This window comes from Bacillus sp. LJBV19, from assembly GCF_017797845.1.
Taxonomy (GTDB): Bacteria; Bacillota; Bacilli; order Bacillales; family Bacillaceae; genus Bacillus; species Bacillus velezensis.
This window is the reverse complement of record NZ_CP072563.1, coordinates 3136000-3192100: the sequence shown is the minus strand read 5'-3', so window position 1 is coordinate 3192100 and position 56101 is coordinate 3136000. Positions and strand designations below refer to the sequence as shown.

Below are 56101 nucleotides of genomic sequence, written 5' to 3'. Positions count from 1 at the left end.
TATGACAAAAAGACATCTCACGTCTGTGAGATGTCTTTTTTATTTGCGGCAGCGGGTTACTTTTTGACGGCGTGTATATAATGAATGGTCTCGAATGCGGTTAAATGGTCAGTGCGTCCGCTGAAAAAACGGTCATTGACGTCCGCCGGAGATAAATGTTCATAAATAAGCAGACCTGATGATTCTAATATTTTTTCGATTTCTTTATAACTGAAACACGATAACATCGGTTCTCCGCTTGCTGCAGCCATTTTCACCATGTTTTCCACTCTGTTTGACAGTCCTCTTTCTTCAAAGAGCGACTCATCTGCATAATCGAACACGATAGAGCTTCCCGGCGGGACTTCGGCAAATAATTGTGTGAGCAGGCGGGCGAGATGCTTTTTCGTAAGATAGTATGACACACCGAGCAGGCTGAAAAAGGTTTTTTGGCGTGAAAAACCTTCCTGATACAGACGGCTGAAAGAAAGCGAAGCGGCGAAGTCCATCGGTACAAAATGAAGATGATGGGAAATGCCGAGGTTCAGATGTTTCAATCTGTTTATTTTGTCTTCCTGTGAAGCGGGATGATCGATTTCAAATGTGTCTAAGGCGTTTGTCACCTCAGGATGCCTGAAACAAAAAGTATCCAGCCCCGCGCCAAGGATGACATACTGTTTGGCCCCGAGCTTCACTTCATTGAAAAGCACTTCTTCACAATATGCGGCACGGGCTAACGGTGTAGGAGACAGCTGGACTTGAGTCACCCATTTTAAGATGTCATCCGGTTGGCCTTGAAGCCTCTGGGCCATGTCTTTGCTGAAAAATGATATACCTTGAATCAGATGATCGCGGATGTCCGAATGCTCTTTATCAGAAATCAGATCTTGTGCCAAAAAATCATCAAATATCACCGGGGTGTCGTATTTACTGTGGTACGCCCTTCCGAAAGCGGACAGCAGGGAAGTCATACTCGCCTTGTTTTCTTTCATATAAAGATCCTCCGTTATTTACATCAATCTCCGGCCGGGAGAATCTTATTATACATGTTAATACAAAAATGTAAATTATAGCATAAATGAATTTTTTTGTCAAGTTTCAAGCGTAATAAAAAGCCGCTGTGACAGCGGCTTCGGGGTTACTTCGTTAAGCTTTTTGTGATGTAGTCGAGCTGGCCTTCAAGTGAGATCGGGTCTGAGAAATAGAAGCCGATCGGATCAATGCGGTAGACATGGTTTTGTTTGACGGCATCGAGGTTCTTCCAGATTGAGCTGTCAAGCACGCCTTTGTCGTCACCGCCGGCCTGCCATGGCCCCATAAAGATGTAGTCTCCCGCGAAGTCAGGCAGTTTCTCGAGTGAAATGCTGGCGTAGCCCGGCCCTTGATTAATGGCTTTTTCCTGCGTCAGTTTTGTGGCCTTCAGCCCGAGTTTGTCATAAATGATGCTTCCGCCGCGGCCGAAGTCTTTACCGAATACATAGATGTCTTTTCCGTTTGTCTGCATGATGGAGATGGTTTTTGAGCCGACCGCTTTTTGAACCTTTGTTTTAGCGGCAGCGGTTTTCTTATCCCATTCAGCCAGCCATTTGTCTGCTTTATCTTCAGTGCCTGTCATTTTCGCAAACTCTTTGAATTGATCAATGTTGCTGAGCTTGTCATATTTAATGGCGATTGTCGGCGCGATTTTTTCCAGTTTTTCGATATCGGCGCCTTGTGTCGTCCAGACAACGATTAAATCCGGCTTTAAGTCAATGATTTTTTCAACGGACGTGCCGTCGCCAATGTTTGTCACACCTTTTGTTTTCCCTTTGTAATAAGGGTTTTTAAATACGTTTTGCGGCGCGCCGACAACATTGATGCCGAGCTGTTTAAAGTCGCCGTAGTAGCCGTCAGCCATGACGACGACCCGTTTCGGGTGCTTCGGAATTTTAATATTGCCGTTTTCGGCTTTATACGTGATGGTTTCTTCTTTTTCAGAAGAACCTTTCGTGTCTGAAGAATTGCCGCATGCGGCCAAAGCGGCGATGAGCAGCACGGCAATCAGCGCTGCGCCGATTTTCTTGTATGTATGGAACATCTGACATTCCTTCTTTCATAAAAATTAGTGATAAAGAGAATCATTATCAGTGTGATTATATCACTGCTTTCATAGAGAAGCACGCTCTTTTTAAAGAAAAACTTTCTTTTTTTATATGAAATTAGGTCTATTAAATGAGAAGATAAAAGTGCTATACTGAAACAAGTCATTGATAATCATTATCATTACCATTCTTGTTTTGAGAAAGGAAGAACGAGTGTTGGGTCTATTGAAAAAGAAACAGACAATGACGGCTCAAGGGGCATCAGGGAGTGAAATCCAGTGGACGGCGCGTTCATTCCGGGCTGCTGTGCTGCTGTGTGCCGGGATTGCGGTTTTATTGATCGGCGCGGCTCTGTCTGTTTCCATCGGAGCTGCCGATATTCATCTGCGGACGGTGTGGGATGCTCTCTTTCACTTTCAGCCGCAAAATACATCTCATCAAATCATACGCGATCTGAGGCTGCCGAGAACTGCCGCCGCCGCGCTCGTCGGGGCTTTTTTAGCTGTGTCCGGGGCGATTATGCAGGGGCTGACGCGGAACCCGCTTGCTGAGCCTTCCATTATGGGCGTGACGTCGGGGTCAGGATTTGCGATCGCATTGGCATTTGCTTTTTTTCCGGGTCTGTCTGCGGCGGGACTTGTTTTGTGGTCCTTTGCGGGAGCGGGAATCGGAGCGCTTATTGTGTTTGGCATCGGCCTGTTTTCAAAAGGCGGTCTGACACCGGTGAAGCTCGCGCTGGCCGGTACGGCAGTCGGCTATTTCTTAACGGGGCTTTCAAGCGCGATTGCGATCCGTTTTGATGTCGCCCAGGATGTGAAGTTCTGGTATGCCGGAGGAGTCGCTTCCGTCAAATGGGAAGGCGTGCAGCTGCTTTTGGCGGTCGGGGTTATCGGACTTTTGCTGGCATTTCTGATTGCGCGCTCAGTGACGGTGCTGAGCTTGGGTGAGGAACTGGCCAAAGGGCTCGGGCAGTACACATCGCTTGTGAAAGTAATCGGAATGTTTGTCGTTGTCCTCTTGACGGGGGCTTCAGTCTCAGTCGCCGGAGCCATTTCTTTTATCGGCTTGGTGATTCCGCATATCACCCGGTTTTTAGTCGGGGTAGATTACAGGTGGATCATTCCCTGTTCGGCGGTATTCGGCGCCGTTCTGTTAGTCTTCAGTGATATTGCCGCAAGACTCGTCAATGCGCCGTTTGAAACACCGGTCGGCGCTTTAACCGCCCTTATCGGCGTTCCCTTTTTCTTTTATTTGGCGCGCAGGGAAAGGAGAGGGCTGTAATGAATGTAAAATCGAAAAAACCGCTGGCGGTCATGGCCGTTACGTTTTTGCTCATATGCATCGTCTTTTTTATCAGCTTAAACATGGGGGTGATCCGGATTGCGCCTCTTGATACGCTGCGTGTCTTTTTCGGACAGGGGGATGCCCGGGATCAGCTCGTTTTATTTGAATTCAGACTGCCGCGCATGGTGCTGTCATTGCTGGTCGGCGCCGGAATCGCGGTTTCAGGCGCGATTTTTCAAAGCGTGTCTCAAAATGACTTGGCGGAGCCGGGCATTCTCGGTATTAACGCCGGAGCGTCTTTGGCGGTCGTTCTGTTTATCTTCTTTTTCCAAGGATCAGCTGTTGATTTAAGCATGGCCGGTACATGGCTGCTTCCGGTGAGCGCTTTGGCGGGGGCTTTTCTGGCTGCGCTGCTCATCTATGTTCTGGCTTGGAAAAAAGGCGTTTCACCTGTCCGGCTCGTTTTGGTCGGGATCGGCGTCAATGCGGGGTTTAATGCGCTTCTCTTGATTTTTCAGCTGAAAATGGACCCGCGGGATTTCATGCAGGCGCTTGTATGGATTTCCGGTTCGATTTGGAACGCCAATTGGAAAATGGTGCTGTCCATTTTGCCGTGGCTGCTGGTTCTTTTACCGTTCAGCCTCTATAAAGCCAGGTATTTAAATGTGCTTCAGCTCGGTGATCAGCTGGCGGCGGGGCTTGGCACCCGGGTTGAAAAGGAGCGGCGCGTTCTGCTGATGTCCGCCGTTGCCCTGACCGCGTCATGTGTTGCGGCAGCCGGCGGAATCGCTTTTCTCGGACTCATTGCGCCGCATTTGGCCAGAAGGCTTACCGGGCCGCGCCACCAGACGCTTATCCCGGTTTCGGCTTTAATCGGAGCATTTTTATTTCTGCTTGCCGATACGCTGGCGAGAAATGTGCTTGCACCGTCCGAAGTTCCCGTCGGCCTGGTGATTTCCGTGCTCGGAGCGCCGTATTTTGTATATTTACTGATGAAAACGAAATAGAGGAAGGAGACTGCCGCGATGAACTCATTATCGGCGGAACAGCTTACTGTCGGTTATGGCGACCGTTTGATAGCGAAAGAATTGGATATCGCCATCCCGAAAGGAAAAATTACAACGCTGATCGGTCCGAACGGCTGCGGAAAATCGACGGTTCTCAAAACGATGTCAAGAATCATGAAACCGAAATCCGGCGCCGTCTATTTAAACGGACAGGCGATCATGCAAAAATCCACGAAGGACATCGCCAAGGAAATGGCAATTCTTCCGCAGACGCCTGAAGCGCCGAGCGGGCTGACGGTGTACGAACTTGTTTCTTACGGCAGGTTTCCGCATCAGTCCGGAATGGGCCGTTTGAGTGATAAAGACCGTGACATGATCAAATGGGCGCTTGAAGAGACGGGGATGGCCGAATTTTACGACCGGCCGATCGAAGCGCTTTCCGGGGGGCAGCGGCAGCGTGTGTGGATCGCCATGGCGCTCGCTCAAGAAACGGAGCTGCTGCTTCTTGATGAACCGACCACTTATTTAGATCTCGCCCATCAGCTTGAAATTTTGCAGCTGCTGGACAAATTAAACAAGGAGCAGGGCCGCACCATTTTAATGGTCATTCATGATCTGAACCATGCCGCCCGTTTTTCCCATTACATGATCGCCCTGAAAAAAGGGCGCGTCATCAAGGAAGGAACGGCGGAGGAAGTCATGACTCCCGGCATATTGGAAGACGTTTTTCAGATTGACGCACAGATTGTAAAAGATCCGCGCACGAACAAACCGGTCTGCTTAACCTACGATTTAATCCGGCATGAAAACGCAACGGTATGATGAAAAAAAAACGCAGAGCCATTCCGGCCTGCGTTTTTTTATTGCGCCCGGGGCTGATTTTGTCCGGAGACGCATTTATCCAAAACGAAAAAAACTCCCGCCACAATCAGCTCCTCCGTCGTTGACAGCCAAATCTTTTCAATCAGTTTATCCGTCGTATACGCGGTCATCCAGAGGAACAGCAGCTGAACGGTGCTGGCTAAAAGGAGAAAAGGCAGCCTGCCCGTCCCAAAAAAGGTAAAGCTATGTATCATCAGCCGCTCAAGCGGTTCAAAACATAAACCGAGAAGAATAAAAAGCACGGAAAAAAGCAGGACGTACGCCATCGATCCGTAGCTCGTCCCGGCTAATGAAAATACAGCCATCATCACGATAAAATACCCGAATAATACGGCAGCGGCTGCCAGGGCATACCGGAGCACCTGAAGAAAAAACATTTTCGTCCCGTTTTGATTGATCATCTGTTCAGCTCCTTTTCACACAGAGGAGACTTGCAGAGACGGAACTCTGCAAGTCGGTGTGTATCTTCTTCAGCATTTCTTTTTGACGACAGGGTGTTTCTCTTTCGAAAGAATATCCGTAAAGTCTTTGCCCAGATCCAGATGCTGCTGGACGAATTTCTCGGGAAGCATGGCAAGCCATTGGTTCAGGGACACATCGGCATAGTGGTCATCCTTGAAGATTTCCAGGAAGACGAGCGGCTCATCTCCCAAATTTTCCACATAGTGGCCCATTGCGAACGGAACGTAACCGACATCCCCGGCCTGATAGTTAAATGTTCTTGCATGGCCGTCCGATGCAAAAACCGTCATCCGCCCTTTACCGGAAATATAATACTGCCATTCATGCGTGTTCGGATGCCAGTGCAGCTCTCTCATTGCGCCCGGTTCGACCACGACAAGCGCTGAAGCGATCGTTTTGGACACTTTGAAGTTTGTGGAATCCGCGATATATACTTTGCCGCCATCCGTCTCAGCAGTCGGGCCTTCATCCAGCAGGCGGTAAGTGAACGGATATGGCACTTCACCGTTCGGGCCTTCCACGATGTCATCTTTCAGCTTCCCGGGAACCGGCTCTTCAAAGATATATTTTTCTTTCCCGGGCAGGCCGGCGAGGTCTTTTTCTGAAACCCCGAAGTTGTTGGCGATGACATCAAGCGGTGTGTGGGCAAGCCAGTCAGTCACTTGGAATGTGCTGTTTTCTGAGAAGGAACCGTCATCAAAAACCAAGAGGAATTCACAGCCTTCTTTCAGCGCCTGAATGGAGTGCGGCAGGCCTGACGGGAAGTACCACAGATCTCCTTCCTTCACGTCATCGATAAAACTGCGTCCCTGTTCATCAACAATCGTGACCCGCGCTTTGCCCGTCAGCATATATGCCCATTCCGCTTCTTTATGCCAGTGCAGCTCACGGATGGCGCCCGGTTTTAAACGCATGTTGACAGATGCCAGATTTTCAGAAATCGGCAGCTCGCGAACGGTCACCTCACGCGCGTATCCGCCCTTTTCCAGCCGGTTGTGCACATCTGAGAAAGAGAATTTCATATTATCCACTGTGCCGTGATCCGTTTCCGGCGGCGTCAGCATATCCGGATTTTGGCGGTCTCTTTCAAGGTTGCGCGGAATCGTGACGGTCGCCCCTTTGTCTCCTCTGATCGGCTGCGGGATATTGCAGTTGTTTTCTTTTGACATGTAAATCGTCTCCTCTCAAGCTTTGTTTTTTCAGAAAGAGAATGTGAAAGGCCTTTCGTTTTCCCTTCTGCTTTGTTAAGTGATGCGTTCCGATGAAAAGTCAACTTCGTGTGAAAATTAATTTTTCATTTTCTGATCTTTCAGTTCCGTCATCAGTTCGATCAGGGCGTCAAACTTCTTCTCAAACCGTGTGAGAAGATACATGGCAATCAGAGCCGGAAAGCCGAGATTGCCGATCTGTCTGACCGCTTCTTCTATAAAAACCTGATCCATTATCAGCCACCTCCTGACTTGACCTGCAGTCATGTATATAAGTGAAAGAAAGAGCGGCTCCTGTAAACCTGATATCCCGGTTGAGGGTCTTTTTTTTGTTCCGGCAAAACCGGGACATAAGGAATACGGAATCTTAGTCGGAAAGGAGTAGTTTACTTTTTTTTGCTTTCTTTCATTTAATTTAAATAGGGGGCGGTTTTATGGACTATCAAGTTCTTTTACGGTCAAAATGCAAGGAAATTATGAAACATCCGATCGTTAAACATTTTTTAAGTGACCCAAAGCATTACGAGAAATTTAAAAATGTGCTGGAACATTCAGACGAGAAGGATGCAAAATCACTGGACGACCATTTTAAACAGTTTTATAAGGAAATCCGGATCATCAAATATATGAACTCTATGATCCGGATTTTCTCCATCGATTTTGACAAGCGCATCCGTAAAAATCAGAAGCGCTATCCGCTGACGGTGGATCAGCCGGAGGGAGGTGAAGCGCTTCCCTATGAAATGGGAAAAGACGCGTATGAAGAGTTTCTGCGGAAGCAGGGGGATTTGAGCCAGCATGTCCAAAACCGTGATTTATACGAAGCGCTTCAGACGTTAACCGATAAGCAAAAAAGCGTGCTGACGAATATTTATCTTCACGGAGCGACGATGAAGGAGATTGCCGAGTCGCTGGGTGAATCACGGCAGAACATTTCTAATATTCATAAAAAGGGGCTCGACAATCTCAGAAAGCAGCTGGACAAGCAAAAAAAGGGGGAAAATAAGCAGTGAACGGGCCATTTGACTTCAACAAAGAGAACACAGATACCGACGAAATGGAACTTTTGATTTCGCGTTTTTCGCCAATGATAAAAAAAAAACTGAGCAATACATCATACCAGGAAAGAGAAGATCTTGAACAAGAATTGAAGATTAAAATAGTTGAAAAAGCGGACATGCTGTTATGCCAGGAAGTGCCGGGTTTTTGGGAATTTATTCTTCATCTTATAAATGAAAGCTCCTGACAAAAGCGGCGGAATGATGGATATTCCGCTCTGACAACGTGAGAAAAACGAGAAGAGATGTCCGGTCTCGTTTTTCTTTTCTGTTTCCCCGCAAGACCTCCGCACTAAAAAAGTACCAAATCTTATCCATATAATGATATGATGAAAAAAACAAAGAGAAAGGAACGTCCAAGTGGAAAATGCGTCAATTTTAATTGTAGACGATGAGAAGGCGATCGTTGATATGGTCAAACGCGTTCTCGTCAAAGAAGGCTATCACAACATTAAGACAGCCGGAAGCGCTGAGGAAGCGATCGAGTTTGTTAAACATGAAACCGCGGATCTGCTCGTGCTGGATGTGATGATGGAAGGCATGTCCGGTTTTGAAGCATGCACCGAAATCCGGAACTATACCGACGCTCCGATCTTTTTTCTGACTGCCCGTTCTTCTGATGCGGATAAGCTGTCAGGATTTGCATTGGGAGCTGACGATTATATAACAAAGCCGTTTAATCCGCTCGAATTGGCGGCGCGGATCAGGGCGACGTTAAAGAGAACCTATAAGCGCGAAGAGAAAACGGCGGTAAAGACGTATTCATACAGCCATTTTTCCTATTCACCGCAAAACGCCGAGCTGATCGTCGGGGGCGAGCCCGTCAGCTGCTCCGCACAGCTTCTGCAGCTGCTTCAATATTTCTGTGAACACCCTGATGTGGTGCTCTCAAAAGATCAGATCTATGAAAAAGTATGGGGATATCCGTCTTACGGCGACAACAACACCGTCATGGTGCATATCCGCAAGCTTAGAGAAAAGATTGAAAAAGACCCCAGCAATCCGTCCTATATTGTAACGGTGCGCGGCCTCGGTTATCGGTTTATTCCCGATCAAGGAGAAAAAGGAACCCGCTCATGAGAATGCGCGGAAAATTTCTGCTCCACTTTTTCGGACAGCTGCTGCTTGTCATCCTGCTGATGTCCGTTTTGGCCGTCGCTTCTTTCTTCTATTTGGATTGGCGTTTCAGCGAAGCGGAAGCCAATGCGGGACTGACCAAAGCGACGGCGGACTCGTTTGAAGCGTGGCTTGATAAAAACGAAGACGGCACATGGGATGTCGATGAGTTTTTAAAGATGTCGGTCAGAAAGCAGAAGGGCTGGCTGCAGATCATTAATGACAATGAAAAAACGGACTACGCGTACAGAGTGCCGAAAGACGTCCCGAGCCATTACAGCAGAAAAGACCTCTTATCCATTTACCAGTACCGGAATTTTGACAACTACAAGCTGAATTACTGGACGGTCACGATAAATGATGAGACCTATTTGATTCTGTTCGGCTGGAAATCCGCCAGTGAGCAGCTTCTCACTTACATCGAATCACAGGAGCCATCCCTCGCTTCCCTTTCTCAATATAAAAAAAGCACGATTGATTATATTAAACGGGAAAAAGGGGCGGTCTACCTTCTCGAAGACAGCGGCAGACTGCTCGGGGATATCAACAGCACGAAAAAAGAACGGAACACCGTCAATGAGCTTGAATTGCTGAAATACAATTCCAAGCCGTGGAATTACAAACGGGAAATTTCTTTTAAAAGACTCGATAAAACGAAATGGATGGTCGCGTCGGTGCCGAACCCCGTGTACATCCCCGATCACGAGTTTAACAAATCATTTTTGAGAAATGTGATGAAAACCCTCTTCCTCTTGATCGGAATCCTGGTATTTATGATCTGCATCCTGACCATCTGGTACTCTTTCCGTTTCGGCTGGCCGCTGTTTCATACCATCAAATGGCTCGTCAATTTATCAAAGGGCCGGCTTGAAGAGCCGAAGAACCGCAAAGGACAGCCGGTCAGCAAAAACAAAAAAGGCAAAACAAAGCAGCCGTTCCGCTTTTTCGCCGAGATTTTCGAATCGATGGATCAGCTGACCGACACGCTGAAGCGGGATAAGAAAAACAGAGAAAAAATCCAGGCGACAAGGGAAGAATGGATCGCCGGGCTGAGCCATGACTTAAAAACCCCGCTGAGCACGATTTACGGCTACAGCATGATGCTTGAATCGAAGCAATACGACTGGACCCCGGAAGAAGTCAAAGAAATGGGGCAGATCGTCCGGGAAAAATCAGAATATATGTCCAAGCTGATTGAGGACTTAAACTTAACATACCGCCTCAAAAACGCGGCCCTCCCGATCGAACGGCGGCTGATCAACGTCGTGCCGTTTATCAGAAACGTCACGAACGATTTCACGAAAAACACGTTCTCGGAAGGCTATGACATCGCCTTTGAAACCAAAAAGGAAGACATTCTTTTCGCCATTGATGAAGCGTGGTTCCGCCGTATTCTGGAGAATCTGCTGGCAAACGCGGTTAAGCATAATAAGAAAGGGACCGCCATTCGGGTCGTGCTTGAGGAATCAGCCGAACAGCTCATTCTGAAGGTGAAAGATAACGGAAGAGGGATGGACGACGAAACGATTCACCAGCTGTTTAACCGTTATTACCGGGGAACGAATACGAAGGGGCCGTCAGAAGGAACGGGACTCGGGCTCGCCATTGCCAAAGAGCTGGTACACCTTCATAACGGAACCATCCATGTCAACAGCAGAATCAGCGCCGGAACGGTGATTACGATTCTTTTTAAAAAAGATTGAGTTTGGACGCCGCTTTGTCGGGAATAACAATAGAAGACTGACAAGCAAAAGAGGTGTTCACACATGGAAGCAGCATTACGAGCAGATACGAGAGCAGTAATCGGAGAAGGCCCTTTATGGGACAAGGACAAGCAATGCCTGTACTGGGTGGATATACTGGGCAGCCAGCTCCATATCTTCACTCCGGCTGACGGAATCAACCGTTCCGTTAAATTCAAATCATTTGTCACGGCTCTGGCCTTGTATTCAAAGGAAGAGCTGGTGATGACGATGAAAGACGGTTTTTACCTGTACAATCTTCGGGAAGATACATTGACGAAGATGAAGCAGCCGAGAGACATGCGGGAAGATATCCGTTTCAATGACGCAAAATGCGACCCGTCCGGCAGATTATGGGCGGGAACGACGAGCATGGAAGGCAAAGAAGAGGAGGCTTCGCTGTACCGTCTGAATACGGACGGCAGCCTTGCCAAAATAAAAGACCAGGTCTCCACCTCGAACGGTTTGGATTGGGATCGGGACCGAAACCTGATGTACTATATCGACACTCCGACGCAGGAAATCGTCTGTTATTCATATGATCCTGAAACCGGAGCCGTATCAGATCCGAAAACGGTCTACCGCTTTCCGGAGTCGCAAGGATCTCCCGACGGAATGACCATTGACCGTGACGGAATGTTGTGGGTGGCTCTGTTCGGAGGCGGCCGTGCCGTCCGGATTGACCCGTTTTTGCATAAGGAAATTGCATCTATCGAAGTTCCGGCGAAATACGTCACCTGCTGCGCGTTCGGAGGCAGAGACTTGAACACGTTATACATTACGACCGCGACGGAAAAATTGACGGAAGCCGAAAGACTTGAGCAGCCGCATGCGGGCGGCCTGTTTTCAGCAGAGCTTGAGACGGGCGGCTGGGAGCCGGTTCCGTTTGCAGGCATGATGTAAAAAAAGCCCTGGCATATGGGGAAGTTCCCATTGTGCCGGGCTTTTTTGTGTTAAATGGAGCGGATGATGCCGCCTTCAACCCGCTGTGCGGTGCCGTTAATGGCAGAAGCCGCTGATGAAGCGAGAAATACAATCGTATTGGCGACTTCTTCCGGGGTTGCATAGCGCTGAATCAATGATGTCGGTTCATTCACTTTAAAATAATCCCGGACGAAGCTGTCCGTGTCTTCTCCGGCAGCCTTTGCGGCTCCTTCCATGTAAGAAGCGACGCCTTCGGTCCATGTCGGTCCCGGCAGCACGGAGTTGACCGTGACATTTGTGCCTTTCGTCATTTCCGCCATTCCCCGGGACAAGCTGATTAACGCCGTTTTCGTCATTGAATACGGAATCATTTGCGCAAGCGGTTTGACTCCGGCTTCACTGGAGATGTTCAGAATCCGTCCGCTGTTTCTTTCGAGCATTTGCGGCAGAAAACGCCGGCACAGGCGCACGGCGCTCATAACATTCACTTCAAAATACCGAGTCCATTCGTCATCAGACACCTCAGCGAAGTCCTTTACTTCAAAAAAGCCGAGGTTATTGACGAGAATATCGACTTCCCCGATTCCGCCGGCGCGTTTTATCAAGTCATCCGCCTCATCCTGACGCGATAAATCCGCAGCGATGCCGTGGACCGTTCCGTAAGCGGAAAGCTCCTCAACCGTCCGTTCCACAGTTTCTTTTTTTCTTCCGTTTACAATCACCTCGGCGCCTTCGGCTAAAAAGCTTTTTGCCGCGGCTTTTCCGATCCCTGAAGTCGATCCTGTAATCAACACGAGCTTTCGTTCAAGCTGTAATTCCATGATAATCCTCCTTTTTACACCATTGTGTAACAGTATACATGATGAATTTTAGTGTGTACGAACAATTTGCTTTCATGCAAAAAGGCCGGATATACAAGCTTTAAAGACTTATAGTATAATTACTGCGAAAAAAGGATACGAATGTCAAAGAGACAATCGTTTACCATAATCAGGGGGAGTTAAAAGAATGAAGAAGATCACTGCCGTCTGGGCGGCGCTCTTGGTCACCGCCTTTGTGATCGCCGGCTGTTCCGGCGCACAGGAAGAAGGAAGCGCGGCCAAACAAAAAGCCGTCTCAACCGAAGCATTCCCGGTAACCATTAAGGATGCCGCGAACGAAAAAGTAACCATAAAGCAGGCACCGGAAAAAATCGTTTCTCTCATGCCGAGCAATACGGAAATTACATACGCGCTCGGACTGGGAGATAAGGTCGCAGGCGTCACGACAAATGATACATATCCGAAAGAAGCGGTAAAAAAACCGAAAGTCGGAGATATGAATGTGAACGCTGAAAAAGTCATCGCGCTGAAGCCGGATCTCGTGCTTGCCCACGCGTCCTCTATGTCCGCTTCCGCCGATGCGATGAAGCAACTGAAAGATGCGGGCATCACCGTCTTAACGGTCAATGATGCGCAATCGTTCCAAGACGTGTACAAATCAATCAGCATGATCGGAAAAGCGGCCGGCAAAGAAAAGCAGGCGGATAAGCTGATCAAATCGATGAAATCCGACCTTTCCGGCATAGAAAAGAAAGCGGCGGCCATTTCTGAAAAAGACGAAAAGAAAGTATTCGTCGAAGTGTCTCCTGACGGCTACACGACGGGGAAAGGCACGTTTATGAACGAAATGCTTGAAGATATACATGCGAAAAACGCCGCCGGCAGCCAGACCGGCTGGGTGCAATTGACGGATGAAGCGATTGTCAAAATGAATCCGGATGTCATCATTACGACAGACGGCGTAAAGGCCGCTGAAGTGGAAAAACGCGCCGGCTGGGGTGCCGTCAATGCGGTCAAACACCACAATGTCTATTCTGTTGATCCCGACCTTGTCACACGCTCAGGCCCGCGCCTTGTCAAAGGGGTCGAGAAGCTTGCAGAAAGCGTTTATCCTGAAACGTTTAAAAAGTAACCGCCCGCTGGCCTACACGGTCAGCCTGCTGTTTTTAGCCGTTTGTACGGCACTCGGCATTTCAATCGGCAGTCTGCATATTCCTTTATCCGACGTTTTTTGGATCGGGATCGGCCGGACATCCTCGGCTGACCCTATGAATGTAAATATTATGATGAATATCCGCCTGCCGAGAGTCGTTCTGGCTGCCCTTGTCGGAGCCGCGTTATCCATTGCGGGAGCGGCGTTTCAGGGACTTCTGAAAAATCCGCTCGCCGACCCTTATACACTCGGGGTATCTTCGGGAGCCTCGGCGGGAGCCGTTATCACCTTGTTTTTCGGCATTCAGATACCCGTCATCGGCCGGTTCACACTACCGGTTGTCAGCATCGCCGCAGCCATTGCGGTCATGGCGGCGGTTCTGTTTTTCAGCCGCCTCGTTCATGCGTCGATGTCGGTTTCGACACTCATTTTGACAGGCATCATCATGAATTCTTTTCTCGGAGCTCTCATTTCGCTTGTGATCGCTTTAACGGGCAATGATCTGCTCCCGATTGTCCGCTGGCTGTTAGGAAGCGTGTCAATGAGGGGCTGGGGCTATGTCGCGCTGTTTCTGCCTTTTTTTCTGGCCGGGACGGCGCTTCTGCTTATCAATGGCAAAGAATTAAACATTATGACTTATGGAGAAGAAAAGGCAAGGCTGTTAGGCGTCAGTACGGGAAAAAGAAAACTGCTGATGATCGCCGCCGGATCTCTGCTGACGGGAGGAGCGGTTGCCGTCTCGGGGACGATCGGATTTGTCGGCCTTGTCATTCCCCACGTGACACGGCTCTTATGGGGGACGGATCATCGCCATTTACTGCCGCTGTCAGCATTGACGGGGGCCGGGTTTCTCATTTTGGCGGATTTGTTTTCCCGCACCGTCATTGAGCCTGTCGAATTGCCGATCGGCATTATGACCGCTTTGGCGGGAGCGCCTGTATTTGCCTTGATTCTGCTTCGCCAGCATCATGGAGGGAAACGCTTATGATCAGGGTGAGCAGCCTGTCCGGCGGGTACGGAGGCCGGATGATTGTAGAAGATGTCAGCTTTACCGCCGAAAAAGGTGAATTTGTCGGCATACTTGGTCCGAACGGCTCGGGAAAAACAACGCTGATGAAATTGCTGACGGGAATGCTCTCTCCGTCAAAAGGCGAGGCGCTCGTCGCAGGCAGGCCCGTCGGCGGATACAAGCCGCGGGAACTTGCGAAAATCATGGCCGTTTTGCCGCAGCATACGGAGCAAGCTTTTACATTTACCGTTAAGGAAACAGTGTCCTTCGGCAGATACCCGTATCAAAAAGGACTCTTCAGACAGATGGATCAACATGATGAAGACATTGTCCGGGAAGCGATGGAAATGACGGGCATCGACCGATATGCGCAGCAATCCGTCCGCAATCTGAGCGGCGGGGAGCGGCAGCGCGTCTATCTGGCGCAGGCGCTGGCTCAGCAGCCGGAGGTACTGTGTCTGGATGAGCCGACGACCTTTCTTGATCTCAAATATCAGAAAGACCTGCTTGATACGGTGAAGCGGCTGACGAGAGAAAGAGGCCTGACGGTCATCAGTATTTTTCACGACCTAAACGCCGCAGGCCAATATTGTGATCAGCTCCTGATGATGAAAGACGGACGCGCTTTTCCGAAGCAGACGCCGGATCAGGCTTTGAAAAAAGAGACGATTGAAGACATTTACGGCATCACTGTCAGCGCTGTTGCCCAGCAATCGTCGCCGAAACCGCTGATCGCTTTCATGCCGGAAGCGCGGGAGGAAAGAGAGCCTGTCAACGTTCCGTTCGCCTCTCTGATAAACAAAAGCGGAAATACCGTAACGCTTCATACAGAACGGCCGTTCAGAATGTTGACAACCGCATCTGACGGCCCGGGATTTTCGTGGAGCCGCCGGCTTTCCGGCTCAGCGGCCGCTGGTTTGATCTGCCGTACGTTTGATTCGGTCACAATTGCCGTGACTGCGCAGCATACCGTTTGGGTGCTGATCAGCGGACGTTTATCAGAACAGGGATTTGTACGGCTGTTAACGGCAGCGGCAGAAGCGAGAATGCAGGCTCTTTCCGGCAGACAGGCAAAAGGCGACATTGTCATTTGTGCCTTGCAGACAGGAGAGGCGATGGACGTCCCTCAAGCGGAAAGAGCCGTCAGAAGAGGAACCGCGGCATGTGTAAAAGCGGCGGAAGAAGGAGGAATACAACGATGAAGCTGTATACGAAAACCGGCGATAAAGGACAGACAAGCCTGATCGGCGGCAGAACGGATAAAGACAATCTGCGGGTTGAAAGCTACGGGACGATTGATGAGCTGAACAGCTTTATCGGGCTTGCGCTTGCGGAGCTTGATGATTGTGAGAATTGCGGTGATGTGAAAGCCGAACTCCGAAACATTCAGCATGAGCTGTTTGACTGCGGCGGCGACTTGGCGACGGTTTCTGAACATAGAAGCTATACATTAAGAGAGACATCTATTTCCGCATTGGAAGACTGCATAGACCGTTACACGGCTGAAGCGCCCCCGCTTGAGAAATTTATTCTTCCGGGCGGGCATAAGGCGGCTGCTCAGCTTCACATCGCGCGGACCGTCACGAGACGGGCTGAGCGTCTCGTCGTGAAACTGGGCAAAACAGAAGAGATAAACGATACGGTGATGCGTTACTTGAACCGCCTGTCTGATTATTTTTTCGCGGCGGCAAGAGCGATTAACGCAAGACAGGGCGTTCAGGATATAGAGTATGAAAGAAGCGCCGCGGTATTCCGTGATGATGAATAACGTTTTGTTCAGCCGGCAGCAGCAAGCCGGCTGTTTTTTTATAGAGATATCCATCAATTGAACCTTTATTGACAGGAGGAAAATGTATCTTATGAATTATTGACTGAAAAATTAAAAAATGAGATATTATAAGAAACATTGTAAAATAATGGGGGATTTGATAGATGGATACATATAATAAGAGCGAGAGCATCTGGAATAAAAATTTCACCCTTCTGTTTATCTCAAGGCTGGTTAAATTGTCAGGCGACGGTTTTGCCTTTAATTCCATTCTATGGTTTTTGATTTTTGACGGGGAAGGCGCGATCGGCACGTCCCTGCTCATTGCGGTCACGTTCCTTCCGGAGGCGATGCTGGCGCCGATTACCGGGCCTTTTATGAAGCAGCATACGCTGAAATTCTGGATGTATTTCTCCGACCTCACGCGCGCGGCGGTCGTGCTGATTATTCCGATCTGTTATTTTAACGGTTTTTCTCCTTTATGGTTTGTCATGCTTCTCATGATTGTGCATTCAGCCACGGGAGCCGCTTATAATCCTGCATCTATCTCATTAATCCCCAATATTGTCAGAGAAAACAGCCTGCAGAAAGCGAATGCGGTCATCCAGTCATCAGGCCAGATCGTCAGGCTTGCCGCCATTACGCTGAGCGGGGTGTTCTTAACATTTATCAGTCCCGCTTATTCTTTGTTTATCGCTCTTATATTCTATCTTCTATCAGGTTTTCTCGTACTCTTTATGTCATACCAAGTCCGGCATGCCAAACAGGATACAGTCGCCGTCAGACAGCGCGGGACGTACTTCGGAAGGCTCAAACGGGGTTTCGTTCTGGTCAGGAAACACCAGATTTTATACCCGCTCGCCATCTATTGTATCTTCATGAATTTTGCGGCCGCTCCGTGGGAGGCGCTCTCTGCCGTTTATGTCGCCGAAGATTTAAACATGCCGCCGATCATCTACTCGCTTTTGAAAGCAACAGGAACGGGCGGAGCCTTTTTAATGGGTTTTATTTTGGCTAAGGTGAAGGTGAACAAATACGGTCTCCTGTTTGTGTCAGCGGGAATCATAGAAGGAGCGGCATTTTTTATCACCGGCCTCAACACTTTTCTGCCGCTCGTCTTCCTCGCCGCGTTTGCGTTCGGATCTGCCGTCAGCGCGATTAATGTGCCGGAATATACGATTATTCAGACGTCTGTGGACCATGATGACCAGCCGCAAGTCTATGCTGTCATCCATATGATTTCAAACATATCCATTCCGCTCGGCGCGGTTCTTTGCGGATATGCGGCTAACGCCTTCGGTCCCGGAAAAGTCATTGCCGCCGGCGGTCTCGTTGAAGTCCTGTCCGGTCTCGGAATATTGTTCTTTACGAAGCTGGCCAAAGCCGAACGCTCAGATCTCATCAGGGAAAAAGAAGCGAGCATCAGAATATAGATTTTTCGTAAAACGCCCTGCGCCGTCCGGTGCAGCGGCGTTTTTTTTATGCGAAGGTCCGGGGGCTTATACGACTCCGGTCTGATATGAAAATCAATCTCTGACTCGTTTTGCCGGCCGCGGGATTTGTTTATAGTAAAGACAAGGAAAACGAAAGGAGGATCTGCATGAATATAAATGGTAAAACGGCAGGCGGCTTTCTGCTGATTGTGTTCGGACTTTCTGTCTTTTTCGGAGGAGGCCATTTCGCATTTATCATCCCGCTGGCGATCGGAGGGCTGATGCTTTACTGGGGAATCAAACGTTTTTCAAAAGGCCGGGCGGTATCGGGTATCATCGCGGGCGTCATCGGAGCTATGATTCTCGTCGGTTCTCTTCCATTTATCGTTGCGATCGGACTGGCCGGCGCCATGGTGTATTTCGGGTGGAAGATGATGAAGCAGGGCGGCTCAGACACCGCTTCCCGCCAGTATGAACCGGAAGCGGCATCACCGGGCTATCAATCCGGATTTGACTCTGAATGGGAAGAATTTCTGAAGAAAAAATAAGGAGGAAGACAAAATGGTCTTAAAAAGAATAAGAAATATGTTCGTCGCATCTGTTAACGAAGGGCTTGATAAATTAGAAAATCCGAAAGTCATGCTGAATCAATATGTGCGTGATATGGAAAGTGACATCGCCAAGGCGAAACAAACGATTGTCAAACAGCACACGATCGTTCATCAGTTTAAGAAAAAACAGGAAGACGCCTCCGAAACGGCGGCAAAACGGAAAAACCAGGCTCAGCTTGCTTTTGACGCCGGGGAAGAGGAGCTAGCGAAAAAGGCGCTGACTGAAATGAAATACCTTGAGGGAAAAGCGGCCGAACATGAAAAAGCGTATGAGCAGGCGAAAACACAGCTGGCAGAGCTGAAAGAGCAGCTGGAAACTTTAGAAACGCGCCTCCGCGACGTAAAGGATAAAAAACAGGCGCTCATCGCCCGCGCGAACGCGGCAAATGCGAAGGAACATATGAACGCTTCTTTCGACAAAATTGACAGCGAAAGCGCCTACAGAGAGTTCCTTCGAATGGAAAGCCGCATTGAAGAAATGGAAGTCCGCGTCAAATACGGCACTTCAGCTGAAGCGAACACAGAATACAGCCGCTCCCAATATTCAGACGAGGTGGAAGCTGAGATTGAAAAAATGCGCTCGCTTTCTCTGGAAAAAACAGAGCGTCAAAAAGCGGCTCATGAATAATGTGCACAAGGGAAGATCGGCGCGTTTACGCCTCTTCCCTATACGCACGTATCAATTCTCCGGCTTTTCCTTTATAATAAAATGAATGAAAAAGGATGGAACGTAATGAAGCGTAAGATTGCCAAAGGACTGATGGCGGCGTCCGTTCTGATCTGCTGTCTGTTTTTGGTGAAAGAAGTGTTTGCCGGGCGTTTTTTTCCGCTGTACGAAACAGAAGCGGAATCGGCAAGCATACCGCCGCGTGCCGTCAACAGCCTGTCGGTTTCATCGGAACAGACGGATGTGAAAATCATCGCGGAAGCGCGGAATGATATCGCGGCAAACATGACGGGACCGGCGGGGAAAATGTTTGTCCAAAACAGGGGAAAGACCCTCAATCTTAAAGCGAAGGAGAAAGGGTTCCAATTTCTGAATCTCTTTCAGCGCCCTCTGCTGATTGTCCGCATTCCGTATGATTATCATCGGGACATCACCGTCCATACATCAAACGGCAGCATTGCCGTTGACGGAAACAAGGGGCTGTCTCTTGCGCACCTCGGCGTCCGTTCTGTAAGCGGAAATATGTCGCTGAAGCACGTGAAGACGGATGTGTTTGAAGCGAAGGGGCTGTCGGGCAATCTCACAGCAGCAGGCCTTGCGGCAAAAACGGGGGATGTCCGCTTATCCTCGGGACATGTCGGGCTTCAACATGTGGCGGGGGCCCTTGACGTGCGGGTCGCTTCCGGCAGTGTCGACGCCTCGCTTGAGACGGCGGATGCTCCCGTATCCGTCAGGCTTGCGAGCGGCAGCGCAGCGATCACCCTGCCGAAAGACGGAAGTTTTACGGTGAACGCCGAGACGGCAAGCGGAAGGATTCAGCCGTCTTATTCCTTTGAGAAAACGAGTAAGGAAGGCGGGGCATTTACCGGCATGAAAGGCAGCGGCGCCAGGCCGATTGATATAAAGGTGACGAGCGGCAATATTGCACTGCAATAGTCAAGGAAAGGAGGGGCAAGCAGCTGATGGCAAAAAAACAGATTCTCGGACTTATCATCGCCTTATTAGGCGTCAGCATGTTTTTGCGTATTATCGGCATCGGCGACTTCTTATTTTGGCCGCTCTTTTTTCTGATCACAGGCTATATTTTCAATAAATATTCCCGCGGCTGGCTCGGCTCCGTCCTGTATATCTTCGCCGCTTTTTTATTTTTGAGAAACCTGTTCAGCGCCACCTTTAACCTGTTCGGCTATGCCTTCGCCGCCTTTCTCATCTACGCGGGCTACAGGCTCCTGAAAGGAAAGCGCGTGTATGAACATAAAGAGAAGAAAATCAATCTTGAAAAAGAAGAGCAGCCAAAGCCTTCCGCCCAGACGGAAAGCAGACAGCCGGACCTCCGCAGCTTTTTTATCGGCGAGCTCCGGATGATGAAGGACCCGTTTGAGCTGAATGATTTAAATGTTTCCGGATTCATCGGCGATGTGAAAATTGATTTGTCAAAAGCGATGATTCCCGAAGGAGAAAGTACGATGACCATCAGCGGTGTCATCGGCAATGTTGATGTGTACGTCCCGCCGGATATCGAAGTGTCCGTCAGTTCATCGGCTTTTATCGGCGATATGAACCTGCTCGGCTCTAAGAAAAGCGGCATGAGCCCGAATCTGTATAAAGTATCGTCTGAGTACGGCGACTCGCCGCGGCGGATTAAAATTTCAATTTCGTTATTCATCGGCGATGTGGATGTGAAGTATTTATGAGGAAAAAATTACTCGCCAATATTCAGTGGCGCGCCATGCGGATGACCGCGGGACTCAGTCTGCTCCTTTGCGCGGTGTTTATTACGCTGATGCTGCTGTATTACGGGCTTGACCCGATGCTGCTGTTTTCTTCCGGCTGGTTCGGTATTCCGTTTGTGGTCATCCTGCTTTTGGCGTCTCTTTCGGCGGGATTGATTTCCGGTTATGTATACGGCGGCCGCCTGAAAACAAGAATGGATACACTGATTGAAGCGGTTTTGAAATTTGAAAACGGCAATTTTGCTTATCGGGTGCCGCCGCTCGGCGATGATGAAATCGGTCTGGCGGCAGATCAGCTCAACGAAATGGCCAAGCGGGTCGAGCTCCAGGTCACATCGCTGCAAAAGCTCTCCAACGAACGTGCGGAATGGCAGGATCAAATGAAAAAATCGGTCATCACTGAAGAACGCCAGCGGCTGGCGCGCGATCTGCACGATGCCGTCAGCCAGCAGCTCTTTGCCATTTCTATGATGACATCCGCCGTTTTAGAGCAGGTGAAAGATGCGGATGACAAAATCGTCAAACGGATTCGCATGGTTGAACATATGGCGGGGGAAGCGCAAAATGAGATGAGAGCGCTGCTATTGCATTTGCGGCCCGTCACTTTAGAAGGAAAAGGCTTAAAAGAAGGGCTGATTGAGCTGTTAAAAGAGTTCAAAGCGAAGCAGCCGCTGGATATTGAGTGGGACATCAGCGATACGGGTGTGTCAAAAGGCGTTGAAGACCATCTGTTCCGCATCGTGCAGGAGGCGCTTTCCAACGTTTTCAGACATTCAAAGGCGACCAAGGTCACCGTCAGGCTCGGCGCGAAACATCAAAAACTTCAGCTTAAAGTCATTGATAATGGGGCGGGTTTTACGATGGATCAAGTGAAAGCATCCTCATACGGCCTGCATTCCATCAAGGAAAGAGCGAGTGAAATCGGCGGCATAGCGGAAATTATCTCCGTAAAGGGAAAAGGCACGCAGATCGACGTGAAAGTCCCGATTTATCAGAAAACAAAAGGAGAGAACGACAGTGATTCGAGTGTTACTGATTGATGATCATGAAATGGTCAGGATGGGTCTGGCCGCATTTTTAGAAGCACAGCCGGACATTGAAGTCGCCGGTGAAGCATCAGACGGGCAGCAGGGCGTCGATCTGGCCGCAGAGCTTTTGCCGGATGTGATTTTAATGGACCTTGTCATGGACGGCATGGACGGCATCGAAGCGACAAAACAGATCTGCGCGAAACTCAATGACCCGAAAATCATCGTGCTGACGAGCTTTATTGATGACGACAAAGTGTATCCGGTGATCGAAGCGGGAGCGCTCAGCTATTTGCTGAAAACGTCGAAGGCGGCAGAAATAGCCGAAGCCATCAGAGCGGCTGCCAAGGGCGAACCGAAGCTTGAATCCAAGGTGGCGGGAAAAGTGCTGTCAAGGCTGCGCCATTCAGAGAATCAGCTTCCGCATGAAACGCTGACAAAAAGAGAACTGGAAATCCTCTGTCTCGTCGCGGAAGGCAAGACGAATAAAGAGATTGGTGAAGAGCTGTTCATTACGATTAAAACGGTAAAAACCCACATTACGAATATATTGTCAAAGCTTGATGTCAGTGACCGCACGCAGGCAGCCGTATATGCCCACCGCAATCATCTCGTGACATAAGAAAAGGAGAGCGGCGCCAGCACACTCTCCCGAAGACAGGTCATTGGGACATTCCCTTTGTTCCGAAATCCCTGATGGCGACTTTGACTTTGTATTCAATATCCGATTCACTGAAGTGGTGGTCCCAGTCAGAGGATATCTTTTTCCATTTATCGGGATAATGAATCCGGACTTGATCGCCTAACCCGGTAATATCCACTTTCAACTCATGCTGCATGTAATCAATGAATGCCATGACATCTGAATGAATGCTGCGTTTTACCGCGTTTTTGATTTCATTTATATAGGACTCCTTGAAGGAATCTTCTTTCGGGTTCCAATCCTCAGACAGACGGCCTTCAACAAACCGGGTAACGATAAACTTGAATTTTCCGTGTTTATATTGTGTTTTCACATTATATTTGCTGGAAAATACTTCGAAGGATAAATAATGATTGTCATGCTTTGCAAACGTGACGCCCCCCTTTACCGTGCCTGTGAACAGGTTCATATTCTGGACTTGTAAAGGCGTTAAATTCGCATACCAGAATTTATTTTTAATAATGGTAGCGCCCCAGATTTCCAGTCTGCTGCCCACTTGGCGCACTTGAGGAAGGGCAAAGGTCTCGCCTTTAGCGATTTTCTCTGATATTTCCCCCAATGTCACGGGCTCCATCATCCGGATGGTGACCGAATTATTCTCCGTTAAGTCATAGATCGTATTTGACGCAGGTTCTCCCTGGTCACTGATTTTGAAAATATCTTTCGTTTTATCCGGCACCGTCATCACATTGCAGCTTCTTCTCGTACCGTTGTCCCTGATAAATTGGTTCATCAATGCGTCAAGCGGAATGTTATCCTTTAACAGCGCTTCGGAAAACAGCATGATACGCAAGTGCTGGGAGAATGCGGGGTGATTTTTTAACGATGCCGTTCTTAATGCTTGATGGACGGTTTCCCCGGGAGTGGACGTTACTTTTGTCGTATCGCCTGACGACGACTGCTGGGAACTTGCTTTTTGCGGAACCAGAATCTGCTGTGTCACTTCCACATTTTCTTCCTCGGGTTTATCGAGCCCGACCCCGATAACGAGGCTCAAGTCTTCTATATTGCGGCTGTCCCAGCACCCGGCCAAAAGCAATGTGCAAAGCATGATTACGATGTATTTCTTCATTGCGCTTTTTTCACCTTCCTTTTCACAGCGACGACTCCAAACATCAGTAAAGGCAGCAAAAAGAAAACCAAGAAGATATAGCCGAGAATATCACTGAACATCAACAGCTTGTTGCCGTCTTTTGGCATCAATGATCCGAAGAATGTCGCGATCCCAACGAAGATGATGCCTTTTTTCTGCTTCAGCCCGAAAATTTTATTAAGAGCTGATGTCGCGAAATACCCGTACGAGACATAGGTGGCGAAAAATTGGATGATCCAGACAACAAGCAAAAAGGACTCGAACCTTTCAATAAAAAGCCCTTTGATTTCAAATGATTGAAAGAGCGCGATCGTAGGCCAGATCATTGTTTTGACATCTTGGGTGGTTAAGGCGCCGACGACGAGAACGTAGGTAATGATGTATAAAATAATCGGGATGCCAAAGCCCATGGCCGATACGCGGAATGTGTGCTTTTTATTTTTGAGGTACTCGGGGAGAAACAGCATAATCTCAATTCCCAAGAAGGAAACAGAAACGACGGTCAAGGAAGCCATAACGGGAGAAAACCCCTGCCCGAGCACCGGCCGCAGGTTGTCCAGATCAAATATTTTAAAGCTGAAAGAAAACACCACCAGCAAAATAATGATCGTAATCGTTAAATAGAAAGGAAAGAGCCTGCCGATATCGCTCATGCCGCCGATAATTAAATAAACGGAACAGGCGATAAAGATAAACAGCGTGACCGGCACGGGCGTTCTTTCCAATAAAAAAAACTTGACCATTTCCGCCATCGCCCGGGCTTCGAAGCTGGCGACTCCTATAAAATAGAGACAGATCATAAGATTGACGATATTTCCCGCCCATTTGCCGAGTCCTTCATTCATATAATCAAATAATGATCCGTACTGATGCTTTTTCATAATGAGCGTATTGAGATAAATCAAAAAGATAAAGATGACGCCTTCCAGACATAACGCGATCCAGCCGTCCGGAGAATTTGCCCTTGATGACAGCGCCCGCGGCATGGTGAGGAGTCCCGCGCCGAGCATCGTGTTTGAAATCAACGCTGTCCCTTGATAGCTTGTAAGCTTATTGTGAGTTGTTTTCTGGCTCATTTACGTTTTTCGCCTCTTTTGGTTGATTTTTAATAGGGAGACGGAGAATAGAGTCGTTTGCGTTTTTTAAGCTGAAAAATCCATTCGGCGAGAAATACGGAGAACCGAAGCTTCGCTGTCTCGATAAATGAGTGTAGATCGCCAGCATAAATAAAATCATGCCGTACAGCCCGAAAGCTGCCGCGGTAAACATCGAAATGAAACGGAGCACACGGAACGACAGACCCATCCCGTACTGCGGCACCGTAAATGAAGCGAGCGCGACAATGCTGACCACGATGACCATGATGGAGCTGACAATATTCGCTTCAACGGCCGCCTGGCCGATGACAACTCCGCCCACCAATCCGATCGTCTGGCCGAGCGGGCTGGGAAGCCTCAAGCCCGCTTCTCTCAGCAGCTCTATCGTAATTTCCATTACCATCGCTTCAATGATAGGCGGGAAGGGAACGTTTTCTCTGTTCGCCGCGATGGTGACTGCAAGCGACGTCGGCAGCAGCCCTTGGTGAAACGAAACGAGGGCGATATAAATGGACGAAAAAAACAGCGTAATAAAAATAGACGTAAACCGCAGCACCCGGATGAGCGAGGCGGAAATCCACCGTTCATAATAATCATCGGGAGACTGCATTAAAATTCCTAAAGAAGCCGGGACCACCAGCGCAAACGGCGAGTTGTCGACAAGGATGGCGACGCGGCCGTTGAACAAAGCGGAAGAGACTTTATCAGGCCGTTCCGTATTTTGTATTTGCGGAAAGGGCGAATACTTATTATCCTCAATAAGCTCCTCAAGCGTTCCGGAATCCTGGATGTCGTCCATCTTCACTTCGCTGAGGCGCTTTACAACATCGCTGACGACAGACGGGTCCGCCTTATCATCTATGTACATGACCGTGGCGTATTTTAACTTATTTTCTCCGATCGGAACCTTTTTCGTTTTCAGCTTCGGATGGTTCGTGCGCTGCCTGATCATGGCGACGTTTGTATCAGAATCTTCTATGAAGGCGATTTTCGGACCTCTTACGACCTTTTCGGATGTGGGTTCATTCACGCTTCTTTTTTCTCTTTTTCCCGTGGACAAAATGTAAACGCTGTCAAGTCCGTTAATAAACACGGCGCATTTTCCACGCAGAATGGAGATGACTGCTTCCTTCGACGTAAAGACGGGGCGGGCGTCGATCTTATCAAGACGTTTCGTCACCGTATCCAGCGTCAGAGTGTCTTCCTCCCGAAGCAGCGTTTCCATCGCCTCTTTTATTTTGTCTTCGTCGTTCATTTCACTCAGATACATATAATAAAAAACAAGCCCGTTCGGAAGCATCTTTTTATTTTGAACCAGGTCATCATTCTGCTCTACGTGGGGAAGCACCAGTGCCAGATTAACGTGTATGTATTCCTTGAATTCCGATTGCGTCATCGACAGTCACCCGCCTTCCAATCCTTAATTGAGGTTATCTTTTCCTGTTAAAAAAATGATATACTATGATAAAGTATTTAATGGTACAAGTTTTTTTATGAAAGCGGAGGAGAGATGTGGCACAAGTCAGACTGGCAGGAAATGCCGAAGAAATTGAACAGCTCATCAAATCATTTGAAGCGCATTACGAAGTGGCTTACACGTCGAAAGAATACCGTAAAACAAATCCGAAGTATAAATACTCAAAGGATTCGCGCGTCTATCTTGAGCTGAAATTAAAAACGGCCAAGGCTGAAAAATAAAAAGGGTTTCATCTGTTACTGGCGAATAATACTCAGGGTGAAGCAACTGTTATGGAGGGATACATAAATGGACTACAGAATTGAAAAAGACACCATGGGAGAAGTTAAAGTTCCGGCAGATAAATTTTGGGGCGCTCAGACACAGCGCAGCAAAGAGAACTTCAAAATCGGTTCAGAAAAAATGCCTCAGCGTGTTGTGAAGGCGTTTGCAATATTGAAAAGAAGCACAGCGATCGCCAACGAACGCCTCGGCAACTTAGAGTCTGAAAAAGCACAGGCGATTGCCGCTGTATGTGACGATGTTTTAAACGGCAAATACGACGATAATTTTCCGCTCGTTGTCTGGCAGACGGGAAGCGGCACGCAAAGCAACATGAACATGAATGAAGTGGTGGCCAACCGCGCGACTGCTTTATTGAAAGAAAAAAATTCCGAGCTGAAGATTCATCCGAATGATGACGTTAACCGCAGCCAAAGCTCAAACGATACATTCCCGACAGCGATGCACGTTGCGGCGGTTCTTGCTGTATATGAGCAGCTCGTTCCGGCGCTTGATCAGCTGCGCGCGACGCTTGATGAAAAAGCGAAAGCTTATCAGGATATTGTGAAAATCGGACGCACGCATTTGCAGGACGCCACTCCGCTGACGCTCGGACAGGAAATCAGCGGCTGGGTATACATGCTTGACCGTTCGAAAGAAATGATTCTTGAGTCAACGGAAAAAATCCGCGCGCTTGCCATCGGAGGCACGGCAGTCGGCACGGGAATCAACGCCCATCCGCAGTTCGGTGAATTCGTCGCGGAAGAAATCACAAAAGTAACGGGGCAGACATTCAAGAGTTCGCCTAACAAATTCCATGCGCTGACAAGCCATGATGAAATCACTCACGTTCACGGCGCGTTAAAAGCATTGGCTGCCGACCTGATGAAGATTGCCAACGATGTCAGATGGCTGGCTAGCGGCCCACGCTGCGGAATCGGCGAAATCGTCATTCCTGAAAATGAGCCGGGAAGCTCTATCATGCCGGGCAAAGTCAACCCGACGCAAAGTGAGGCGCTGACAATGATCGCCGCGCAAGTGATGGGAAATGACGCGACAATCGGATTTGCGGCCAGCCAAGGAAACTTCGAGCTGAATGTCTTCAAACCGGTTATTATTTATAACTTCCTGCAGACCGTGCAGCTGCTCAGTGACGGAATGAATTCCTTCCATGACAAATGCGCTGTCGGTATTGAGCCGAACCAAGAGACGATTCAGGAAAATCTCTCTAACTCATTAATGCTTGTTACGGCGCTTAACCCGCACATCGGTTATGAAAACGCCGCGAAAATCGCCAAGCTTGCCCACAAAGAAGGCCTGACGCTGAAAGAAGCGGCATTACAGCTGAACCTTCTGACAGAAGAACAATTTAATGAAATGGTGCGTCCGGAAGATATGGTGCACCCGAAAGCATAAAAAGAAAGAACGGCTGCAGTCATTGCGGCCGTTCTTCTAAATAAACTGCTGTTTCAGTAAAAATCTGAGCTGTTCTGCATCTTCAGCCAGCAGGTCGGATTCCTTCAAATTCAAAATCATTCCTTTGATGATTGCCGGTTTCGGCGACTTTTTCTTCATTTCCGCTTCCAGAATATCCAAGCTCTCGGTGAATTCGGATGCTTGCGCCTTGTCCATCGTGCCGATGCGCGTGCGGAGGGTCTGCAAGATCGATTGGCTTAAAGGATCGGGCTGCCCGTTATGAAGGGGCCCAAACAGTGAGCTTGCCTCATCAAGAGAAATAAACGCTTCATCATGTCTGTCCGCCATTCCGTTTACGATGTCATCAATTCTGTGAATCACGGTATTTGCCAGAAGCGAAGGCTGTACGGACCGGCCGGTCAGAATGAGATATTCAAGATACATCTGACTGATTCCTTCTATTAAAAAACAAAGCTCGGCTGTGTATGGTTCAGCTTTTTCTCCGTAAATAGCAAGAAGACTGTCGATATGAAACTGCAGGATCGACCGGCGGATTCTCTTTCCGCACTGCGCCGCTTCTTCGGTATAAGGAAGTGAACCGTCTTTCATTTGCATGGTAATAAAATCCTGATGGGCGAGAATCGATTCGTAAAACACCGCAAGCTGTTTTTGATAAGCGGCTCTCGGACTGTCACCCTCCGTTTGGATCGTCGTGATTCGGGTAAACGTTTTATCATAGTAGTAATTCAGCATGGATAGAAGCAGTGCTTCTTTGGAAGGAAAGTATAGATAAAAAGCGCCTTTTGAGATTTTGCATTCATCGGCGATTTCCTGAACCGATGTAGATTTGTACCCTTTTCGGGCAAACAGTTTAATTGCTGCTTCAATGATCAGCTTTTCTTTTTCCTTCAATGGTTCCACCCTTTCGGAGCCAGGAGGCTGGCTTGTGCTTCTTATGTATGACTATATGGTCATATTGATATTCCGTAAATTTAACCTGATTGTAACTTGTTTTTTTGTTTTGTTTTATTTATATTATAAAGTGAGCTGACCGAATGGTCAAAGTTCTGGCGAAAGGGTGAATCTGAAAATGAAAGAATTAGATGAAATGATCAGCCGCTTGCGAAACAGAGGAATTAAAGTCGAAAAGGTGAAATATCCGAAAAAGACAATTTGTGAAAAGAAATGGGTTCATCAATGCCAAAAACCGCTGAAAACAAACTACAGAGATTTTAACGGCTACTCCTTCACATAAAAAAAGACTGCAATGAAACACTACAGTCTACTTTGGTACGATAATTCGGTAAATTACACCCGATTGGCCATTTTCAATTGAAATTGATGCTTTATGCAGGGTTAAAATCCGTTTTACGATGCTGAGTCCTATGCCGAACTCGCCTTTCTTCCCTTTATTAAAAGGCTCGTACAAGCTGGATAGCATCTCATCCTCAATCGGAGGCCCGTCATTTTTAACCGTCATGACAATCTGCTGCTGATTTTGGCTGATCCGAATGTGAATCGCCGTTTCTGCATAGCGGATTTGATTTTCGAGAATGTTTTCAAGAAGTTTGCTCCATTGTTCCGGATCACCGGGCATCATTAATGCATCTTCTGTATCAACGGTCCACGATAATTCCTTCCGGGCCCATTTGAGCCGTTCAATGACTTCTTCCGTGACCTTCACAATGTCAAATGTCTCATGGTGCACCCGCTGCTTCATTAAATAATCAAGCTTCGTTAAATATAATAAATCCTTAATTTTCTTCTCAAGTTTTTCTGCTTCGCCTTCAATGACATCAATTGTGGTTTCCAGATCCCCCTTAGGAAAAATCCCGTCCTTTATTGATTGAGTATAGCCCCTTATCACCATGACAGGCGTTTTTAAATCATGAGAGATATTTTGCAGGAGCGTTCTTTCCGTTTCATCCTTTTGTACCAGCTTGCTCCGCATGTCTTCAATGGTATGGCCTAATTTTCCGATTTCGTCTTTCCTGTCAACGATGACCGGATCATCCCAATCCTGTTTTGAAATCCGTTTGACATGCTTCTCTAAGGAAACGAGCGGGCGCGAGAGATATTTGGCAAGCCAAATCGCCGGAATCCAGCTTAACAAAATCACGCCGGCAATGATAAAGAGCAGCTGCTTGAACAGGGTGAATGCCAGATCATCACGATAAGAATCAAGGGCGTAAGACAGCATCATCGCATCCTGGCCGTTAATGGTGAGGCCTTTTTTAATGACGAAAAATACTTTTTCACCGCTGATGTCCGCGCTGTATCGTTTCGTGACGCTGTGCTGGCGGCCCGCGAGCTTGTACACTTTATGGATAAAGGAAGAAGAAAAGTAGTTCAAGTCTTTGTCACTGGCCGATTCCTCCCGTTCCGGCAGAAGAACGTGCTGAACGGATCGGAAAGTCGTCGGCGCGGTCGCATCCTCGCTGTAATATCCCCGCTCGATCGATCCGGGCAGCCGGTACTCCGTCAGTACATGCTGTTCATTTTCAATGGTCGTATACGTTTCATCCGTGAAAAAATCACGCAGCGTATTTGAGAACAGCACGAGCAGCAGAATCGAAATGGCTAAGAGGATGCCTGAGATGACCACCCATATTTGAAAAGCAAGCGGCTTATTTTTCATGACGTCATCATCCTGTAGCCGAATCCGTAAATGGTCTCAACCTTTAACTCCGGCATTTTTTTCCGCAGCCTCCGCACAAGATCATCGACCACCCGGTCAGTGCCGAAATAATCATGGCCCCATATTTTCAGCAGAATATCTTCCCTGGAAAAGGGGTGTCCTTTATGGTGAAGAAATAAAAGCAGCAGATCAAATTCCTTAGACGTCAAATTGACCAGGCTTCCGGTTTCATCATAAACCTCTCGGGCATCTTCGATCACATTGTAGGAAGAAACGGTGATGCCGGTTTTCTTTGCGGCGGGCTGTTCTTTATACACGAGCTCCAGCAGCTTCTGAACCCTTATAATGAGCTCTCTCGGCAAAAAAGGCTTGGCGATATAATCATTGCTTCCAAGCTCTAACCCGAGGACTCTGTCAATATCGGCATCCCGCGCGGAAATGAAAATGACGGGCACATCGGGATCTTTTTCTTTTATTTCTTTTATCAATGTATAGCCGTCCGTATCCGGAAGCATGATGTCGAGAATCCACAAGTGGGGAGACGGCTGCATCTGCTTTCTGGCATCTTCGCCTTTTGTGAAAGATGTAATGTTCCAGCCTTCATTCTCTAAATATTTTGTGAGCAGTTCATTCAGGTTATCCTCATCTTCAACTAGATAAATGGTGTATGACAAGGCATTTCACATCCTTTCAACGTCATTATACTAGTTTTAACACACTCAAGCCGCATTTTCATAATTTCACATATTCTTTTCATTTTTATCCCACAATGTTTGTTTATGATGTGTATAAGGGAAGAAAGGAAGAAAAAAAGCGGGGAAGATAACATGTTCAAACACATTTTGTTTTGGAGCTTTGCTTTTCTCCTTATTATTGGGACAATAGAACTTGTACATGCGATGAATATGTAATCGATAGAATGAAAACATGCTAAAAGGAGTGTGCGTGAATATGAATGATCATCGAGATGACGGCAGAAGCCGCGATCAGTCAGATCTTTCACATACGGAACAAAACAGAAATGAACAGCAGCGGATCAGCCATCAGGAGCCCGAGCTGCTCGAAGGGCCCGTCTCGAAAGAAGCGGAAAACGAGACGGCCGCCGGCGCGGAATTTGAAAAAACGGCTGCCGTGAAAAAAGAAAAAAAACGGAGAGCCGCTTGGCTGAGCCCGATTTTAGGCGGTATTATCGGCGGAGGCCTCGTGCTTGGCATTGTGCCGAACCTGCCGAGTGAGCAGCATAAGACAGAAGCCGTTTCTGATACGAAACAAGTTCAGTCTTCGAATTTTACGTCAACGCCTTTGAAAAATACCTCAAGCGTAGCGGATATGGTAGAAGATTTGGAGCCTGCGATTGTGGGAGTGTCCAACTACCAAGCTTCGCAAAGCAGCCAGTTCGGACTTGACGGCGGTTCAAGCTCTGAAACGGAGAGCGGCACGGGGTCAGGCGTCATCTTCAAAAAAGACGGCGAAAAAGCGTACATCATTACAAACAATCATGTCGTAGAAGGTGCGAACAAACTGTCGGTCACTCTTTACAATGGGAAAACCGAAACGGCAAAGCTTGTCGGAAAGGATGCTATCAGTGACTTGGCTGTATTGGAAATCAGCTCGTCCAATGTCAAAAAAGCGGCCAGCTTCGGAGATTCCTCCAAGCTCCGCATTGCCGATAAAGTGATTGCCATCGGCAACCCGCTCGGCCAGCAGTTTTCCGGCACCGTCACACAAGGTGTCATCAGCGGGCTGAACAGAACGGTAGATGCCGATACATCCCAAGGCACGGTGGAAATGAACGTGATTCAGACGGATGCGGCGATTAACCCCGGAAACAGCGGCGGCCCGTTAATCAACTCAAGCGGCCAGGTTATCGGGATCAACAGCATGAAAGTCAGTGAAAGCGGCGTAGAGTCACTCGGCTTTGCCATTCCGAGCAATGATGTAGAACCGATAGTCGACCAGCTGCTTGCAAAAGGAAAAGTCGAGCGCCCGTTTTTAGGTGTGCAGATGATTGATATGTCGCAAGTGCCGGAAACCTATCAGGAAAACACGCTCGGACTGTTCGGCGACCAGCTGTCTAAGGGTGTTTACGTAAAAGAAGTGCAATCCGGCTCACCGGCTGCGAAAGCGGGCATCAAATCAAATGACGTCATTGTACAATTGAACGGCAAAGATGTCGGCAGCAGCGCCGATATCAGACAGATCTTATATAACCAGCTGAAAATCGGCGATAAGACGACTGTTCAAGTTCTCAGAAGCGGAAGCAAAAAGACGCTGAACGTCACATTAACGAAACAAACCGAAAGCGCAAGCTGAACGCATAAAAAAAGCTGAACCTTCAACTGAGGTTCAGCTTTTTTCGTCATTCTCCCAAGTAGGCTGACAGCATCCACACGTGCTTGTCCGCTTCTTCAACTAATCCGACAAACAGGTCGGCAGTTGACGGGTCATTTTGTTCCTCGGCGATGCCGATGACAAATTTTGATTCGCGGCTGATTTGTTTATAGTCTTGAACCAGTGATTCCACCATTTCAGAAGCCGTTTTTTCTTGGCCTTCATCCGTAATGGAAGCTTGTTCAAGATAAGTGTGTAAAGTCGCCGCAGGCTGTCCGCCGATGGCCAGAAGACGCTCTGCGATGGCATCCGCCGTTTCCGCCGCTTCGTTATACAGTTCTTCAAATTTTTCATGAAGCGTAAAGAAATGAGGGCCTTTTACATACCAATGGAAGCGGTGCAGTTTAGAGTAAAGGATAAACCAGTTTGATAATTGTGTGTTCATTGATTTCTCAACAAGAGTTTCAGTTTTTTTCGCGTTTTGTGTATTCATATTCATCGTCCTCCCTGTGATCTGTTAATTTAATTATACCACATATCAAATAAAAATCAATACTAAATTATAATAATTATAATTTAGGTTTAAGTGAACAGCTTTTTCTTCACAACAGATTCCCAGGCGGACCACGAGAAGAGTGAGCGGAAAGCCAATGCCAGCTTAACGCCCCTGCCGATCGGATACCGCAGTTTCTTCAGCCGTTTCCTTTGTGCCAATTGATAAATCAGCTCCGCTACGTCATCAGGATCGCCGCTTTTGGATGCGTTGGCTTTGAAGTAAGCTTCGATTTGCTGATAATAGCGGTAATAGGGCGAATCTTTGGCGGGTGCCGTAAGATGATTGGAGAGAGACGTCTCCCAAATAGACGTTTTATAGGAGCCCGGTTCTATTAAAGCGGCATCAATTCCTAAAGGCAGCAGTTCGAGGCGCAGACACTCTGTAAATCCTTCAACCGCGAATTTGGAAGAGACATACGGAGATAGAGCCGGGAAACCGGTCAGTCCGCTGATACTGCTGATATTGAAGATTTTCGCCCCGCCATGTTTTCGCATATAAGGCAGCACGGTTTTTGTGACGTGAATCAGACCGAATACATTCGTTTCATACTGCTGTCTGTAATGTTCCATCAGCACATCGTCAATAAACCCCCCGTACGCAGAGCCGGCGTTGTTGACGAGCAGGTTAATCGGTCCGAAACCGCTGATGGTGTTCCCGAAGTCAGACACCGACTGCTCATTTGTCACATCTAAAGAAACGACCGTAACATGTTCGGATGCACCCGCTTGAGCGGCGGCCTCTTTCAGTATTTCAGCTTTCTCCGGCTGTCTGGCTGTTGCGATGACGTGATAAGACCGGGCGAGCTTCAGCGCTGTCAGCAGCCCGAATCCGCTCGTCGCGCCGGTTACAATGGCAATTTTTCTGTTCATCTTATAATCCTCCCCGTTTGTTCTTATCTCATAGTGTATAACATCTCGCGGAAAGAAGGAGAAATCGTTCGGAAATATGTCAGAATTGTTTTATAATGGAGTCAGCTTCGGATAGAAAGGGGTAAAGAAAAGATGGCATTAAAGGGATTGAAGGAAACATGGGATTTAAACTCCATTTTTGAGGGCGGGAGCCGGTCGGAAGAGTTTCAGCAATACATACAAGAGCTCAAAAAGCATCTAAGCGCTTTTCAACATGCGGTTGAAGCGTTTACAGTTCCGGCGCATGCGGATGAAAGCCGGGAGCTGATAAATCTGATTGATAGGTTTGAACGGTCAGCGATCATGATCAGGCAGGCGGGAGCGTTCGTCGGCTGTCTTCAGGCTCAGAACACTCAAGATCAGAAAGCGAATGAATGGAGGGCGCGGATTAATCAGCTGAGCAGTGATTTTAAATCCGCTCTGGTCACCCTTGACGATACACTTGCCCGGATTGACGAGCGGGTCTGGGAGGAGCTGCTGCAAAAACCGGAACTTCAGGATCTCACATATGTTTTAAATGAGAGAAGAGACCGTGTCAAAGAGAAGCTCAGCGCTTCAGAAGAAAGGCTGATTGAAGGCCTGGCCGTTGATGGCTATCACGCATGGGGCGACCTGTATAATGCGGCTGTCGGCAGAATGAAGATTCCGTTTGAGGATAAAGAGCTGTCGGTCGGCCAAGCGGAAAATATGATGGCACACCCGGACCGCCGCATCAGACGTCAAGTGTTCAAAGAGCTTAATGAAGCCTGGAAAGGAGAAGAGGAGCTTTTCGGCAGCACGCTGAACCATCTGGCCGGCTTCCGCACGGAAATCTATAAAGCGCGGGGCTGGAAAAGCGCTTTGGAAGAGCCGCTTGCGATCAACCGGATGAAAAAAGAAACGCTGGATGTCATGTGGCAGGTCATTACCGATCATAAAAAGCCTTTTGCCGAATACCTGAATCGAAAGGCGTCTCTTTTAGGGCTTGAGCGGCTGAACTGGTATGATGTGGACGCGCCGATCGGCGAGGCTCCGAAAGAATACACATTTGATGAAGCGGCCAATCTGATCGTCAGCCAATTTTCGACGTTTGGCAAAAAGCTGTCCGCATTTACGGAAAAAGCGTTCCGCGATCGGTGGATAGAAGCGGAAGACCGCAGCGGCAAACGGGTCGGCGGTTTCTGCACCAGCTTTCCCGACAGCGGGGAATCCCGGATTTTTATGACGTTTTCCGGAAGCGCTTCGAATGTATCGACGCTGGCGCATGAGCTCGGTCACGCGTTCCATCAGGAGGCCATGCTTCAAGTGCGGCAGCTGAACAGAGCCTACGCTATGAATGTCGCTGAAACAGCCTCGACCTTTGCGGAAATGATCGTCGCCGACGCCGCTTTGAAACAAGCGGAGACAAAGGATGAAAAGCTGTTCTTGCTTGAGGATAAAATTCAAAGAAGCGTAGCCATGTTTATGAATATTCATGCGAGATTTTTATTTGAAACGCGTTTTTATGAAGAGCGCAAGCAGGGCGTCGTTCCGGCTGAGAAACTGAATGAACTGATGGAAGCGGCGCAGAAAGAAGCGTTTTGCGATTCATTAGGGGAATACCACCCTCATTTCTGGGCGTCAAAACTGCATTTTCATATTACGGGAGTGCCGTTTTACAACTTTCCGTATACGTTCGGTTACTTATTTTCGCTTGGAATATATGCAAGAGCTCTTCGGGAAAAAGCGGATTTTGAAGAAAAATATATCGCGCTTTTGTGTGACACGGCTTCGATGACCGTTGAGGATTTGGCGATGAAGCACCTTGGAGCGGATCTGACGGAACGGTCGTTTTGGGAAGACGCGGTCCGCCTTGCCGTACAGGATGTGCAGGAATTTTTAGAGCTGACTGAATGATAATCTGGAGATGAACCGGCCGGAGTGTTACCGCTCCGGTTCTTTTTTGTTTAATGAATGACAGCCGCCTCCCTTGGAAATACCTAAAAACGATCGGAATGAAATGGGAGTGAATCGCATGAAATGGTTCAGGACGGCGGGCGTTTTATGTCTTATGCTGATGCTGATTGCCGGCTGCCGATTGAATGAAGAAAAACGGGAAGCGGAACAAGACAGCACACCCGTGTCATCCGCGAAGCCGGTTCCTTACAGCAGCTTTTCCCTTCGCGTCAGCTACGGAGCCGGGGAGCATAACCGCTATGAAGGTTTGTATGAGAGAAAAGGCGGTCATGAAAAGGCGGACATCCGGGACAAGCTCTCAGGGGTTCACAGAGAGGGCGAGGAAGCGCTTGATGAAATGAAGATGATCCTTGGAGAACTTGCCGTAAACAGCCGGATGCAGGAAAGCGAGATCGTCCGGCAGGTGCTCTCGGCTTTTAATTTGGACAGCCGCTATGACCATTTTTATCTGAAACTGAAAAAGAACGACGGAGAAATGACGGAAATAAAAAAATAACCGCCGTCCGCTGCTTTTTTGCCCAAAACTAATTGATAATGATATTCAGAGTCATTAATTTCTGTTACAATATAATCATGATCTCACGTTGAATGTTTAGGCAATTTGTTTATATACATAGTGTTGGGAAACTCAAAAAAGGAGCGGTTAGCGGTATGAGTGCAATTTCTACAGAGACGCTGAGCTTAGGGTACGGAGAAACTGTTATCATTGACGAATTGGATGTCGCGATTCCAAAAGGCGAAATAACTGTATTGATCGGAAGCAACGGCTGCGGAAAATCGACGCTTTTACGTTCATTGGCCCGGCTGATGAAACCGAGGGGCGGTTCTGTGCTTTTAGAAGGAAAAGCCATCGCTAAGCTTCCGACGAAGGAAGTGGCAAGAGAGCTCGCTATTTTGCCGCAGAGTCCGTCAGCTCCCGAAGGCCTGACGGTGCATCAGCTTGTGAAGCAGGGAAGATACCCTTATCAAAGCTGGCTGAAGCAATGGTCCAAAGAGGACGAAGACGCAGTGGCAAACGCGCTTAAAGCGACGAAGCTTGAGGAAATGGCCGACCGTCCGGTGGATTCCTTGTCAGGCGGACAGCGCCAGCGCGCATGGATTGCGATGACACTCGCTCAGGATACGGATATCATTCTGCTTGACGAGCCGACAACCTATCTCGACATGACGCATCAAATTGAAATTCTTGATTTGCTGTTTGAATTAAATGAAAAAGAAAAACGCACAATCGTCATGGTGCTGCACGACCTCAATCTGGCATGCCGTTATGCCCATTATCTGGTCGCCATTAAGGATAAACAGATTTACGCAGAGGGCCGTCCCGAAGAAGTCATCACTTGCGAACTTGTACAGCAGGTCTTTGCGATGAACTGCCAGGTAACGCAAGACCCGCTGTTCGGCACGCCGCTTTGCATTCCGCACGGACGCGGCAGATGTATCGTGCAGGAAGCGGCCCTCACCGCCCGATTGTCATAATCATGAAAAAGGGAAGGGAACGGTATGGAAGAGAAACTGCAGCAGCAGCTGGACGGCCTGCTTGAAAAATACACGGAACTATTGCTTGGCGAAACAAACCCGGATGTAAAGGAAGAAGTCAGGCAGTGGATTTTGTATACACATATCGCAAAAAGCATGCCTCCGCTCGTCAAACATTGGAATCAATCCTACCCGGACGCCAAAGAGGGCATCAAAGCTGCGATACAGCACATTAAACAGCTCAATGAAGCACACAGAAAAAAACAATAAAAAAGCTTTCGGCATCAAAGAGAGGTGCCGGAAGCTTTTTTTTCTGAAAAGGAATCAATAAAGGCGCCGTTCAATTCATAGCGAAGAACTTTAATGTAACTAACGCACCCGTTTGTTAACGTATATTTCTTCCGCTTGCTGAACCAAGAAAAAAGGACCGCCGCAGCAATCCCTTTCTCTCTTTCCTATATATCACATTTCCTTTCGGATACGTAATAACTCTTCAAATGCTTTTATATTTGTATCAAAATTGGGCACTGTTTGAGATTCCTCGGCACATTTGACTTGTGCTACAACCAAATCATGAAAAGGTGTTGAAATGCCAGTACCTTCTGCCATTTTGGGAATAACTCCATTAATATAATCAATTTCAGTTTTGCGTTTTTTCTCAAGATCCTGAAGCATACTTGCTCTTAGCAGCCTAGATGGTTCCATGGCTGACCTAAATGTTTGGATACGTTCAGGAATATCATTTTCGCTTCTTAATTCCAAAGATTCTAAATCAAGGCCGCCCATTTTCGCAAATTTGACACCATTGGCGTGTCCAACCTTAATCGTCTCATCTGCGATATGAACTGCACTAACAATGCCGATTTCATGGTCAAGAATGTCTCCGTATTCTCCGTTTAATGCTGCCGATAAACCACTGAATGCATTATTGATAAGTAATTTTGACCACTTCGTTCCAACTAAATTATCGGAAATATGTGTTCCGCCGATAAGGTCTAAAACCGATTTAATACGCTGGATTCTTTCTGTTGTTTCACCATGTAATTCTCCAATTTGAAAAGCGTACTCTTTAAATTGAGTATACTCAGTTGTAAGTCTGGATACGCCTGGTTCAATAAACGTAGCACCAAATTCAACAGAACCTGCAATAACACGTTCATCACCAACGATCGAAGCGACTTTCTGTTCAGGTATACCGTTTTGCAAGGAACATACTACACTGTCATCCTTTAAAAAAGGCAGTAACTCCTTAAGAATGGAGTCATTATATAATTGTTTCGTCAGAAGTAATATGAAATCATACTTGCCCGACTTGTTTTCAGGGGTAATGGCTTTCACCTTTGCTTGAAATTCCGTTGTACCAACTACTTTAGCACCTATTTGATTTAAAGTATCTACATGTTCTTTGTATGAATCAATCAATTCGACATCCATTCCGCCAGCAGACAGATATGCTCCAACAATGGTTCCTAAAGAACCTGCTCCTAAAACTGCAATTCTCATTGTAAACGTCTCCTTATTTTTCCTCTAAGTAGTTATAAACCGGCTTTGCTGCATTTAAGGTTAAATCCGTAATAATATGAGATGCTGAAACAACTTCTAGTACAGGCAAATCTGCAAGCGGTGCCAGAGCATGTTCAAATAATTGAAGCCGCGCCGGTCCAGTCCAGGCACCTTTAACTTCTATATTCGTTATTTGCGTTCGCACCAAATCACAAACCCTTAAATCACCATTGTAATCAGTAGCAATCTTCACCATAAAATTAGGTCGGCAAATTTCCCTTTTCGCTTTTTCCTTGTCCATTTCGAAATGTTTATATCCCATAGTCGCAGCTGCCACACGAAGACTGCCATAATCTAATGTGCCAACAAGAGTATCAGAGTCTATATACAGCTTAGGGGCACCCAATTTCTTTGGATATGCAGTAAGTTCCCGTCCGCTTGCAATAGCCGGGAAATTGTCTACATACATAGAATGTACATAATCCCCTTCTTCACCATTAAAGCTGACAGGGATGACTTGTCCCGCCTCAGTATAGGCACCAAGTCCGGAAACATCGGGCATCCACATCACTTCGAATTTCACTAAAGGTTCAGTAATTTCAAGAGGTTCCGGCACTGCCGCACGTAAAGCTTTTTCATCCGTTCGGTAAATAATATTAAGATATTCCCGGTTAACAAATTTATAGGTTGGGATAGGATAAGCAGGAGCCGTTAGTGGCGTATTTAAATTTTTTGCTATATCTTTCACATCAATTTTCATTGAATGACACCCTTTCCTTTTCTTTAACTATGCTATTATCTTACATCCGCATTTACATTTAATCTAATACATAATAAGGTATATATATATTTATTGAAATAAATGAGAGGGGTGCAGACAGATGGAATTGCTGCAGCTAAAATACTTTCAGACAGTTGCCTATACTGAACATATTTCTAAAGCAGCAGAACAATTAAAGATTGCCCAGCCTTCTTTAAGTCTCACTATAAAAAGACTTGAGAATGAACTGGGAACAACCTTGTTTGAGAGAAAAGGCAGAAATATTAAGCTGAGTTCAGCAGGGAAAATTCTTTTAAAACATGTAAACAGGATTTTTACTGAGATTGAAAATGCACAAACGGAAATTCAATTGGAGGAACATCAAATTTCTGACACCATCAGAATATCTATTTCCAATCCAAGATTCCTTGCAGGACTGATGAGTGAATATATCAACCGTTCCCCTCAATCAAAAATTCTCCAAGCAATCGGAGTTAAAAGCGAGATCATAACAAGTTTTAAAAAAGGGGACATTGATTTAGGAATAACAGGTCATCCGATTCAAGATGAAGAGATAGAGAGTTGTGTGCTGGTAAATGAAGATATCGTTCTGGCTTTGCCCTCAAACCACCGATTTACGGGTAAAACAGAAATTTCTTTACGTCTTGTAGCCGATGAACCATTTATTACCCTTGCTAATAATGAAGAGTACAGCGGTTTTACAGCCTCGCTTTGTGAGAAAGCCGGTTTCACCCCAAATATTGCATTTGAGGCAGATTCTCATTTACTGGTCGAGATTATAAAGCTGGATCAAGGTGTGGCGTTGCTTCCTATTTCAGTTTGCAGAACATTGGGGCTGAATTTTATAAAAGTGACTGATCACTCTGCTTCATATACAGTCGGCTTATCTTGGTTAAGACATAAGCTGTTATCTTCTTCGGTAAGAAATTTTCGGGACTTTATTATGTCGTACTATAAAGATAACTATGAAATGTTTAAGGTTTATTAAAGGGTTTCATCATTATTTTTTTGAATTTTTCCCCCAATTCCAATGAGGCGGAAGACTGGCCATTCCCAGATGATATAAAAAAATCCCGCGGCATCCGCGGGATTTTTCTTTGTTAAACGGCTTTCGCCTTTTCTTCTTGTTTGCCTGTCTTTTTGTTTGTCAGTTTAATTGATTTAACAAACAGCGTGAGGATCAATCCGGCAGCGATAAAGGCCAGGCCTGTGAAAAACACGCTGTGAAGCGAATCCATCAGTGACGTTTTCAAAACCGGCACGATATGGGAAGAAAATGCGGCCGGAATCTGCTTAATCGATTCCTGGCTGAACAAGGATTGAAGCAGCCCTTCAGGATTCTTGTCAATCATACCTTTAAACTGGGCAGCAAAGGCACTTGCCTGTTTCGGGAGTGAGTCTAAGTAAGGCACCAGTCTGTCGGTTAAAAGGCTTCCTGATCTGGCATTCATGACAGCGCCGAGCACCGTAATGCCGAACGTTCCCCCGATCATCCGGAAAAATTGGCTTGAAGAGGTCACAACACCCAGTTCTTCTTTTGAAAACGTTTCTTGCAGAGCGAGTGTGAGAAGCGGCATGACGAGCCCCATTCCCAGACCGATCACGGCCATATAGCACGTCGCCGCGAGCTTGCTTGTATCCAGCTGCAATGTCGTTAATAAGAAGAAGCCGACGGCCATGATCAGCATGCCGATCATGATTTGCGGTTTAATACCGATCTTATAAACCAACTGGCCTCCGATAATACTTGTGATAATCATAGATACCATCATCGGCGTCATAATCGTGCCGGACGCGGTGGCGCTGACTCCGATAATTCCCTGCATAAAGAAAGGAACGAACGTAACGGCGCCGAACATGCCGATACTCATGAAAAAGCCGATCAGATTCAGTACGGTAAACGTTCTGTTTTTAAACAGGTACATCGGCAGAATCGGCTCTTTTGCTTTGATTTCAGCGAAAATGAAGCCGACAATCCCGGCAAGCGCAAGCGCAAAGAGACCGAGAATCTGCCAAGAGCCCCATGCGTAATCCTTTCCTCCGAAGCTGAGCGCGAGGAGGAGGCTGACGATTCCGACGATCATTGTGAAAATGCCGGCGATGTCAAAGTTAATCGGCCCGGTCTGTTTTCTGCCTTGAAGTCCTCTTGCGATAAAGATCACGGCTAAAATTCCGACAGGCAGGTTGATATAGAAAACCCATTTCCAATTTAATGAGTCAACAATCCAGCCCCCGATTTGCGGGCCGATCACGGAAGCAAGCCCGTAAATCGCCCCGAAAAGCCCTTGGAACTTGGCACGCTGTTTCCCTGTGAACAAATCCCCGATGACGATCATAGCCATCGGCATCATGACACCGCCGCCGATTCCCTGAAGTCCGCGGAAAATAATCAGTTCCGTCATGTTGCCGGCCATTCCGCACAGTGCGGAAGCTCCCATAAAAATCAATAAACCTGACACATAGACGACGCGGCGTCCCAATAAATCTGCAAGTTTCCCCGCAATCGGAACGATCGTCGTCGAAGTTAAAAGATATGCCGTGGTCAGCCACGTCATCATGCTTAATCCCCCGAGGTCACCCACGATTTTAGGAATCGCCGTTCCTACGATGGTGCCGTCAAGGGCTGAGAAAAACATGGCGATGATTAAGCCGGTTATTAATAATGTGCGTTTTGGATCTTTCTTTTCAATGCTCATGTTTCGGCAGCTCCTCTATTCTATTCGTTTTCTTTTTGATCAGCCGCGTATTTCTCGGCGGCTTCCGCTACTTTGCGGATGATGTTCACGGACTGAATCAGTTCATCGTCAGTCAGAACGGACAGGTTTCGCGCCAGTATCGCTTTCCGTCCTTCCACAACATCTTCGAATTTTGTTTCGCCTTTTTTGGTGAGGCTGATGTCGATGACGCGTCTGTCCTGCTGGTTATGTTTGCGGACGATAAGTCCTTTTTGCTCGAGGCGGTCGGCCATCAGCGTCACTGCGCTCGGCTTTACCTCCATGCGTTCCGCAATTTCGGAAACTTTGCAGCTCCCGTGTTTTTTCAGGCTGGCTAAAACAAATAATTGGGCAGGCGTCACCTCGTGTTTTGCCATGCTTTCCACCATTTCAGGCTGTATGTTTTGCAGCAGCGTCTGAAGAGATTTCTGGATGTCAGACACATATTGATCCGCGTTTTTCATAACTCCTCCTCATCTTGTTCCTTGAGAAAATAATTAACATTAGTTAAATATAAATAAGGATTAATGATAAGTCAATCTTTTTGTGCAAAAATAAAAAAAGGATTGATGCTTGTCGAAAACATCAAATCCTTCTTCGTTTTACTGCTGATAGGGAGACTGCTGCTGAATGGTCTGCCGGAACTTCTCATACGATTGCTGAAGCTTTTGGGTATCGGCTGCTTCAATGGAATACCAGCCATTTTGAAACATCACATCGTATAATCTTCTTTGCGCTTTTTGTGACTCATCGAAAATCGCCTGAATATCTTGATAAAGAGACTCGTGGCTGAACTCGTGCAGGGCTGTGCAATATGAAGCCGTGATGTATTTTTCCGTCGTCAGCAGCTCATTCACCAAGTCTCTGTCATTCATTTGCGCCGTATTGGGCACGGGCGTTTGCGGATTCGTGATTTTTTGATTTTGCTGTTCCATGTATTGTCCTCCTATTGCATATAGCCTGTTGTTGTCTGTCCGCCTTGATCGGGGTTCAAGCGGTCCAATATGTGCTGATAATGCTTCTGATGCATCCGGCCGATCTGATCAAGCTCTTGTTTTAACGTCTGATTCTGACAGTGTTCCGCCATAAAATGCGCTTTTTTCATGGCAAGCAGATTCCAGTTCAGCATGTCCTCAAGATACAAATGGTCTTTCGTTGAGATGACGGCAGGCGGCAAGTTTCCGTGCTGCTCTTGGTTGTTCATATAAACGCCTCCTTCAATTCTGTTCTTTTTAGCTTTCTCTGCGATCAGGATTTCATACACAAATAAAAGAAAAAGGAGGGAGTTCATCTTTGCTGCGGAGCATATGTTTATTTTTGTCGAAAAATAAAATGCTTACAAAATTCGCCCAGGCTTACGGAATCCGCTTCGGCGCGGGAAGGTTCGTTGCAGGGGAAACACTCACGGAAGCTGTGAAAACGGTAAAGCGGCTGAACCAAAAAGGGCTGTCGGCTTCGATTGATTATCTAGGTGAATATGCGGGTTCAGAGAAGGATGCGAAAAGGACGGCGGAAGAATGTAAAAAAGCAATCAGGGCGATTGCCGAGAATCAACTGGATTGTGAGCTGTCTCTGAAATTAACATCCATCGGTCTGGATATTTCCGAGAAACTCGCGGAACAGCATGTCAGAGACATATTGACGGAGGCAAAAGAACGCTGCGTGCCTGTAACGATTGATATGGAGGACTATTCAAGATGCGGCCGTACACTCGAGCTGTATAAGCGGTGCAAGCCGGATTTCCCGATGCTCGGTACCGTCATTCAGGCTTATTTGTACCGGGCAGCTGAAGACATCAGCGGTCTGATGCCATACAAGCCGAGGCTCAGGCTTGTAAAAGGCGCTTATAAAGAATCGGCGGCCGTTGCATTCCCTGATAAAAAAGCAACCGATCTTCATTTTCAGCAGCTGATTAAGCTGCAGCTTTTGAGCGGCCATGAAACGGCGGTGGCGACTCATGATGATGACATCATTTCTTATACGAAAACACTCATCAGCGAACATCAAATTCCCCGGGAGCAGTTTGAATTCCAAATGCTGTACGGCATCAGAACGGAGCGCCAGAAGGAGCTTGCCGAAGAAGGATACAGGATGAGGGTGTATGTCCCGTACGGAACCGATTGGTACGGGTACCTGATGAGAAGAATTGCCGAGCGCCCGGCAAACGCGGCGTTTGTGCTGAAAGGGATCTTCAAAAAATAACGGCTGCTCCAAAAAGCAGCCGCAGCATGTTATTCCATGTTGTCTTTTTTATATTGCTGATTTTGGCTCGTCCGTTTGCCGCCGCCGTATTTTTGCTTCGGTCCCGCATTTCCTTTCATGCTGGCCGCGCTCACTGCGGCAGAAGACGGATCTTTTCTCCCTCGCACCATTCCCTTCACCTCCGGGTTTAAGTTTCCCGCCCGCGCCATGGAACATGCGGAAGCCGAAAAATTTAAAAAAATTCCATATTTGCTATTGAAGTCATCCTGAAAATCTTTTAAGATGAAAGAAGAAAAGGGTTTCATTTTTTTTGCCGAAAAAATGAATGACTATTCATTCAAAGTTCAAGGGGGATGACTCATGCACAAGTTTATAAAGAAAGCAGCCGTTCTCGGATCAGGCGTCATGGGGTCCGGAATTGCCGCGCACTTGGCTAACATCGGAATTCCCGTCCTGCTGCTTGATATTGTGCCAAACGAGCTGACAAAGGATGAGATGAAAAAAGGGCTGACATTAGAAAGCCCGGAGGTCCGCAGCAGGCTGAGCCGATCGGCCATGCAAAAGCTGCTGAAGCAAAAACCGGCGCCGCTGACTTCGGCTGCCAATCTCGACTATATAACGGCGGGGAATTTGGAAGATGACGCAGCTCAATTAAAGGATGCTGATTGGATTATTGAAGTCGTCGTCGAAAATCTTGACGTAAAAAAACAGATTTTCTCACTCGTTGATGAATACCGGAAACCGGGAAGCATCGTGTCGAGCAATACGTCCGGTATCTCCGTCACAAAAATGGCGGAAGGCCGATCTGCCGATTTTAAAGCTCATTTCTTAGGAACCCATTTCTTTAATCCGGCCCGCTACTTAAAGCTTCTGGAAATCATTCCGATTCAAGAAACAGATCCTGACGTGCTGGAGTTTATGACTTCATTTGCAGAAAACACGCTCGGGAAAGGTGTCGTCATCGCGAAAGACACGCCTAACTTTATCGCCAACCGCATCGGTACGTACGGCCTGCTGGTCACGGTAAGAGAAATGCTTTCTTCCGGCTGCCGCATCGGCGAGGTGGACACGGTGACCGGGCCTTTGATCGGCAGACCGAAAAGCGCGACCTTCAGAACCCTTGACGTTGTGGGGCTTGATACTTTCGCCCATGTGGCAAAAAATGTGTATGATAAAGCCGACGGCGCTGAAAAAGACATGTTTAAGCTGCCTGAATTTATGAATGACATGCTGAAAAACAATTGGCTGGGCAGCAAATCAGGCCAAGGTTTTTACAAAAAAGAAGGTAAAACAATATATGAACTTGATCCGCTGACCATGACATACGGTGAGCGCTCGAAAATGAAGACGCCCGCGTTAGAAGCCGCCAAACAGGCAAAGGGTGCCAAAGGTAAAATGAAAGCGCTTGTATATTCCGATGACCGCGCCGGACGCCTGCTTTGGAATATCACATCGCAAACACTTTTATACTCAGCCAGGCTTTTAGGTGAGATCGCTGATGATATTAAAGCAATTGATGACGCCATGAAATGGGGCTTCGGATGGGAGCTCGGACCGTTTGAGATGTGGGATGCCATCGGCGTCAGAAAATCAGCGGAGCGGCTCGAAGAAGAAGGCGCAGAAATCCCCGGCTGGGTGAAAGAAATGCTTGACCAGGGCCATGAAACATTTTATATGAAGGAAAACGGAACACCATTTTACTATTCAGACGGCCAATACAGGGCTGTGAAAGAAAATCCGAAACGGATCAGCCTGCAAACGTTAAAAGAAACAAAAGGCGTTATCACTAAAAACAGCGGCGCAAGTCTGATTGATCTCGGCGATGATGTCGCGCTGCTGGAATTTCATACGAAAAGCAACGCGATCGGCTTAGACATTATTCAGATGATTGACAATGCGCTTGAGGAAACCGAGCGGAATTATAAAGGACTTGTCATCGGAAACCAAGGCAGACATTTCTGCGCGGGGGCAAACCTTGCGATGATTTTGATGGAAGCTCAGGATGATAACTTCATGGAAGTCGATTTTGTCATCCGCCGTTTTCAGCAGACGATGCTGAACATCAAATACAGCGCTAAACCCGTTGTCGCGGCGCCATTCGGGATGACACTCGGCGGCGGCACGGAAGTCTGTCTCCCGGCGGCACGCGTTCAGGCGGCGAGCGAATCGTATATGGGTCTTGTTGAAACCGGCGTCGGCCTTATTCCGGGCGGCGGAGGAAACAAAGAGCTGTACATGAATTATTTGAACGGCGGAAGTGAACTGATGGACGCGGCCATTAAAACCTTCGAAACAATCGCGCTTGCCAAAGTGTCCGGTTCGGCACACGAAGCCCGTGATATGCAAATTTTGTCCGCGGCAGACCGTGTCAGCATGAATCAGGATCACCTGCTGCACGATGCGAAACAGCTGGCTGCTTCCTTATATGACAGCGGATACCGCCCGCCTGCCCGCAAAAAAGTGAAAGTCACCGGAGAAACCGGCTGTGCGGCATTACTGCTCGGAGCAGACCAAATGAGACGGTCGGGTTATTTATCCGATCACGATATGAAGATTGCGAAGAAGCTGGCCCATGTCATTGCCGGCGGAAGAGTCCCGTTCGGCACGGAGGTTTCAGAAGAATATTTACTCGAGATTGAAAGAGAAGCCTTTTTAAGCCTCGCTGGCGAGGCGAAATCTCAAGCGAGAATGCAGCATATGCTCGTCAAAGGCAAACCTTTACGGAACTAGGAGGGTGTTTATGAGAGAAGCAGTCATTGTGGCCGGTGCGAGAACCCCGGTCGGTAAAGCGAAAAAAGGATCGCTTGCAGCCGTTCGTCCTGATGATTTAGGCGCGCTTTGTGTAAAAGAAACGCTGAAACGGGCAGGCGGCTATGAAGGAAACATCGATGACTTAATTATCGGCTGTGCAACACCTGAAGCCGAACAAGGATTAAATATGGCGCGGAATATCGGTGCACTGGCGGGGCTTCCTCATACGGTGCCGGCCATTACGGTGAACCGCTACTGCTCTTCCGGGCTCCAATCCATCGCTTACGGTGCTGAAAAAATCATGATCGGCGCGGGTGACACCGTCATTGCGGGCGGTGCGGAATCCATGTCGCAAGTTCCGATGATGGGGCATGTGACACGGCCGAATATCGCTTTGGCGGAGCATGCGCCTGAGTATTACATGAGCATGGGGCACACAGCGGAGCAGGTCGCCGAAACGTACGGCGTATCCAGAGAAGACCAGGATGCATTTGCCGTCCGCAGCCATCAGAATGCCGCAAAAGCCCTTAAAGAAGGCAAATTCAATGACGAAATCGTGCCGGTTGAAGTATCGCTGACAGAAGTCGGTGATGACCATAAGCCGCGGAAAAAACAATTTATCTTTTCTCAAGATGAAGGCGTTCGTCCCGGCACATCGGCTGACGTCTTGGCGAAGCTCCGTCCGGCTTTTTCTAAAACGGGAACCGTGACGGCCGGGAACTCTTCACAAACAAGTGACGGCGCGGCGGCTGTCATGCTGATGGATCGCGAAAAAGCATCGTCGCTCGGATTGGCGCCGCTTGTCAAATTCCGTTCGTTTGCCGTAGGCGGCGTTCCGCCTGAGGTAATGGGGATCGGTCCGATTGAAGCCATTCCGCGGGCGCTCAAGCTTGCCGGACTCGAATTACAGGATATCGGACTTTTTGAATTGAATGAGGCCTTTGCTTCACAGGCCATTCAAGTCATCAGATCGCTTGGGATAGATGAAGAAAAGGTGAACGTCAACGGAGGCGCCATCGCGCTCGGACATCCGCTCGGATGCACGGGAACGAAGCTGACCCTGTCACTCATTCATGAAATGAAACGGAGAAACGAGCAATTCGGCGTGGTGACGATGTGCATCGGAGGCGGCATGGGCGCTGCCGGCGTATTTGAGCTCATTTAAAACAAGGGGGAAACGAAGCATGAAACAGGAAACGGTCAACGTCAAAAAAGGCGGCAGCTTTCTGATTGAAGAGACGGGATATGATCAAATATTCACTCCGGAGGACTTTACAGACGAACATAAAATGATCGGCAAAACGACAGAAGACTACGTCGTAAACGATGTGCTTCCTTATATTGATGAAATTGAAAACCATCAGTTCGAGCATTCGGTCAGACTGCTAAGAAAAGCCGGAGATCTCGGCCTCCTCGGAGCAGACGTGCCTGAAGAGTACGGCGGCATCGGCCTGGATAAAATCAGTTCAGCCTTCATTACGGAAAAGTTTTCACGTGCCGGCAGCTTTTCGCTGTCTTACGGCGCTCACGTCGGGATCGGCTCATTGCCGATCGTGTTCTTCGGAACGGAAGAACAGAAAAAAACCTATTTGCCGGACTTGGCTTCAGGACAAAGAATCGCGGCATACGCCTTAACTGAGCCCGGTTCAGGTTCAGATGCCCTCGGCGCGAAAACCACGGCTGTTTTGAATGAAGCGGGCACACACTATATTCTTAACGGAGAAAAGCAATGGATTACAAACTCCGCCTTTGCAGATGTCTTTGTCGTCTACGCTAAAGTGGACGGAGATAAATTTTCCGCATTTATCGTAGAAAAGAACTATCCGGGCGTGTCAACGGGCCCGGAAGAGAAAAAAATGGGGATTAAGGGTTCATCGACAAGAACGCTGATTTTAGATCAGGCGGAAGTCCCGAAAGAAAACCTTCTCGGCGAAATCGGAAAAGGCCATGTCATCGCTTTTAATATTCTGAATATCGGGCGCTACAAGCTTGCCGTCGGCACAATCGGCGCTTCAAAACGGGTGATTGAGCTGTCTGCCTCTTATGCAAACCAGCGCCGGCAATTTAAAACGCCGATCTCAAGCTTCACGCTCACTCAGGAAAAGCTTGCGACGATGTCAGCTCGGCTTTACGCCATGGAGAGCTCTGTATACAGAACAGTGGGCTTATTCGAAGATAATATGAGCAGACTGACGGAAGAGGAGCAAAAAGACGGACGCGAAGTCGCGAAGTCAATCGCCGAGTACGCGATTGAATGCTCGCTCAACAAAATGTGCGGTTCTGAAACGCTTGATTACATTGCCGATGAAGGCGTTCAAATTCACGGCGGTTACGGATTTATGCAGGAATATGAAGTGGAGCGCGCCTATCGCGACTCAAGAATCAACAGAATTTTTGAAGGCACAAATGAAATCAACCGCCTGATCGTAACGAGCACGTTCCTGAAAAAAGCCGTAAAAGGTCAGCTGCCGCTCTTTGAAAAAGCAAAAGCGCTCCAAGAAGAACTCATGATGCTGATGCCTGAAGAGCCGGGCTCAGAACCTCTTGAACAGGAAAAATACATTGTCAGACAGGCGAAAAAGATCGCCCTCTTGACAGCGGGTCTCGCGGCGCAGAAATACGGCAAAGAGATCGAAGGCGAGCAGGAAATCATGGTGAACATTGCGGATATTGTCAGCGCGCTGTACGCTTTGGAATCTGCCGTCCTCAGAACGGAAAAAGCAATTGCGGCGGACGGTGCCGAAAAAGCCGCGCAGAAGCTGTTATATACGGAAATCTTTGCCCAGGAAGCCCTTCAGACCATTGAAGCGCACGCCAAAGAATCACTGATCGCCATGGAGGAAGGAGATTCCCTCCGCATGATGCTTTCCGTGCTGCGCAAACTGACGCGTCTGACGCCGAAAAACCTCATTCAGAAAAAACGTGAAGCGGCAGCCGCCGTCTTTCGTGAAGAAAAATATACGGTCTGATCACATGCTGAAAGCGCTCCTTCATCAGGGGCGCTTTTTCATGAAGCAACGTTATAGGTTTTTACAAGTGATTGTGTTAAAATAACGACGATCATTTACAAGGGGTGAAGAAGATGTCGTTAAATTTTTACTGGTACCCTAAATGCGGAACGTGCCGTAATGCGAAAAAATGGCTGGAAGACCGCGGTAAGGAAATAAACGAAATACATATCGCGGAGGAAACTCCGTCGAAAGAAGAAATTAAAGACCTCTATGAAAAGAGCGGTCTTGAGCTCAAAAAGTTTTTCAACACGAGCGGAATGAAATACCGCGAACTGAACTTAAAGGAAAAACTGTACCATATGTCAGAGGATGAACAGCTCGAACTCCTGGCATCAGACGGTATGCTCCTGAAACGCCCGATTACGACAGACGGCGAAAAAGTCACTGTCGGCTTTAAAGAAGACCAATTCGAAAAATATTGGATGTAATGCCAGGTTCAAAGAATTATGGTATCTTCTTATTATAAGAAAAAATGGAGGGATTTAGATGAGCACACCGAAAGATATGCGTTATTCCAAAGAGCACGAATGGGTCAAAGTTGAGGACGGAAAAGCCCGCATCGGGATTACACATTTCGCGCAAGCCGAACTTGGCGACATCGTCTTTGTCGAGCTTCCGGAAGTCGGCGCCGAAATTAAAGCGGACGAGCCATTCGGCAGCGTGGAATCCGTCAAAACCGTATCCGAACTGTACGCACCGATTAACGGAACGGTGACGGAAGTGAACGAAGACCTTGATGACAGTCCTGAATTCGTAAACGAGTCTCCGTATGAAAAAGCGTGGATGATCGTCGTGGAACCGGCTGATGCTGAAGAAATCGAAAACCTCATGACTTCCGAGCAATATGACGAAATGACACAGGAAGACTGATCGGATAGCAAAGGGGCCATTTGGACATTCTATCTGTAACGGGAGGTGTCTAAAATGGCTTTTGATAAACAAAAGGTCGATGTGACGGAGAACGTTACGGGCCGCTTTCAAAACGGCCGGTTTTCCTTGTTTCATGAAAATGAAGCCATCGGCGAGATGACAGGCATGGACCAGTACGAGCTCAAACAGGGCTTTTCATTTGAAAATCAAAAATTTTATAAAACAGCCGATGTCATAAACGGCAGCGATCCGAAATATGTCGATTGCGATTATGAGAATGGCTGGTGTTAACAGTTGGCGGTGAATTTCACTGCCTTCTTTTTCAATCTGACGCTAAAACAATCGGCAGGTGACGCGCTTATGTACAACGGAGATGAAAAGGTCATTATCGTAGAAGGAAAATCTGATAAAATCAAAGTCAGGGAAGTGCTCATCGAACCCGCGGAAATCGTCTGTACTAACGGAACGATCGGCCAAACCGAACTGGAAGATTTGGCGGACCGCCTGTTTGACAGAGACGTCTATATTTTAACGGACGCAGATGACTCCGGAGAAAAATTAAGAAAACAGCTGAAACGGGAGCTTCCCGAAGCGCGCCATATTTATATAGACAGAACATACAGGCAAGTCGAGTCATGCCCGGGCCATCATCTCGCATCTGTGCTGATCAGAGCCGGCTTTGATGCTGACACTGTATTTTTGAAAAAGAACGACCTGAGGTGGTAACCATGAAAGAACTCCAAGAAAATGAACTCGAATCGATTCAGGATGACGTTTATCTCCTGTATTTGTACACCCCGTTTTGCGGCACATGCCAGCTGGCGTCCAAAATGCTTACTGTCGTTGAAGAAATGCTGCCCGGCGCCGCCTTCTATAAAAACAACGTGAATTATTCCCCCGCATTCGCCAAAGCCTATCAGATTGAAAGCGTTCCGTGCTTTTTGCTGTTTAAAGGCGGAGAGCTTGTTGAGAAAGGATACGCCTTCCGCTCCGTTTCCTATTTATATGAGCTGATTAAACAAAAAACATCGCAAACGTTCCCGATGTGACAATATTTACAGGAAAATGTCGTGCGGTTTATAAAGGGTTCTGTCCGTTAAAAAGAGAAAGTGTATGTATGGCCATTAAACGGGAGGTTATACGAGTGGAGAAAATAGAAGTTTCAGAGAATGACGGACAGCATCTGTTTTTGAAACCGCTATTAAACGCCTCAACTCTGCTGATTACATTCCAAGGAGAAACAGAAGCCTTAACGGTCTCAATTAACGGACAGGGAGAAATGAGAAAAACGTCGGTTTCAAAGGAAAAATCTAATTTGACCTTCTACGGAAACCAGACGGAAATCATCCATCTCCTTCATGGTGATGTCTCTTTGCAAAAGCTTATCCAAAGCGGAAAACTCAAAGTGAAAGGATCATTCAGAGCTCTGCTGAAGCTGGAGGCCATCCTCTGGCTGACAAACGGATTTTTTCAGGCGATCAGTAAACGGCCTTAAACTGCCAATCTACTATGTGACAATAGCTTCCAATATTTATTTTATTGACTTTTTATCATTCGCCGTGCTATTCTACAGTAAGAATTTCCGGACGAAAATACGATATGTTTTCTCTTATCAAGAGAGGTGGAGGGAAGTGCCCTATGAAGCCCGGCAACCATCAACGATGTTGAAATGGTGCCAATTCACTCGAAGCGGTCTGCTTTGAAAGATGAGAGAAAGGCCTTTTTCAATAAGCCTTTCTGCTCATTTTGCAGAAAGGCTTTTCTTTTGCGGAGAAACCCGGAAGATTTCTTAGAATAGTGTAAGGCGGGTGATTGCTTTGATCCATCTTCAAAATGTTTCAAAAATTTACAAAGCGAAGCATGGGGATGTCAATGCTGTCCAAGATGTCACTCTTGATATCAAAAAGGGCGAAATATTTGGAATTATAGGATATAGCGGAGCTGGTAAAAGTTCCTTAATCCGTCTCCTGAACGGCCTTGAAAAGCCGACGTCGGGAACCGTGGAAGTCGCGGGGACGGAATTAAATAAAGTAAGCAGCCGCGGGCTGAGAAAAGCGCGCCAGGAAATCAGCATGATCTTCCAGCATTTTAACCTTTTGTGGTCGCGCACCGTCCGGGAGAACATTATGTTCCCGCTGGAAATCGCCGGCGTGAAAAAAAGCGAACGGGTCCGCCGCGCTGATGAATTGATTAAACTGGTCGGATTAGAGGGGAAAGAAAAATCTTATCCGTCGCAGCTGAGCGGCGGTCAAAAGCAGCGTGTCGGCATCGCCCGGGCGCTCGCCAATAATCCGAAAGTCCTTCTGTGCGATGAAGCGACATCAGCGCTCGATCCGCAGACGACCGATTCAATTTTGGATCTTTTATCCGATATAAATGACAGACTCGGTCTGACGATCGTGCTCATTACCCATGAAATGCACGTCATCCGAAAAATCTGCAACAGAGTCGCCGTCATGGAAAACGGGAAAGTCGTTGAAGAAGGCGAAGTACTCCAAGTTTTCAGAAACCCGCGCGAACCGATGACTAAGCGTTTCGTTCAGCAGGTGACAGAACCGGAGGAGACGAAAGAAACCATCCAGCATTTTCTGCAGGAAACAGCGACAGGAAAAACGATTCAGCTTTCATTTGTCGGGCAGGCCGCCGAGCAGCCCCTCATTACGGAAATGATCCGAAACTTTGATGTGGACGTCAATATTCTGCAGGGGAAAATTTCACAGACGAAGGACGGAGCCTACGGTTCTTTATTCATTCATATTGACGGTCAGGAAAAAGAAGTAGAAAACGTGATCCGGTTCATCAAAGACAAACAGGTAGAAGCAGAGGTGATCACAAATGTTTGAAAAATGGTTCCCGAACGTTGATATAACCGAGCTGTGGACGGCCACATACGAGACCCTTTATATGACGGTCATCGCATTAGTTTTTTCATTTATCATCGGAGCGATTCTCGGTCTTCTGCTCTTTTTAACGGGCAAGGGAAGCTTATGGGAAAATAAAATCATTAACACCGTGATTGCGGCGGTCGTTAATATTTTCAGGTCTATTCCGTTTCTTATTTTAATTATTCTGCTTCTCGGCTTTACTAAGATTTTGGTCGGATCGATTTTAGGACCGAACGCCGCATTGCCGGCGCTGATTATCGGCTCCGCGCCGTTTTACGCCCGTCTTGCGGAAATTGCGCTCCGGGAAGTCGATAAAGGAGTCATCGAAGCTGCCAGATCAATGGGAGCAAAGACATCGACGATTATCTTCAAAGTGCTGATTCCTGAATCAATGCCTGCGTTAATTTCAGGCATCACCGTTACGGCCATCGCCCTGATCGGATCTACCGCCATTGCCGGCGCCATCGGTTCAGGCGGACTCGGAAACCTTGCATATGTAGAAGGCTACCAGTCCAATAATACGGATGTAACGTTTGTAGCGACAGTATTTATACTCATCATCGTCTTTATCATTCAGATTATCGGTGATGTAATTACAAATATAATAGACAAAAGATAAGGGAGGATTTACATTGAAAAAGATTGTATTAAGTGCGCTGCTGCTTGTGTTCGCGGGAGTTTTGGCCGCCTGCGGGTCAAACGGCTCAAATAAAAAGGAAATCGTCGTCGCCGCGACAAAAACACCGCATGCTGAAATCTTAAAAGAAGCGGAACCGCTCTTGAAGGAAAAAGGCTACACATTAAAAGTAAAAGTGCTGAACGATTACAAAATGTACAACAAAGCGTTAGCTGATAATGAAGTGGATGCGAACTTCTTCCAGCACGTTCCTTACCTTGAACAGGAAATGAAAGAAAATAAAGATTACAAACTCGTGAATGCCGGAGCCGTTCACCTTGAGCCATTCGGAATTTACACGAAAAAATACAAATCACTGAAAGACCTGCCTAAAGGCGCGACCATCATCATGACGAACAATGTCGCTGAACAAGGCCGTATGCTGGCGATGCTTGAAAAAGCCGGACTGATCACACTTGATCCGAAGGTAAAAACGATTGAAGCCACTACGAAAAACATTACGAAAAACCCGAAAAACCTGACATTCAAAAAAATCGCCCCTGAATTAACGGCGAAAGCATATAATGAAGAAGAAGGCGATGCAGTCTTCATTAACGTCAACTATGCGATTCAAAACAAACTGAATCCGTTAAAAGATGCGATTGAAGTGGAATCAACGAAAAACAACCCGTACGCAAACATCATCGCCGTACGCAAAGGTGACGAAAAATCAGAGAAAATCAAAGCGCTTATGGAAGTGCTTCACTCTAAGAAAATCAAAGACTTTATTGAGAAAAAATACGACGGAGCCGTGCTTCCCGTATCTGAATAAAGCGAAAACCCCGGATGAATCATCCGGGGTTTTTTTCGGGTATTAATCGGAGAACTGTCCATAATAAAAAGGAAAGTTA

General features: G+C 47.5%; 62 protein-coding genes, 1 pseudogene and 1 riboswitch (1 of these 64 cut by a window edge). Of the genes and pseudogenes, 42 read left to right on the top strand and 21 right to left on the bottom strand.

Going from position 1 to position 56101, the window contains the following annotated elements:
- On the top strand, window positions 1–5 hold the 3' end of the coding sequence (locus J6600_RS15575; protein ID WP_007410036.1) for an amino acid permease. It extends 1408 nt beyond the left edge of the window; only the last 5 of its 1413 coding nucleotides appear in the window; the start codon falls outside the window, past its left edge; it ends in the stop codon at window positions 3–5.
- A 51-nt stretch (window positions 6–56) separates the two neighbouring features.
- Here J6600_RS15575 and J6600_RS15570 read toward each other — a convergent pair whose 3' ends face one another.
- Window positions 57–971, bottom strand: coding sequence for a class I SAM-dependent methyltransferase (locus tag J6600_RS15570; RefSeq protein WP_151140065.1), 915 nt, complete (start codon window positions 969–971; stop codon window positions 57–59).
- A 146-nt stretch (window positions 972–1117) separates the two neighbouring features.
- A complete protein-coding gene (locus J6600_RS15565; protein WP_021494112.1) occupies window positions 1118–2056 on the bottom strand; it encodes an iron-hydroxamate ABC transporter substrate-binding protein in 939 nt (312 codons plus the stop codon).
- A gap of 247 nt (window positions 2057–2303) precedes the next feature.
- Between J6600_RS15565 and J6600_RS15560 the strand changes: the two genes are divergently transcribed.
- The 3 genes from J6600_RS15560 to J6600_RS15550 are packed head-to-tail and all read left to right on the top strand — an operon-like array spanning window position 2304 to window position 5173.
- On the top strand, window positions 2304–3341 hold the full coding sequence (locus J6600_RS15560; RefSeq protein WP_029973587.1) for a FecCD family ABC transporter permease: 1038 nt from the start codon (window positions 2304–2306) through the stop codon (window positions 3339–3341).
- Window positions 3341–4351: a FecCD family ABC transporter permease gene (locus J6600_RS15555; protein WP_012118423.1), complete on the top strand. Its 1011-nt coding sequence runs from the start codon at window positions 3341–3343 to the stop codon at window positions 4349–4351. The genes J6600_RS15560 and J6600_RS15555 overlap by 1 nt, the downstream gene beginning before the upstream one ends.
- 18 nt (window positions 4352–4369) lie before the next feature.
- Window positions 4370–5173 carry an ABC transporter ATP-binding protein gene (locus tag J6600_RS15550; RefSeq protein WP_007613715.1) on the top strand — a complete coding sequence of 268 codons (804 nt, stop codon included), beginning with the start codon at window positions 4370–4372 and terminating at the stop codon, window positions 5171–5173.
- Between the two features lie 38 nt (window positions 5174–5211).
- Here the strand turns inward: J6600_RS15550 and J6600_RS15545 are convergent, their stop codons facing one another.
- From J6600_RS15545 to J6600_RS15535, 3 genes are all read right to left on the bottom strand, one after another.
- Window positions 5212–5634: a regulatory YrvL family protein gene (locus tag J6600_RS15545; RefSeq protein WP_017418935.1), complete on the bottom strand. Its 423-nt coding sequence runs from the start codon at window positions 5632–5634 to the stop codon at window positions 5212–5214.
- Window positions 5635–5703: 69 nt separating this feature from the next.
- Window positions 5704–6864 carry an oxalate decarboxylase family bicupin gene (locus J6600_RS15540; RefSeq protein WP_007410043.1) on the bottom strand — a complete coding sequence of 387 codons (1161 nt, stop codon included), beginning with the start codon at window positions 6862–6864 and terminating at the stop codon, window positions 5704–5706.
- A gap of 117 nt (window positions 6865–6981) precedes the next feature.
- Window positions 6982–7137, bottom strand: a complete 156-nt coding sequence (locus J6600_RS15535) for a YvrJ family protein (protein ID WP_012118419.1) — start codon at window positions 7135–7137, stop codon at window positions 6982–6984.
- Between the two features lie 242 nt (window positions 7138–7379).
- On the opposite strand from J6600_RS15535, the gene J6600_RS15530 reads away from it, so the two are divergent.
- The 5 genes from J6600_RS15530 to J6600_RS15510 all read left to right on the top strand — a co-directional run bounded on the left by J6600_RS15530 (window position 7380) and on the right by J6600_RS15510 (window position 11722).
- A complete protein-coding gene (locus tag J6600_RS15530) occupies window positions 7380–7916 on the top strand; it encodes a sigma-70 family RNA polymerase sigma factor (protein ID WP_087920805.1) in 537 nt (178 codons plus the stop codon).
- Entirely contained in the window at window positions 7913–8149 is a 237-nt protein-coding gene (rsoA, locus tag J6600_RS15525) for a sigma-O factor regulator RsoA (RefSeq protein WP_003151778.1), read from the top strand. Before J6600_RS15530 ends, rsoA begins: the two co-directional genes overlap by 4 nt.
- A 172-nt stretch (window positions 8150–8321) precedes the next feature.
- Window positions 8322–9041 (top strand): response regulator transcription factor, encoded by a 720-nt coding sequence (locus J6600_RS15520; RefSeq protein WP_003151779.1) that lies wholly within the window; start codon window positions 8322–8324, stop codon window positions 9039–9041.
- Window positions 9038–10780 (top strand): HAMP domain-containing sensor histidine kinase, encoded by a 1743-nt coding sequence (locus J6600_RS15515; protein ID WP_061862555.1) that lies wholly within the window; start codon window positions 9038–9040, stop codon window positions 10778–10780. Before J6600_RS15520 ends, J6600_RS15515 begins: the two co-directional genes overlap by 4 nt.
- Before the next feature lie 63 nt (window positions 10781–10843).
- On the top strand, window positions 10844–11722 hold the full coding sequence (locus J6600_RS15510; RefSeq protein WP_063637066.1) for an SMP-30/gluconolactonase/LRE family protein: 879 nt from the start codon (window positions 10844–10846) through the stop codon (window positions 11720–11722).
- 50 nt (window positions 11723–11772) lie between these two features.
- Here the strand turns inward: J6600_RS15510 and J6600_RS15505 are convergent, their stop codons facing one another.
- On the bottom strand, window positions 11773–12564 hold the full coding sequence (locus J6600_RS15505; RefSeq protein ID WP_003151783.1) for an SDR family NAD(P)-dependent oxidoreductase: 792 nt from the start codon (window positions 12562–12564) through the stop codon (window positions 11773–11775).
- Window positions 12565–12751: 187 nt separating this feature from the next.
- On the opposite strand from J6600_RS15505, the gene J6600_RS15500 reads away from it, so the two are divergent.
- The 11 genes from J6600_RS15500 (at window position 12752) to liaR (ending at window position 22588) form a co-directional block, all read left to right on the top strand.
- Window positions 12752–13696, top strand: coding sequence for an ABC transporter substrate-binding protein (locus J6600_RS15500; RefSeq protein WP_012118415.1), 945 nt, complete (start codon window positions 12752–12754; stop codon window positions 13694–13696).
- On the top strand, window positions 13659–14705 hold the full coding sequence (locus J6600_RS15495) for a FecCD family ABC transporter permease (protein WP_014721787.1): 1047 nt from the start codon (window positions 13659–13661) through the stop codon (window positions 14703–14705). The genes J6600_RS15500 and J6600_RS15495 overlap by 38 nt, the downstream gene beginning before the upstream one ends.
- Window positions 14702–15928 (top strand): ABC transporter ATP-binding protein, encoded by a 1227-nt coding sequence (locus tag J6600_RS15490; RefSeq protein WP_053285172.1) that lies wholly within the window; start codon window positions 14702–14704, stop codon window positions 15926–15928. Before J6600_RS15495 ends, J6600_RS15490 begins: the two co-directional genes overlap by 4 nt.
- Window positions 15925–16494: a cob(I)yrinic acid a,c-diamide adenosyltransferase gene (locus J6600_RS15485; protein WP_017418941.1), complete on the top strand. Its 570-nt coding sequence runs from the start codon at window positions 15925–15927 to the stop codon at window positions 16492–16494. The genes J6600_RS15490 and J6600_RS15485 overlap by 4 nt, the downstream gene beginning before the upstream one ends.
- 164 nt (window positions 16495–16658) lie before the next feature.
- On the top strand, window positions 16659–17927 hold the full coding sequence (locus tag J6600_RS15480) for an MFS transporter (RefSeq protein ID WP_014418851.1): 1269 nt from the start codon (window positions 16659–16661) through the stop codon (window positions 17925–17927).
- A gap of 167 nt (window positions 17928–18094) precedes the next feature.
- Window positions 18095–18475 (top strand): protein liaI, encoded by a 381-nt coding sequence (locus J6600_RS15475; protein ID WP_007410056.1) that lies wholly within the window; start codon window positions 18095–18097, stop codon window positions 18473–18475.
- A gap of 13 nt (window positions 18476–18488) precedes the next feature.
- Window positions 18489–19166, top strand: a complete 678-nt coding sequence (gene liaH / locus J6600_RS15470) for a stress responsive protein LiaH (RefSeq protein ID WP_007410057.1) — start codon at window positions 18489–18491, stop codon at window positions 19164–19166.
- A 105-nt stretch (window positions 19167–19271) separates the two neighbouring features.
- The gene (gene liaG, locus J6600_RS15465; RefSeq protein WP_154817934.1) at window positions 19272–20141 is read left to right on the top strand and encodes a LiaG family protein; all 870 of its coding nucleotides are present in this window, start codon (window positions 19272–19274) and stop codon (window positions 20139–20141) included.
- A 26-nt stretch (window positions 20142–20167) separates the two neighbouring features.
- A complete protein-coding gene (gene liaF, locus J6600_RS15460) occupies window positions 20168–20899 on the top strand; it encodes a cell wall-active antibiotics response protein LiaF (RefSeq protein ID WP_003151794.1) in 732 nt (243 codons plus the stop codon).
- Window positions 20896–21978 carry a two-component system sensor histidine kinase LiaS gene (gene liaS / locus J6600_RS15455; RefSeq protein ID WP_003151796.1) on the top strand — a complete coding sequence of 361 codons (1083 nt, stop codon included), beginning with the start codon at window positions 20896–20898 and terminating at the stop codon, window positions 21976–21978. The genes liaF and liaS overlap by 4 nt, the downstream gene beginning before the upstream one ends.
- Entirely contained in the window at window positions 21956–22588 is a 633-nt protein-coding gene (gene liaR / locus J6600_RS15450; RefSeq protein WP_003151798.1) for a two-component system response regulator LiaR, read from the top strand. Before liaS ends, liaR begins: the two co-directional genes overlap by 23 nt.
- A 40-nt stretch (window positions 22589–22628) precedes the next feature.
- Here liaR and J6600_RS15445 read toward each other — a convergent pair whose 3' ends face one another.
- From J6600_RS15445 to gerAA, 3 genes are read right to left on the bottom strand one after another with little or no spacing between them, the layout of a single operon-like run.
- Window positions 22629–23741, bottom strand: coding sequence for a Ger(x)C family spore germination protein (locus J6600_RS15445; protein WP_095270539.1), 1113 nt, complete (start codon window positions 23739–23741; stop codon window positions 22629–22631).
- Window positions 23738–24838 carry a spore germination protein gene (locus J6600_RS15440; protein WP_014418846.1) on the bottom strand — a complete coding sequence of 367 codons (1101 nt, stop codon included), beginning with the start codon at window positions 24836–24838 and terminating at the stop codon, window positions 23738–23740. Before J6600_RS15440 ends, J6600_RS15445 begins: the two co-directional genes overlap by 4 nt.
- The gene (gene gerAA / locus J6600_RS15435) at window positions 24813–26255 is read right to left on the bottom strand and encodes a spore germination receptor protein GerAA (RefSeq protein ID WP_095270535.1); all 1443 of its coding nucleotides are present in this window, start codon (window positions 26253–26255) and stop codon (window positions 24813–24815) included. Before gerAA ends, J6600_RS15440 begins: the two co-directional genes overlap by 26 nt.
- A gap of 116 nt (window positions 26256–26371) precedes the next feature.
- On the opposite strand from gerAA, the gene J6600_RS15430 reads away from it, so the two are divergent.
- Together J6600_RS15430 and fumC are read left to right on the top strand one after the other, a co-directional pair.
- Entirely contained in the window at window positions 26372–26557 is a 186-nt protein-coding gene (locus J6600_RS15430; protein ID WP_003151806.1) for a YvzF family protein, read from the top strand.
- Between the two features lie 67 nt (window positions 26558–26624).
- The gene (fumC, locus tag J6600_RS15425) at window positions 26625–28013 is read left to right on the top strand and encodes a class II fumarate hydratase (RefSeq protein WP_007410064.1); all 1389 of its coding nucleotides are present in this window, start codon (window positions 26625–26627) and stop codon (window positions 28011–28013) included.
- Window positions 28014–28049: 36 nt separating this feature from the next.
- Here the strand turns inward: fumC and J6600_RS15420 are convergent, their stop codons facing one another.
- The gene (locus tag J6600_RS15420) at window positions 28050–28925 is read right to left on the bottom strand and encodes a TetR/AcrR family transcriptional regulator (RefSeq protein ID WP_014305782.1); all 876 of its coding nucleotides are present in this window, start codon (window positions 28923–28925) and stop codon (window positions 28050–28052) included.
- A gap of 178 nt (window positions 28926–29103) precedes the next feature.
- Here J6600_RS15420 and spxO point away from each other — a divergent pair, with 178 nt between their 5' ends.
- A complete protein-coding gene (gene spxO / locus J6600_RS15415; RefSeq protein WP_007410067.1) occupies window positions 29104–29268 on the top strand; it encodes an anti-adapter protein SpxO in 165 nt (54 codons plus the stop codon).
- Between the two features lie 27 nt (window positions 29269–29295).
- Here spxO and cssS read toward each other — a convergent pair whose 3' ends face one another.
- Window positions 29296–30651: a two-component system sensor histidine kinase CssS gene (gene cssS, locus J6600_RS15410; RefSeq protein WP_209387579.1), complete on the bottom strand. Its 1356-nt coding sequence runs from the start codon at window positions 30649–30651 to the stop codon at window positions 29296–29298.
- Window positions 30648–31325 (bottom strand): two-component system response regulator CssR, encoded by a 678-nt coding sequence (gene cssR / locus J6600_RS15405; RefSeq protein WP_003151813.1) that lies wholly within the window; start codon window positions 31323–31325, stop codon window positions 30648–30650. Before cssR ends, cssS begins: the two co-directional genes overlap by 4 nt.
- A 277-nt stretch (window positions 31326–31602) precedes the next feature.
- On the opposite strand from cssR, the gene J6600_RS15400 reads away from it, so the two are divergent.
- Window positions 31603–32964 carry a S1C family serine protease gene (locus tag J6600_RS15400; RefSeq protein ID WP_032863908.1) on the top strand — a complete coding sequence of 454 codons (1362 nt, stop codon included), beginning with the start codon at window positions 31603–31605 and terminating at the stop codon, window positions 32962–32964.
- 46 nt (window positions 32965–33010) lie between these two features.
- On the opposite strand, the gene J6600_RS15395 is transcribed toward J6600_RS15400, so the two are convergent.
- Window positions 33011–33475, bottom strand: coding sequence for a Dps family protein (locus tag J6600_RS15395; protein ID WP_007410071.1), 465 nt, complete (start codon window positions 33473–33475; stop codon window positions 33011–33013).
- 89 nt (window positions 33476–33564) lie between these two features.
- Complete coding sequence (locus J6600_RS15390) at window positions 33565–34407, bottom strand: oxidoreductase (protein WP_209387578.1); 843 nt, start codon at window positions 34405–34407, stop codon at window positions 33565–33567.
- A 132-nt stretch (window positions 34408–34539) separates the two neighbouring features.
- Between J6600_RS15390 and J6600_RS15385 the strand changes: the two genes are divergently transcribed.
- The 4 genes and pseudogenes from J6600_RS15385 to J6600_RS15370 all read left to right on the top strand — a co-directional run bounded on the left by J6600_RS15385 (window position 34540) and on the right by J6600_RS15370 (window position 38127).
- A complete protein-coding gene (locus J6600_RS15385; protein ID WP_209387577.1) occupies window positions 34540–36321 on the top strand; it encodes a M3 family oligoendopeptidase in 1782 nt (593 codons plus the stop codon).
- A gap of 118 nt (window positions 36322–36439) precedes the next feature.
- Window positions 36440–36877: a YusW family protein gene (locus J6600_RS15380; protein WP_209387576.1), complete on the top strand. Its 438-nt coding sequence runs from the start codon at window positions 36440–36442 to the stop codon at window positions 36875–36877.
- 155 nt (window positions 36878–37032) lie between these two features.
- Window positions 37033–37857, top strand: a complete 825-nt coding sequence (locus J6600_RS15375) for an ABC transporter ATP-binding protein (RefSeq protein ID WP_014418835.1) — start codon at window positions 37033–37035, stop codon at window positions 37855–37857.
- A 2-nt stretch (window positions 37858–37859) separates the two neighbouring features.
- Window positions 37860–38127 (top strand): annotated as a pseudogene (locus J6600_RS15370) (YusU family protein).
- A 192-nt stretch (window positions 38128–38319) separates the two neighbouring features.
- Here the strand turns inward: J6600_RS15370 and J6600_RS15365 are convergent.
- Window positions 38320–39360 (bottom strand): ketopantoate reductase family protein, encoded by a 1041-nt coding sequence (locus tag J6600_RS15365; protein WP_014418834.1) that lies wholly within the window; start codon window positions 39358–39360, stop codon window positions 38320–38322.
- Window positions 39361–39373: 13 nt separating this feature from the next.
- The gene (locus J6600_RS15360; protein ID WP_209387575.1) at window positions 39374–40120 is read right to left on the bottom strand and encodes an acetoacetate decarboxylase; all 747 of its coding nucleotides are present in this window, start codon (window positions 40118–40120) and stop codon (window positions 39374–39376) included.
- Window positions 40121–40241: 121 nt separating this feature from the next.
- On the opposite strand from J6600_RS15360, the gene J6600_RS15355 reads away from it, so the two are divergent.
- The gene (locus J6600_RS15355; protein ID WP_209387574.1) at window positions 40242–41129 is read left to right on the top strand and encodes a LysR family transcriptional regulator; all 888 of its coding nucleotides are present in this window, start codon (window positions 40242–40244) and stop codon (window positions 41127–41129) included.
- 112 nt (window positions 41130–41241) lie between these two features.
- On the opposite strand, the gene J6600_RS15350 is transcribed toward J6600_RS15355, so the two are convergent.
- From J6600_RS15350 to J6600_RS15335, 4 genes are all read right to left on the bottom strand, one after another.
- A complete protein-coding gene (locus J6600_RS15350) occupies window positions 41242–42837 on the bottom strand; it encodes an MDR family MFS transporter (protein ID WP_095270523.1) in 1596 nt (531 codons plus the stop codon).
- A gap of 20 nt (window positions 42838–42857) precedes the next feature.
- Window positions 42858–43319 (bottom strand): MarR family winged helix-turn-helix transcriptional regulator, encoded by a 462-nt coding sequence (locus J6600_RS15345; RefSeq protein ID WP_003151828.1) that lies wholly within the window; start codon window positions 43317–43319, stop codon window positions 42858–42860.
- 138 nt (window positions 43320–43457) lie between these two features.
- Window positions 43458–43790: a spore coat protein gene (locus J6600_RS15340; RefSeq protein WP_017418957.1), complete on the bottom strand. Its 333-nt coding sequence runs from the start codon at window positions 43788–43790 to the stop codon at window positions 43458–43460.
- An 11-nt stretch (window positions 43791–43801) separates the two neighbouring features.
- A complete protein-coding gene (locus tag J6600_RS15335; protein ID WP_061862549.1) occupies window positions 43802–44059 on the bottom strand; it encodes a hypothetical protein in 258 nt (85 codons plus the stop codon).
- An 89-nt stretch (window positions 44060–44148) separates the two neighbouring features.
- Between J6600_RS15335 and J6600_RS15330 the strand changes: the two genes are divergently transcribed.
- Window positions 44149–45057: a proline dehydrogenase family protein gene (locus tag J6600_RS15330; RefSeq protein WP_017418958.1), complete on the top strand. Its 909-nt coding sequence runs from the start codon at window positions 44149–44151 to the stop codon at window positions 45055–45057.
- 29 nt (window positions 45058–45086) lie between these two features.
- On the opposite strand, the gene J6600_RS15325 is transcribed toward J6600_RS15330, so the two are convergent.
- Complete coding sequence (locus J6600_RS15325; RefSeq protein WP_003151836.1) at window positions 45087–45227, bottom strand: YuzL family protein; 141 nt, start codon at window positions 45225–45227, stop codon at window positions 45087–45089.
- A 190-nt stretch (window positions 45228–45417) separates the two neighbouring features.
- Between J6600_RS15325 and J6600_RS15320 the strand changes: the two genes are divergently transcribed.
- The 12 genes from J6600_RS15320 (at window position 45418) to metQ (ending at window position 56022) form a co-directional block, all read left to right on the top strand.
- Window positions 45418–47787 (top strand): 3-hydroxyacyl-CoA dehydrogenase/enoyl-CoA hydratase family protein, encoded by a 2370-nt coding sequence (locus tag J6600_RS15320; RefSeq protein ID WP_209387573.1) that lies wholly within the window; start codon window positions 45418–45420, stop codon window positions 47785–47787.
- 10 nt (window positions 47788–47797) lie between these two features.
- On the top strand, window positions 47798–48973 hold the full coding sequence (locus J6600_RS15315) for an acetyl-CoA C-acetyltransferase (protein WP_015418168.1): 1176 nt from the start codon (window positions 47798–47800) through the stop codon (window positions 48971–48973).
- A 19-nt stretch (window positions 48974–48992) separates the two neighbouring features.
- Window positions 48993–50777 carry an acyl-CoA dehydrogenase family protein gene (locus J6600_RS15310; RefSeq protein WP_209387572.1) on the top strand — a complete coding sequence of 595 codons (1785 nt, stop codon included), beginning with the start codon at window positions 48993–48995 and terminating at the stop codon, window positions 50775–50777.
- A gap of 113 nt (window positions 50778–50890) precedes the next feature.
- Window positions 50891–51247 carry an arsenate reductase family protein gene (locus J6600_RS15305; RefSeq protein ID WP_003151843.1) on the top strand — a complete coding sequence of 119 codons (357 nt, stop codon included), beginning with the start codon at window positions 50891–50893 and terminating at the stop codon, window positions 51245–51247.
- A gap of 58 nt (window positions 51248–51305) precedes the next feature.
- Window positions 51306–51689 carry a glycine cleavage system protein GcvH gene (gene gcvH / locus J6600_RS15300; RefSeq protein WP_003151844.1) on the top strand — a complete coding sequence of 128 codons (384 nt, stop codon included), beginning with the start codon at window positions 51306–51308 and terminating at the stop codon, window positions 51687–51689.
- Window positions 51690–51743: 54 nt separating this feature from the next.
- Window positions 51744–51980, top strand: a complete 237-nt coding sequence (locus J6600_RS15295; RefSeq protein WP_003151845.1) for a YusG family protein — start codon at window positions 51744–51746, stop codon at window positions 51978–51980.
- 69 nt (window positions 51981–52049) lie between these two features.
- On the top strand, window positions 52050–52415 hold the full coding sequence (locus J6600_RS15290) for a toprim domain-containing protein (RefSeq protein WP_007410083.1): 366 nt from the start codon (window positions 52050–52052) through the stop codon (window positions 52413–52415).
- Between the two features lie 2 nt (window positions 52416–52417).
- Entirely contained in the window at window positions 52418–52738 is a 321-nt protein-coding gene (locus J6600_RS15285) for a thioredoxin family protein (RefSeq protein ID WP_003151847.1), read from the top strand.
- Between the two features lie 95 nt (window positions 52739–52833).
- Window positions 52834–53184 carry an SCP2 sterol-binding domain-containing protein gene (locus J6600_RS15280; protein WP_007410085.1) on the top strand — a complete coding sequence of 117 codons (351 nt, stop codon included), beginning with the start codon at window positions 52834–52836 and terminating at the stop codon, window positions 53182–53184.
- A gap of 111 nt (window positions 53185–53295) precedes the next feature.
- Window positions 53296–53402: riboswitch (SAM riboswitch) on the top strand.
- A gap of 104 nt (window positions 53403–53506) precedes the next feature.
- Window positions 53507–54532 (top strand): methionine ABC transporter ATP-binding protein MetN, encoded by a 1026-nt coding sequence (metN, locus tag J6600_RS15275; protein ID WP_003151850.1) that lies wholly within the window; start codon window positions 53507–53509, stop codon window positions 54530–54532.
- Complete coding sequence (locus J6600_RS15270) at window positions 54525–55193, top strand: methionine ABC transporter permease (RefSeq protein ID WP_003151851.1); 669 nt, start codon at window positions 54525–54527, stop codon at window positions 55191–55193. Before metN ends, J6600_RS15270 begins: the two co-directional genes overlap by 8 nt.
- 13 nt (window positions 55194–55206) lie before the next feature.
- Entirely contained in the window at window positions 55207–56022 is an 816-nt protein-coding gene (gene metQ, locus J6600_RS15265; protein WP_014418825.1) for a methionine ABC transporter substrate-binding lipoprotein MetQ, read from the top strand.
- The last annotated feature ends 79 nt before the right edge of the window (window positions 56023–56101 follow it).

What these genes read in the sequence shown, in the direction of transcription:
- J6600_RS15570 (WP_151140065.1), bottom strand. Translation starts at nt 971, where the DNA reads ATGAAAGAAAACAAGGCGAGTATGACTTCCCTGCTGTCCGCTTTCGGA.
- J6600_RS15565 (WP_021494112.1), bottom strand. Translation starts at nt 2,056, where the DNA reads ATGTTCCATACATACAAGAAAATCGGCGCAGCGCTGATTGCCGTGCTG.
- J6600_RS15560 (WP_029973587.1), top strand. Translation starts at nt 2,304, where the DNA reads ATGACGGCTCAAGGGGCATCAGGGAGTGAAATCCAGTGGACGGCGCGT.
- J6600_RS15555 (WP_012118423.1), top strand. Translation starts at nt 3,341, where the DNA reads ATGAATGTAAAATCGAAAAAACCGCTGGCGGTCATGGCCGTTACGTTT.
- J6600_RS15550 (WP_007613715.1), top strand. Translation starts at nt 4,370, where the DNA reads ATGAACTCATTATCGGCGGAACAGCTTACTGTCGGTTATGGCGACCGT.
- J6600_RS15545 (WP_017418935.1), bottom strand. Translation starts at nt 5,634, where the DNA reads ATGATCAATCAAAACGGGACGAAAATGTTTTTTCTTCAGGTGCTCCGG.
- J6600_RS15540 (WP_007410043.1), bottom strand. Translation starts at nt 6,864, where the DNA reads ATGTCAAAAGAAAACAACTGCAATATCCCGCAGCCGATCAGAGGAGAC.
- J6600_RS15535 (WP_012118419.1), bottom strand. Translation starts at nt 7,137, where the DNA reads ATGGATCAGGTTTTTATAGAAGAAGCGGTCAGACAGATCGGCAATCTC.
- J6600_RS15530 (WP_087920805.1), top strand. Translation starts at nt 7,380, where the DNA reads ATGAAACATCCGATCGTTAAACATTTTTTAAGTGACCCAAAGCATTAC.
- J6600_RS15515 (WP_061862555.1), top strand. Translation starts at nt 9,038, where the DNA reads ATGAGAATGCGCGGAAAATTTCTGCTCCACTTTTTCGGACAGCTGCTG.
- J6600_RS15510 (WP_063637066.1), top strand. Translation starts at nt 10,844, where the DNA reads ATGGAAGCAGCATTACGAGCAGATACGAGAGCAGTAATCGGAGAAGGC.
- J6600_RS15505 (WP_003151783.1), bottom strand. Translation starts at nt 12,564, where the DNA reads ATGGAATTACAGCTTGAACGAAAGCTCGTGTTGATTACAGGATCGACT.
- J6600_RS15500 (WP_012118415.1), top strand. Translation starts at nt 12,752, where the DNA reads ATGAAGAAGATCACTGCCGTCTGGGCGGCGCTCTTGGTCACCGCCTTT.
- J6600_RS15490 (WP_053285172.1), top strand. Translation starts at nt 14,702, where the DNA reads ATGATCAGGGTGAGCAGCCTGTCCGGCGGGTACGGAGGCCGGATGATT.
- J6600_RS15485 (WP_017418941.1), top strand. Translation starts at nt 15,925, where the DNA reads ATGAAGCTGTATACGAAAACCGGCGATAAAGGACAGACAAGCCTGATC.
- J6600_RS15480 (WP_014418851.1), top strand. Translation starts at nt 16,659, where the DNA reads ATGGATACATATAATAAGAGCGAGAGCATCTGGAATAAAAATTTCACC.
- J6600_RS15475 (WP_007410056.1), top strand. Translation starts at nt 18,095, where the DNA reads ATGAATATAAATGGTAAAACGGCAGGCGGCTTTCTGCTGATTGTGTTC.
- liaH (WP_007410057.1), top strand. Translation starts at nt 18,489, where the DNA reads ATGGTCTTAAAAAGAATAAGAAATATGTTCGTCGCATCTGTTAACGAA.
- liaG (WP_154817934.1), top strand. Translation starts at nt 19,272, where the DNA reads ATGAAGCGTAAGATTGCCAAAGGACTGATGGCGGCGTCCGTTCTGATC.
- liaF (WP_003151794.1), top strand. Translation starts at nt 20,168, where the DNA reads ATGGCAAAAAAACAGATTCTCGGACTTATCATCGCCTTATTAGGCGTC.
- liaS (WP_003151796.1), top strand. Translation starts at nt 20,896, where the DNA reads ATGAGGAAAAAATTACTCGCCAATATTCAGTGGCGCGCCATGCGGATG.
- J6600_RS15445 (WP_095270539.1), bottom strand. Translation starts at nt 23,741, where the DNA reads ATGAAGAAATACATCGTAATCATGCTTTGCACATTGCTTTTGGCCGGG.
- J6600_RS15440 (WP_014418846.1), bottom strand. Translation starts at nt 24,838, where the DNA reads ATGAGCCAGAAAACAACTCACAATAAGCTTACAAGCTATCAAGGGACA.
- gerAA (WP_095270535.1), bottom strand. Translation starts at nt 26,255, where the DNA reads ATGACGCAATCGGAATTCAAGGAATACATACACGTTAATCTGGCACTG.
- fumC (WP_007410064.1), top strand. Translation starts at nt 26,625, where the DNA reads ATGGACTACAGAATTGAAAAAGACACCATGGGAGAAGTTAAAGTTCCG.
- spxO (WP_007410067.1), top strand. Translation starts at nt 29,104, where the DNA reads ATGAAAGAATTAGATGAAATGATCAGCCGCTTGCGAAACAGAGGAATT.
- cssS (WP_209387579.1), bottom strand. Translation starts at nt 30,651, where the DNA reads ATGAAAAATAAGCCGCTTGCTTTTCAAATATGGGTGGTCATCTCAGGC.
- J6600_RS15400 (WP_032863908.1), top strand. Translation starts at nt 31,603, where the DNA reads ATGAATGATCATCGAGATGACGGCAGAAGCCGCGATCAGTCAGATCTT.
- J6600_RS15395 (WP_007410071.1), bottom strand. Translation starts at nt 33,475, where the DNA reads ATGAATACACAAAACGCGAAAAAAACTGAAACTCTTGTTGAGAAATCA.
- J6600_RS15390 (WP_209387578.1), bottom strand. Translation starts at nt 34,407, where the DNA reads ATGAACAGAAAAATTGCCATTGTAACCGGCGCGACGAGCGGATTCGGG.
- J6600_RS15385 (WP_209387577.1), top strand. Translation starts at nt 34,540, where the DNA reads ATGGCATTAAAGGGATTGAAGGAAACATGGGATTTAAACTCCATTTTT.
- J6600_RS15380 (WP_209387576.1), top strand. Translation starts at nt 36,440, where the DNA reads ATGAAATGGTTCAGGACGGCGGGCGTTTTATGTCTTATGCTGATGCTG.
- J6600_RS15375 (WP_014418835.1), top strand. Translation starts at nt 37,033, where the DNA reads ATGAGTGCAATTTCTACAGAGACGCTGAGCTTAGGGTACGGAGAAACT.
- J6600_RS15365 (WP_014418834.1), bottom strand. Translation starts at nt 39,360, where the DNA reads ATGAGAATTGCAGTTTTAGGAGCAGGTTCTTTAGGAACCATTGTTGGA.
- J6600_RS15360 (WP_209387575.1), bottom strand. Translation starts at nt 40,120, where the DNA reads ATGAAAATTGATGTGAAAGATATAGCAAAAAATTTAAATACGCCACTA.
- J6600_RS15355 (WP_209387574.1), top strand. Translation starts at nt 40,242, where the DNA reads ATGGAATTGCTGCAGCTAAAATACTTTCAGACAGTTGCCTATACTGAA.
- J6600_RS15350 (WP_095270523.1), bottom strand. Translation starts at nt 42,837, where the DNA reads ATGAGCATTGAAAAGAAAGATCCAAAACGCACATTATTAATAACCGGC.
- J6600_RS15345 (WP_003151828.1), bottom strand. Translation starts at nt 43,319, where the DNA reads ATGAAAAACGCGGATCAATATGTGTCTGACATCCAGAAATCTCTTCAG.
- J6600_RS15340 (WP_017418957.1), bottom strand. Translation starts at nt 43,790, where the DNA reads ATGGAACAGCAAAATCAAAAAATCACGAATCCGCAAACGCCCGTGCCC.
- J6600_RS15335 (WP_061862549.1), bottom strand. Translation starts at nt 44,059, where the DNA reads ATGAACAACCAAGAGCAGCACGGAAACTTGCCGCCTGCCGTCATCTCA.
- J6600_RS15325 (WP_003151836.1), bottom strand. Translation starts at nt 45,227, where the DNA reads ATGGTGCGAGGGAGAAAAGATCCGTCTTCTGCCGCAGTGAGCGCGGCC.
- J6600_RS15320 (WP_209387573.1), top strand. Translation starts at nt 45,418, where the DNA reads ATGCACAAGTTTATAAAGAAAGCAGCCGTTCTCGGATCAGGCGTCATG.
- J6600_RS15315 (WP_015418168.1), top strand. Translation starts at nt 47,798, where the DNA reads ATGAGAGAAGCAGTCATTGTGGCCGGTGCGAGAACCCCGGTCGGTAAA.
- J6600_RS15310 (WP_209387572.1), top strand. Translation starts at nt 48,993, where the DNA reads ATGAAACAGGAAACGGTCAACGTCAAAAAAGGCGGCAGCTTTCTGATT.
- J6600_RS15305 (WP_003151843.1), top strand. Translation starts at nt 50,891, where the DNA reads ATGTCGTTAAATTTTTACTGGTACCCTAAATGCGGAACGTGCCGTAAT.
- gcvH (WP_003151844.1), top strand. Translation starts at nt 51,306, where the DNA reads ATGAGCACACCGAAAGATATGCGTTATTCCAAAGAGCACGAATGGGTC.
- J6600_RS15295 (WP_003151845.1), top strand. Translation starts at nt 51,744, where the DNA reads ATGGCTTTTGATAAACAAAAGGTCGATGTGACGGAGAACGTTACGGGC.
- J6600_RS15290 (WP_007410083.1), top strand. Translation starts at nt 52,050, where the DNA reads ATGTACAACGGAGATGAAAAGGTCATTATCGTAGAAGGAAAATCTGAT.
- J6600_RS15285 (WP_003151847.1), top strand. Translation starts at nt 52,418, where the DNA reads ATGAAAGAACTCCAAGAAAATGAACTCGAATCGATTCAGGATGACGTT.
- J6600_RS15270 (WP_003151851.1), top strand. Translation starts at nt 54,525, where the DNA reads ATGTTTGAAAAATGGTTCCCGAACGTTGATATAACCGAGCTGTGGACG.